The organism is Pontibacter vulgaris (assembly GCF_022758145.1).
In the GTDB taxonomy this organism is placed as follows: domain Bacteria; phylum Bacteroidota; class Bacteroidia; order Cytophagales; family Hymenobacteraceae; genus Pontibacter; species Pontibacter vulgaris.
In genome coordinates, this window is sequence record NZ_JAJVDH010000003.1 from 980417 (window position 1) to 1038087 (window position 57671).

The 57671-nt window shown below is 46.0% G+C and carries 46 protein-coding genes and 1 other RNA gene (1 of these 47 cut by a window edge); 32 read left to right on the forward strand and 15 right to left on the reverse strand.

The annotated features are described in order from the left end of the window. Nucleotides 1–50 carry the end of an SNIPE associated domain-containing protein gene (locus tag LWP20_RS09525; protein WP_242927892.1) on the forward strand. It extends 1594 nt beyond the left edge of the window, so only the last 50 of its 1644 coding nucleotides appear in the window; its start codon lies off the left edge, out of view; it ends in the stop codon at nt 48–50. 167 nt (nt 51–217) lie between these two features. Continuing rightward, complete coding sequence (locus LWP20_RS09530; protein ID WP_242927893.1) at nt 218–1441, forward strand: IS256 family transposase; 1224 nt, start codon at nt 218–220, stop codon at nt 1439–1441. Nucleotides 1442–1546: 105 nt separating this feature from the next. Here LWP20_RS09530 and LWP20_RS09535 read toward each other — a convergent pair whose 3' ends face one another. After that, nucleotides 1547–1798: a helix-turn-helix domain-containing protein gene (locus LWP20_RS09535; RefSeq protein WP_242927894.1), complete on the reverse strand. Its 252-nt coding sequence runs from the start codon at nt 1796–1798 to the stop codon at nt 1547–1549. A 126-nt stretch (nt 1799–1924) separates the two neighbouring features. Between LWP20_RS09535 and LWP20_RS09540 the strand changes: the two genes are divergently transcribed. Next, nucleotides 1925–2614: a GIY-YIG nuclease family protein gene (locus LWP20_RS09540; protein ID WP_242927895.1), complete on the forward strand. Its 690-nt coding sequence runs from the start codon at nt 1925–1927 to the stop codon at nt 2612–2614. 136 nt (nt 2615–2750) lie between these two features. Here LWP20_RS09540 and ssrA read toward each other — a convergent pair. The 4 genes from ssrA to LWP20_RS09560 all read right to left on the reverse strand — a co-directional run bounded on the left by ssrA (nt 2751) and on the right by LWP20_RS09560 (nt 8343). Then, nucleotides 2751–3120, reverse strand: a transfer-messenger RNA (tmRNA) gene (ssrA, locus tag LWP20_RS09545). Between the two features lie 258 nt (nt 3121–3378). Continuing rightward, complete coding sequence (locus LWP20_RS09550; protein WP_242927896.1) at nt 3379–4515, reverse strand: transglutaminase-like domain-containing protein; 1137 nt, start codon at nt 4513–4515, stop codon at nt 3379–3381. 49 nt (nt 4516–4564) lie between these two features. Continuing rightward, complete coding sequence (locus tag LWP20_RS09555; protein ID WP_242927897.1) at nt 4565–5953, reverse strand: S41 family peptidase; 1389 nt, start codon at nt 5951–5953, stop codon at nt 4565–4567. Nucleotides 5954–5985: 32 nt separating this feature from the next. Further along, nucleotides 5986–8343: an ABC transporter permease gene (locus LWP20_RS09560; protein WP_242927898.1), complete on the reverse strand. Its 2358-nt coding sequence runs from the start codon at nt 8341–8343 to the stop codon at nt 5986–5988. 353 nt (nt 8344–8696) lie between these two features. Between LWP20_RS09560 and LWP20_RS09565 the strand changes: the two genes are divergently transcribed. The 5 genes from LWP20_RS09565 to cfa all read left to right on the forward strand — a co-directional run bounded on the left by LWP20_RS09565 (nt 8697) and on the right by cfa (nt 15836). Then, nucleotides 8697–10067, forward strand: a complete 1371-nt coding sequence (locus LWP20_RS09565) for a sigma-54-dependent transcriptional regulator (protein WP_242928033.1) — start codon at nt 8697–8699, stop codon at nt 10065–10067. Beyond that, the gene (locus tag LWP20_RS09570) at nt 10057–11412 is read left to right on the forward strand and encodes a sensor histidine kinase (protein WP_242927899.1); all 1356 of its coding nucleotides are present in this window, start codon (nt 10057–10059) and stop codon (nt 11410–11412) included. Before LWP20_RS09565 ends, LWP20_RS09570 begins: the two co-directional genes overlap by 11 nt. Nucleotides 11413–11668: 256 nt before the next feature. Beyond that, the gene (locus LWP20_RS09575; RefSeq protein WP_242927900.1) at nt 11669–13309 is read left to right on the forward strand and encodes a catalase; all 1641 of its coding nucleotides are present in this window, start codon (nt 11669–11671) and stop codon (nt 13307–13309) included. A gap of 263 nt (nt 13310–13572) precedes the next feature. Continuing rightward, on the forward strand, nt 13573–14586 hold the full coding sequence (locus LWP20_RS09580; protein ID WP_242927901.1) for a DUF3667 domain-containing protein: 1014 nt from the start codon (nt 13573–13575) through the stop codon (nt 14584–14586). A 128-nt stretch (nt 14587–14714) separates the two neighbouring features. Beyond that, on the forward strand, nt 14715–15836 hold the full coding sequence (gene cfa, locus LWP20_RS09585) for a cyclopropane fatty acyl phospholipid synthase (RefSeq protein ID WP_242927902.1): 1122 nt from the start codon (nt 14715–14717) through the stop codon (nt 15834–15836). A 27-nt stretch (nt 15837–15863) separates the two neighbouring features. Here cfa and LWP20_RS09590 read toward each other — a convergent pair whose 3' ends face one another. Next, a complete protein-coding gene (locus tag LWP20_RS09590) occupies nt 15864–16451 on the reverse strand; it encodes a hypothetical protein (protein WP_242927903.1) in 588 nt (195 codons plus the stop codon). 371 nt (nt 16452–16822) lie between these two features. Between LWP20_RS09590 and LWP20_RS09595 the strand changes: the two genes are divergently transcribed. Both LWP20_RS09595 and LWP20_RS09600 read left to right on the forward strand, forming a co-directional pair. Continuing rightward, nucleotides 16823–18712, forward strand: coding sequence for a DNA polymerase III subunit gamma/tau (locus LWP20_RS09595; protein ID WP_242927904.1), 1890 nt, complete (start codon nt 16823–16825; stop codon nt 18710–18712). A gap of 51 nt (nt 18713–18763) precedes the next feature. Beyond that, the gene (locus LWP20_RS09600; RefSeq protein WP_242927905.1) at nt 18764–21718 is read left to right on the forward strand and encodes a M16 family metallopeptidase; all 2955 of its coding nucleotides are present in this window, start codon (nt 18764–18766) and stop codon (nt 21716–21718) included. Between the two features lie 258 nt (nt 21719–21976). On the opposite strand, the gene LWP20_RS09605 is transcribed toward LWP20_RS09600, so the two are convergent. The 3 genes from LWP20_RS09605 to LWP20_RS09615 form a co-directional block, all read right to left on the reverse strand. Then, the gene (locus LWP20_RS09605) at nt 21977–24205 is read right to left on the reverse strand and encodes an NADP-dependent isocitrate dehydrogenase (RefSeq protein ID WP_242927906.1); all 2229 of its coding nucleotides are present in this window, start codon (nt 24203–24205) and stop codon (nt 21977–21979) included. A gap of 360 nt (nt 24206–24565) precedes the next feature. Then, the gene (locus LWP20_RS09610) at nt 24566–25183 is read right to left on the reverse strand and encodes a phosphoribosyltransferase (protein ID WP_242927907.1); all 618 of its coding nucleotides are present in this window, start codon (nt 25181–25183) and stop codon (nt 24566–24568) included. A gap of 64 nt (nt 25184–25247) precedes the next feature. Next, a complete protein-coding gene (locus LWP20_RS09615) occupies nt 25248–25892 on the reverse strand; it encodes a dienelactone hydrolase family protein (protein WP_242927908.1) in 645 nt (214 codons plus the stop codon). Nucleotides 25893–26023: 131 nt separating this feature from the next. On the opposite strand from LWP20_RS09615, the gene LWP20_RS09620 reads away from it, so the two are divergent. From LWP20_RS09620 to LWP20_RS09650, 7 genes are all read left to right on the forward strand, one after another. Then, entirely contained in the window at nt 26024–26695 is a 672-nt protein-coding gene (locus LWP20_RS09620; protein WP_242927909.1) for a hypothetical protein, read from the forward strand. 110 nt (nt 26696–26805) lie between these two features. Next, on the forward strand, nt 26806–27492 hold the full coding sequence (gene nfi, locus LWP20_RS09625; RefSeq protein ID WP_242927910.1) for a deoxyribonuclease V: 687 nt from the start codon (nt 26806–26808) through the stop codon (nt 27490–27492). Nucleotides 27493–27621: 129 nt separating this feature from the next. Next, nucleotides 27622–28236, forward strand: a complete 615-nt coding sequence (locus LWP20_RS09630; protein ID WP_242927911.1) for a transposase — start codon at nt 27622–27624, stop codon at nt 28234–28236. A 262-nt stretch (nt 28237–28498) separates the two neighbouring features. After that, nucleotides 28499–31117: an ATP-dependent chaperone ClpB gene (clpB, locus tag LWP20_RS09635; RefSeq protein WP_242927912.1), complete on the forward strand. Its 2619-nt coding sequence runs from the start codon at nt 28499–28501 to the stop codon at nt 31115–31117. Nucleotides 31118–31303: 186 nt separating this feature from the next. Then, nucleotides 31304–32200: an ATP-grasp fold amidoligase family protein gene (locus LWP20_RS09640; protein WP_242927913.1), complete on the forward strand. Its 897-nt coding sequence runs from the start codon at nt 31304–31306 to the stop codon at nt 32198–32200. Nucleotides 32201–32244: 44 nt separating this feature from the next. Then, nucleotides 32245–32799: a hypothetical protein gene (locus LWP20_RS09645; RefSeq protein WP_242927914.1), complete on the forward strand. Its 555-nt coding sequence runs from the start codon at nt 32245–32247 to the stop codon at nt 32797–32799. Nucleotides 32800–32931: 132 nt separating this feature from the next. Beyond that, nucleotides 32932–33795, forward strand: coding sequence for an alpha/beta hydrolase (locus LWP20_RS09650; RefSeq protein WP_242927915.1), 864 nt, complete (start codon nt 32932–32934; stop codon nt 33793–33795). Nucleotides 33796–33802: 7 nt separating this feature from the next. Here LWP20_RS09650 and LWP20_RS09655 read toward each other — a convergent pair whose 3' ends face one another. Beyond that, nucleotides 33803–34537: a YoaK family protein gene (locus LWP20_RS09655; protein ID WP_242927916.1), complete on the reverse strand. Its 735-nt coding sequence runs from the start codon at nt 34535–34537 to the stop codon at nt 33803–33805. Between the two features lie 176 nt (nt 34538–34713). Beyond that, the gene (locus LWP20_RS09660) at nt 34714–37866 is read right to left on the reverse strand and encodes a T9SS-dependent M36 family metallopeptidase (RefSeq protein ID WP_242927917.1); all 3153 of its coding nucleotides are present in this window, start codon (nt 37864–37866) and stop codon (nt 34714–34716) included. Between the two features lie 497 nt (nt 37867–38363). Here LWP20_RS09660 and LWP20_RS09665 point away from each other — a divergent pair, with 497 nt between their 5' ends. Next, nucleotides 38364–38957, forward strand: coding sequence for a HupE/UreJ family protein (locus LWP20_RS09665; protein ID WP_242927918.1), 594 nt, complete (start codon nt 38364–38366; stop codon nt 38955–38957). A 50-nt stretch (nt 38958–39007) separates the two neighbouring features. Continuing rightward, nucleotides 39008–41341 (forward strand): M1 family metallopeptidase, encoded by a 2334-nt coding sequence (locus tag LWP20_RS09670; protein WP_242927919.1) that lies wholly within the window; start codon nt 39008–39010, stop codon nt 41339–41341. Nucleotides 41342–41430: 89 nt separating this feature from the next. On the opposite strand, the gene LWP20_RS09675 is transcribed toward LWP20_RS09670, so the two are convergent. Both LWP20_RS09675 and LWP20_RS09680 read right to left on the reverse strand, forming a co-directional pair. Continuing rightward, nucleotides 41431–42777, reverse strand: coding sequence for an NAD(P)/FAD-dependent oxidoreductase (locus tag LWP20_RS09675; RefSeq protein ID WP_242927920.1), 1347 nt, complete (start codon nt 42775–42777; stop codon nt 41431–41433). 283 nt (nt 42778–43060) lie between these two features. Beyond that, nucleotides 43061–43732 (reverse strand): carboxypeptidase-like regulatory domain-containing protein, encoded by a 672-nt coding sequence (locus tag LWP20_RS09680; RefSeq protein ID WP_242927921.1) that lies wholly within the window; start codon nt 43730–43732, stop codon nt 43061–43063. A gap of 74 nt (nt 43733–43806) precedes the next feature. Here LWP20_RS09680 and LWP20_RS09685 point away from each other — a divergent pair, with 74 nt between their 5' ends. Both LWP20_RS09685 and LWP20_RS09690 read left to right on the forward strand, forming a co-directional pair. After that, nucleotides 43807–44193 carry an ArsR/SmtB family transcription factor gene (locus LWP20_RS09685; RefSeq protein ID WP_242927922.1) on the forward strand — a complete coding sequence of 129 codons (387 nt, stop codon included), beginning with the start codon at nt 43807–43809 and terminating at the stop codon, nt 44191–44193. A 150-nt stretch (nt 44194–44343) separates the two neighbouring features. Beyond that, entirely contained in the window at nt 44344–45045 is a 702-nt protein-coding gene (locus LWP20_RS09690) for a YjjG family noncanonical pyrimidine nucleotidase (RefSeq protein ID WP_242927923.1), read from the forward strand. 94 nt (nt 45046–45139) lie between these two features. Here LWP20_RS09690 and LWP20_RS09695 read toward each other — a convergent pair whose 3' ends face one another. Further along, nucleotides 45140–45571 (reverse strand): hypothetical protein, encoded by a 432-nt coding sequence (locus LWP20_RS09695; protein WP_242927924.1) that lies wholly within the window; start codon nt 45569–45571, stop codon nt 45140–45142. A gap of 357 nt (nt 45572–45928) precedes the next feature. On the opposite strand from LWP20_RS09695, the gene pruA reads away from it, so the two are divergent. The 11 genes from pruA to LWP20_RS09750 all read left to right on the forward strand — a co-directional run bounded on the left by pruA (nt 45929) and on the right by LWP20_RS09750 (nt 55923). After that, nucleotides 45929–47563 (forward strand): L-glutamate gamma-semialdehyde dehydrogenase, encoded by a 1635-nt coding sequence (pruA, locus tag LWP20_RS09700; RefSeq protein WP_242927925.1) that lies wholly within the window; start codon nt 45929–45931, stop codon nt 47561–47563. A gap of 209 nt (nt 47564–47772) precedes the next feature. Then, on the forward strand, nt 47773–48153 hold the full coding sequence (locus tag LWP20_RS09705; RefSeq protein WP_242927926.1) for an NADH-quinone oxidoreductase subunit A: 381 nt from the start codon (nt 47773–47775) through the stop codon (nt 48151–48153). Between the two features lie 73 nt (nt 48154–48226). Then, nucleotides 48227–48781: an NADH-quinone oxidoreductase subunit B gene (locus LWP20_RS09710; RefSeq protein ID WP_302467598.1), complete on the forward strand. Its 555-nt coding sequence runs from the start codon at nt 48227–48229 to the stop codon at nt 48779–48781. A gap of 4 nt (nt 48782–48785) precedes the next feature. Then, nucleotides 48786–49292 carry an NADH-quinone oxidoreductase subunit C gene (locus LWP20_RS09715; RefSeq protein ID WP_242927927.1) on the forward strand — a complete coding sequence of 169 codons (507 nt, stop codon included), beginning with the start codon at nt 48786–48788 and terminating at the stop codon, nt 49290–49292. A gap of 61 nt (nt 49293–49353) precedes the next feature. Then, nucleotides 49354–50598, forward strand: a complete 1245-nt coding sequence (nuoD, locus tag LWP20_RS09720) for an NADH dehydrogenase (quinone) subunit D (RefSeq protein WP_242927928.1) — start codon at nt 49354–49356, stop codon at nt 50596–50598. Between the two features lie 61 nt (nt 50599–50659). After that, entirely contained in the window at nt 50660–51193 is a 534-nt protein-coding gene (locus LWP20_RS09725; protein WP_242927929.1) for an NADH-quinone oxidoreductase subunit NuoE family protein, read from the forward strand. 63 nt (nt 51194–51256) lie between these two features. Then, nucleotides 51257–52603 carry an NADH-quinone oxidoreductase subunit NuoF gene (gene nuoF / locus LWP20_RS09730; protein ID WP_242927930.1) on the forward strand — a complete coding sequence of 449 codons (1347 nt, stop codon included), beginning with the start codon at nt 51257–51259 and terminating at the stop codon, nt 52601–52603. Nucleotides 52604–52750: 147 nt separating this feature from the next. After that, nucleotides 52751–53731 carry an NADH-quinone oxidoreductase subunit G gene (locus LWP20_RS09735; RefSeq protein WP_242927931.1) on the forward strand — a complete coding sequence of 327 codons (981 nt, stop codon included), beginning with the start codon at nt 52751–52753 and terminating at the stop codon, nt 53729–53731. Nucleotides 53732–53734: 3 nt separating this feature from the next. Further along, nucleotides 53735–54790 carry an NADH-quinone oxidoreductase subunit NuoH gene (gene nuoH / locus LWP20_RS09740; RefSeq protein WP_242927932.1) on the forward strand — a complete coding sequence of 352 codons (1056 nt, stop codon included), beginning with the start codon at nt 53735–53737 and terminating at the stop codon, nt 54788–54790. A gap of 96 nt (nt 54791–54886) precedes the next feature. Then, a complete protein-coding gene (locus LWP20_RS09745) occupies nt 54887–55396 on the forward strand; it encodes a NuoI/complex I 23 kDa subunit family protein (RefSeq protein ID WP_242927933.1) in 510 nt (169 codons plus the stop codon). Between the two features lie 8 nt (nt 55397–55404). Beyond that, nucleotides 55405–55923, forward strand: a complete 519-nt coding sequence (locus LWP20_RS09750) for an NADH-quinone oxidoreductase subunit J family protein (protein ID WP_242927934.1) — start codon at nt 55405–55407, stop codon at nt 55921–55923. Nucleotides 55924–56303: 380 nt separating this feature from the next. Here the strand turns inward: LWP20_RS09750 and LWP20_RS09755 are convergent, their stop codons facing one another. Then, nucleotides 56304–57329, reverse strand: a complete 1026-nt coding sequence (locus LWP20_RS09755; protein WP_242927935.1) for a DUF6929 family protein — start codon at nt 57327–57329, stop codon at nt 56304–56306. Nucleotides 57330–57671 lie beyond the last annotated feature (342 nt).

The window sequence follows — 57671 nt, forward strand, 5'->3', positions numbered from 1 at the left end:
TAGAGCAGGATTCTGTGACAGTGGATACAGAAGAAGAATTGGAAGCTTAACCTATAGGTGATACTTACAGGTAGACTAGGAACCCTGCTGACTGGCGGGGTTTCTTGCTTTATAAGTTAAAAGTGAGTTCTGATTACCATCCTTAAAATTGCTAGAATAGAGACTGTAAAATAAACTGTGTCAACGGATTAGGAGTATTACTTTTAACACAGTTGACATGGAAGAAAAAAACGAGCTGGATCTGGAAAAGATCAAGCGCCAGTTCCTGGAAGAGTTCTGGAGCGGCAAACCCACCTTTGGCAAAGACGGCGCCCTTGGCCCCTTGCTAAAACACTTCTTAGAAGCCGCCCTGGACGCGGAGATGGACCTGCATCTGACAGATGAGCAACGCAAACAAGGTAACCGCCGCAATGGCAAGGTCACCAAGCAGGTCCGTACCTCAGACGGTGTGATCGAAGTGGAGTCATCCCGCGACCGCTCGGCTAATTTTGAGCCGCAGATCATCCGCAAGCGTGAGACAGTGCTGGCCGAGAACCTGGAGCCCCGCATCCTGAGTATGTACGGTTTGGGCATGAGCCTTCGTGACATCTCAGCGCATTTGAAGGAGCTATATGATATGGACATCTCCCACGACACCCTGGCGGCCCTCACCGAAAAGATCGTTCCCCAGGTAAAAGAATGGCAGGCCCGGCCGCTGGATAGGCTCTACTGCATCGTCTGGCTGGACGCCATGCACTACAAGGTCAGACAGGAAGGGCGCACCATCTCCAAAGCCGTTTATAACATTCTGGGCATTGACCGCCACGGCCACAAAGAGCTGCTGGGCGTGTATGTGTCCGAAAGCGAAGGGGCTACCTTTTGGCTCAGTGTTCTTACCGATCTACAGCAGCGGGGTGTGGAAGATATGCTCATCGCCTGCATTGATAACCTCAAGGGCTTTGCCGAAGCCATCTGCAGTGTTTTCCCGCAGGCTGAAGTACAAAGCTGTATTGTCCACCAGATCCGCAATAGCATCAAGTATGTGGGCTCCAAGGACCAGAAGGAATTCATGCGGGACCTCAAGCCCGTGTACCGGGCAGAGACAAAAGAACTGGCCGAACTCAGGCTATTGGAGCTGGAGGAGAAATGGGGCAAGAAGTATCCTAAAGTGCTCGAGAGCTGGCAGCGGAACTGGGACAAGCTCTCTACGTATTTTAAGTACACCGAGCCGATCAGAAAGCTGATCTACACCACTAACACCATTGAGGGTTTTCACCGCCAGGTCAGGAAGGTGACTAAAACAAAGGGGGCTTTCCCCTCAGACATGGCCCTGCTGAAGCTGATATACCTGTCTCACCAGAATATCAGCAAAAAATGGGTTATGCCACTTAGTAACTGGAGTCAGACAGCCCAGCAGCTCTCCATTTGGTTTGGCGAGCGTATGCAGCTGGATTTGAAGTGAGACGCACTTTAAAGTTTGGCCCTGTTGCTGTAAGGATTCACACCACTACACCAACAGGGCCAGTAAATGAAAAGATGGAAATGACACAGTTTAAATTACACTCCCCTAGAATACGTTTCCTAGCCCTTCTTCCTCCGGTAGGGTGTAGTTAACCAGTTCAGTAAGCGGCACCTGAAGCCCTCGTGCCAGAGAAACCAGCACATCAAGCGTTACAGAAAACTTAGCCAACTCTGCCCTTTGTACAGTCAGTTTAGAGACATCCGCAATATCTGCAAGCTCCTGTTGGCTCATATCTTTGCTCTCACGAAGCTTTCTTAAATGCGCGCCAAATGCCTGTACAGCTGCAGGATTCTTCATGCCTTAAAGGTGGCAGACTTATCTCTATCGACTGGTATCACATATGTATCCAAATACTTATATTTGCGTAAGTATTCCGACCCTCTAAGCTTTTCTGGTTACAGCTCCCTTGCTTTAGGAAAGTACATGACCAGACGGGATCAAACCAAAACAGTGCAGGCAATGGAGTTAAAAGTTGATAAGGCCGACTATGAAAAAGGCGGCATCTACATGATCACCAACACAATTGATGAGCGCGTCTATATAGGACAGGCGCAACACTTCTACAAACGCTACCTTTACCACAGGGCAAACCTAAAGGCCGGCAAACACCCCAACCTGCTTCTGCAAAATTTTGTACTGGATCACTCAGTGGATGAACTGGAGTTCTCTGTACTGGAAGTGACAAGGTATCTGGATGCAAGGGAAATGCATTACATAGAATTATATAAGTCCATCTTTGTGGGCCATGGGTTCAACATCGCCAAGTGCAATATAAAGACCGCGGGTTTCGATGAAAAATTCAGGCTCAACTCCCTGTACCTGCACTATATCAAAAAGGGACATCAGGTGGAGTTAGACAGGCTTGAAGGGGTACTGGAAAAATACCGGGAACATTTCAGGAATATAGCGGCTTCCAACCTTTCCCTGTCTGAAGCAACGGAGGATGCCCAGTACGAGGCAAGGCTGTACCGGGACTTATACGAAGCCGCTCAGGAAGACCGTGATCTGTGGAAGCAGCGCTTTGACGTACTTGCTAAGCAGTTCAACAATAACGACAAGCAATCAGGACGCAGATTTGACATAGTATCAAACCAACTCTGCATATTTAGCTAAACTTAAATATCTTTGAGAAGACTGATAAGGTGAATGCATTTCTCCTGAGCCTTCTAAAAAAAATTGTCCGATATATGTCCGAACAAAACAAAAAAGCGCCGCAAATACTTGATTCACAGCGCTTTAATATAATTAAATGTGGAGATGCAGGGATTCGAACCCTGGTCCAGACAAGGAAACCGACGGGCTTTCTACATGTTTAGGTTTATTCGGATTGTCGGGAGTTTGCAAGTATAAACCAGGCTTATGCGCCCTCCTTAGATGCTTAGTTTCGCCTGTGCACCGCACCCTTACACAGACTAGTAAATCGGATCGAAGCCTCTGATGTGCAAGCAGATTTACGAAACCTGCACGAGACTATGGCTAGTGCTTAATACCTAGATTAAGCAGCCATGGCGTAGTTATATTCGCCAGTTATTGTTCGAACGGATTTTTAACAGGTGGTACGTTCATCACCCGACATGCTTACACGCAATCTGCACAAGCTGTCAATTCCGGTCATCCCCATAAGTTAAAGAACAAATTCCTGATTTTATACTTCAGGAGGTATGCCACAAACATACGCAATTTTACAGCATTATGATCGTGGTTTCTTAAATATTAAACACATTTATACCTGCAAAAAGTTTCAGGTTAAGTATAAAGTATAGCTGCGCATTTCATAAAGTATCATAAAAAAACCGACCCTTCCTCGGCATGCAACAGGCACACCTCGGAAGGGTTTGGGTTCTCAACTTTAACTAATCTAAAACGGTTTATACCTGTTACTTCAGGGCTGTTGTCTGCTTATTCTCAATTACCGGTGCCTGGTAAAAATCTACTATCGAGTTGGTATACTTGCAGTAGTTGATCGGATTTGTGATCTGGAAAATGGCTGGCTGTTTTGCGCCAACTGGTATCAGCATCAGCGAGTGTTTACCGTCTACTGTCTGGCGCTCAAACGCTACACCTTCGCGGTTATCGAAGCGCACATCAAAGTAGTACAGGTATGGGTAGATCCAGTTTACATATTGCGCTTTGCTTGTACCTGAAAGGCTTCTGATCTCTAGCTTGTTATAGTTGTTGGCAATTGCCTGCTGAAACTCCACTGCGTTAAGCGGCACATTGTTCAGCACAGGCATCACATCAAACTGGCCATCCAGCATCACCCATTTTTTCAGGTCGGGCAGGTATACTTCCAGCAGCACGTGGCCGGCACCATATTGCGTGGTTTCCACATCTTTTGTTTTAAGATTCAGGCGACGGGCTGGTAACCCAATGGCGTTAAGGCTGGCTGCTGTTACAATGCCGTATTCCACGCAACGGAACTGCTTTCCTTCCTTTACTTCGGCAAGTATAGTCAAGGCATCCGGGTTTGATGGTTGGTTCATGCCGTTATGCTCCCACTGCTTGTGTACCCAATTCACCATACGCAGCGCTTTTTCGGTATCGTTGGCAGCGCCTTTTACAATCTCATCCAGGTTATACTGTTCGCGCAAAGTGTTCAGGAAATTGTTATTCTGGTTCTGCTCATAAGTTAAAGTATAAGCTGGTATATTATTGGTTCTGTTAAACTTCTGTTCTTCAAAACCATAACCTTTAATTTCGGTAAGGGCGTAATCTTTACCGTTCAGCAGCACATAAAACTTATGCGATTTACCCGGCTTAACGTTAAAACTGATAGAATCTGAATCGGTATAGAAACTGAACTTTACTTTATTGTTAGGCACAGGCACCTGCATTACATCCACTGCTATTTGCGGCGAAACATTCCAGCTGCCTCTCACCCACTCTTTGTCAATTTTATAGTCAGCTGCAGTTGCTTTGGCGTTAATTACAGGCAGGCCTTTGTAAGTGTTTTGTGCAATGGCGTTAGCTGCCAGTGCCATAAACACAAGCAGAAATGATAATGATTTTTTCATGGTTTTATTTTGTACTAATGGTTGTAGATCAGAATGCTTGAACTATAGTTTATTTTGCTGCCAGCTTCTGGCTTTTCAGGTGTTTTAAGGCGCGGTCCAGTACAGGGTCCTTTTTCTGGATGTAGTCCTGCAGGGTCATTTTAACTTCTATGTCCGGTTTCACGCCATAGCCTACAAACTCGCGACCGTCGGGGTAAGTGTCTTTTTTGGTGCAGATGCGGGCCATGGCGCCACCTGGCAATTCAAACATAAACGGCTGGCCGGTGCTGCCAAAAGAGTTCTCTCCTAATTTGGTCATGTGCTGCTGGTTATCGGCATAGATCAGGAAATCTTCGGCGGCGGAGGCTGTGCGGTGCCCGATAAGTATAGCAGTAGGAACGATCACTTTATCGCTTTGCTTTACCTTGTTGCGGGCAGGCTTGTAGTCAAAATTATGCATCAGTCTATCCTGGTAAGCATTCAGCGATCTGGCAGCCCAGGCATCACCAACTGTATCTTTCGGGTTTTCGATAAACTTACCCCAGGCCTTAAAGCTGGCCAGGTGCTGGCGCGTAGAGTTTCTTGAACCATACAGCAGCGTATCCGGGCTCAGGTAATCCAGAATTTCACGACCTATACTTGTAGAGCCGCCACCGTTATAGCGCAGGTCAACTATAAGCGCTTTGGCTTTGCGAAGCTCCGGCAACACCTGTATAAATAGCTCATTTATCTTCGGGTCGTGGAAACCGTTAAGGGCCAGGTAAGCAGTCTGGTTTGGGTACCATTTCAGCTCCAGTAGTTTCATCTCCTCGATGGCCGGGTATACTTCCTTTTCTGCGGTCTTGGCATGCGTCAGCGTCAGGCTTTTCACCTTACCTTTCGGCGTTTTATACTTGATGTTATACTTCTCACCTTTCAATCCTTTCAGCATCGTTTCAATAGCCCGGTCCATCAGCACGTAATCTGTAGACGACGCGATGTACGGCAACACATTCTGCTTGAGGTGCTCCATAGTTGGCAGGCCATTTACTTCAATAATTTCGCTTCCGATCGGCAATTCATCCTTTGCGCTCAGGTTAGTTCTGGTAATAATGGCTTTGTTATCGATGTTGGTCAGAAAGATTTTATACTTACCGAACATACTGGTATACAACAGGGTATCGATACGTTGCGGGAAGTAGATATTAGTATGGCCGTCGTTCAGGCTGGCGCAGAATTTTTGCAGCTCACGGTAATATTCGTAGTCATTTGGGGTGTTTTGCACAGAGGTAATAGCCTTGCGGTAGTCGTTTTCCCACTTGGCACGGTCCACTTTATCCAGAAACACGAAGTTATAGTTTACTTCCTGCCAGAATTTAGACAGGCCATATACTTTATCTTCAGCAGATAAGGTGTTGGGCAATTGTGCGTTTGCTACTAAGGCAAAAAGCAGCATTAAAGGTAACAGAAGCTTTTTCATGGTTTTATTTTATACTTGGTGCAGTTACTTACTTATTCAGTTCTGAGGGACGTGATCGGGTTAGCTACCGCTGTTTTAATGGCATGGAAACTGAGCGTTACCAGCGCGATCAGGAAGGTGGCAATACAGGCCACGGCAAATACCCACCAGCTCAATTCCGTGCGGTCTGCGTAATCCTGCAACCAGTCATTCATCAGGTACCAGCCTAGAGGCAGCGCCACCACATTGGCCACCAGCACCAGCTTCAGGAAATCCTTGCTCAGCATAAAAACTATACTTGCTACCGAGGCTCCTAACACTTTGCGTATGCCAATTTCTTTGGTGCGTTGCTCCGCTGTAAACAGGGCCAGGCCAAACAATCCAAGGCAGGAAATAAAGATGGCAATGCCTGCAAAGTACTTGGTCAGCTCGCCTATTATAGCTTCTGTTTTATATATCTGCTCATAATCGTCATCCATAAAATGATACTCGAACGGGAAAGCCGGATTATGCTTTTTCAGGATGCGCTCGATGGCAGCCAGTGCTTCGGTAGTTTTTCCCGGCTCTATGCGGGCCAGCATGGTATTGTTGTTCTGTGGCGCTAGTCTCATTACTAATGGTTGCACTTTTACTTGCACCGGTGCCGTATGGAAATTTTTGATCACCCCGATAATGTGGCCTTTATTAACCCATTCCATCCACTCTCCTACTGGTTGCTGTAATTGCATCAGGCGGGCTGCTTCTTCGTTTATCATATAAGCCGCCGTATCGGTACCAAATTCTTTCGAGAACTCGCGGCCACTTTTCAGTTTCACATCCAATGTTTTCAGCAGGTCATAATCCACGGCCATCACACTGAACAGGATATCTGCATTCGGGTCTTTTCCTTTCCAGTTTATACTTGTTGAGTTGCCTACTTCTATCGGGCTTTGGTCTGTTGATGACACCGCAACTATACCCGGCGTATTCATCAGCTCACGTTTCACCACTTCGTAGCGGTTTCGCAATTCCCCTTCCAGAGGCATATACACCAGGTTATTGCGGTCCATGCCAATGTTTTTGGTGCGGATAAAGTGTAGTTGCAGGTAAACTACCAGCGTACTGATAATAAGCAGGCCTGAAAGTATAAACTGGAACACCACCAACCCTTTTCGGAACACGCCTACGCCTTTGTTCATTTTTATAGTTCCTTTCAGTACTACCACCGGGTTAAACGACGACAGGAAAAAGGCCGGGTAGCTGCCCGAAAGTATACCGGTAAGTATAGCTACGCCCAGCAACATAGCCATCAGAGACGGGTTAAGCAGGTCCAGCTCAATAAACTTACCAGTTAGCTCATTAAATTTCGGTAACAGTATACCTGCCAGGTTCAGGGCCAGGAACAGGGCCAGAAATGCAATAAGCACCGACTCTACCATAAACTGCTTTATCAGCGACGACTTATTGGCGCCAATGGCTTTGCGCACGCCTACTTCTTTGGCTCGTTTAGCCGAGCGGGCCGTGGCCAGGTTCATGAAGTTGATGCAGGCAATTACAAGTATAAACAGTGCAACTATAGTAAACAGTCGCACATTCCCAATTCTGCCGCCACCCACTTTACCAGCCCTGAAATCATCGTAGAGGTGCATATCAGCTACCGCCTGCACAAAAACATCCGATTTAGATTCTTTGCTGTGGTTACGTATGATCGGCTCTATCTTTTTATTGAAAGCATCTTTATCGGTGCCCGGCTTTAACTGCACAAACGTCCGGATACCATAGCCATCCCAGCTTTTTGTCCATTGGTGCATGGGCTGCGAGGCAAGGTCCTGGTACGGCATCAGGTAATCGAACTGCAGCGATGAGTTTTCCGGAATATCTTTTAAAATACCTGTTATGCGGTAGCTTTCCTGGTTATTTACTTTCACCATTTTATCCAGGGCCGCATCAGCAGAACCAAACAGGTTTTTAGCCTTTTCTTCTGTAATGACCATGGTATTTGGCTGGCTCAACACCTGCCCCGCACTGCCCTGCAGCAACGGGAAAGTAAATATTTGCATGAAGGCAGGATCTACGTAGCGGCCTGTCAGTTTAAGGGCTTTATCGCCGTAAGTAATAAGCTGCATCGATGGCCAGTTCATGCGCGCCGTTTCTTTTACTTCGGGCATTTCCTGCTCCAGTGCCTCGGCCAGCGGGCCAGGGTTGGCATCGGTGTTCAGGTCTTCGGCGCCCGGGTAATGCTGAATTACACGCACACGGTACAGGTTGTCCAGGTCCTGGTGGAAACGGTTAAAACTAAGCTCATCCCGAACCCAAAGCAGGATAAGTATACTACAGGTCATACCCAGCGCCAGCCCCGAAATATTGATCAGGGAGAAAACCTTGTGGCGCATCAGGTTGCGGTAGGCCATTTTGAGATAGTTCTTAATCATAGTCTTGGAAATTTATCTGCACCAATATTAAATCTCAGTTTTGAACAGAAGCAAGTATAAGGCTGCCTCCAGACAAACTGGCAAGAAATTAAAATGCCAGTTTTTCATATTACTGATTATCAATAAGTTAATAGAAATATAAAATTAAAAACTGTACGCTTCCGATACACATTTCGGGAGAACAACTGTGCGGTTGCGTTACAGCATTTTGAGAGGCAGAATACTATAAATTGTATTAAGCTAACCTTTGTGAGATGGCAGCAGGCTCCCTGTTTGCAGGCTATAAACTAGAGAAGTATAAAACTCCGGATAAATTATTTAAATTCGGTATCAGAACCAGAATTGCTTGCACTATGGCCACAGGAAAAACCGGCAGAGTTTTAATAGTTGACGATGAAACCGACGTGCTTTTTGCGCTGAAAATGCTGCTGAAGACGGAGGTAAAGGAAGTTGTAACCGAGAAAAATCCGGATAACCTGCTGAGCTTGCTGGCAAAAGAAAAGTTTGATGTCATTTTACTGGACATGAACTTTAAAAGTGCACTTAACACCGGCAACGAAGGCCTGTACTGGCTGCGGCAGATTCTGGAAAAAGACAAGGACGCTACGGTTATATTGATCACGGCCTACGGCGATGTGGAGCTGGCTGTAAAATCTTTGAAACAAGGCGCTTACGACTTTATAGTAAAGCCCTGGCACAACGATAAATTGCTGGAAACACTGCACAATGCCCTGCAGGCTAAAAGCGGCAAAAAGTCAGGCAAGGTAACAGAAAGCACCACTACCCATACCTCTATACTTGGCCAGTCCGAGGCAATACAGGATATACTTTATAAGATCGAAAAGATTGCACCCACCGAGGCCAACGTGCTTATACTTGGCGAGAACGGAACAGGCAAAGAACTGGTAGCACGCGCGCTTCATGAGAAATCTTTCAGGGCCAGCAAGCCTTTTGTAAGTATAGATGTTGCCGCCCTTACCGATACCTTGTTTGAGAGTGAGCTTTTCGGGTTTAAAAAAGGCGCTTTTACCGATGCCAAAGAAGACCGCAAAGGGCGCTTTGAAGCTGCAAATGGCGGCACTTTGTTTTTAGATGAGATTGGTAACATCTCCCCAGCCATGCAGGCCAAACTGCTTACTGTTCTGCAAAACCGTCAGGTAACGCCGCTGGGCTCCAACACGCCTGTGCCTGTCGATATCCGGTTAATCTCCGCTACCAACGAGCCCATTTACGAACTGGCCGCTAAGAACCTGTTCCGTAAAGACCTGATATACCGCATCAATACCGTAGAAATTACGCTGCCACCATTGCGCCAGCGCCACGGCGACGTAGAATTACTGGCTCGTCATTTTGCAGGAATCTATGCTGAAAAGAACCACAAACCTGTTCCCGAATTTGCACCCGCAACTATACAAAAACTAAATCAGCATAGCTGGCCCGGCAACGTGCGCGAGCTGCAACATTGCGTGGAGCGCGCCATTATACTTGCCGAAGGCAATGTGCTGCAACCCCAGGATTTCAGTTTCTCGGCTATGGAAATGGCTACTGCAACACAGGCTGGCCCGATTTATACTTCCGACACCAGCATGCCACTAAGTGAGATTGAGCGCGAAACCATACGCCGTGTGATCGAGAAGAACAAAGGCAATATTTCTAAAGCTGCCAAAGAACTTGGTCTAACCCGCACTGCTCTTTACCGCCGCCTGAACAAGTATGATATCTAAGCGACTGGAACTCGGGCTGTTTGTCCGTTTTATACTTTTGCTGGGCATGATGTATGTCACGCTCCAGTACCTGGTGCAGTTTACCTGGCTACAGGTAACATCGGGCGTACTGGTTATGCTGGCACAGGTCTGGGAAATGGCCCGTTACGTAACCCGCAGCAACAACGAGCTGGCCAGGTTCCTGGAGGCCGTAAAACAACGCGACTTTTCGCAGCGATTCAACGAACATTCCAATACCTCGCTGCAGGAACTGCATAAAGCCTTTAACCTGATCAATAATACATTTAAGCAGTTGCACATAGAGCGCGAAGCGCAGTTCCAGTACATGCAAACTATACTTCAGTTGGTGGATACCGGCATTATAGCGGTTGATGCAGAAACCGGCGAAGTGGAATGGGTAAACGATGCTTTTAAAAAGATACTGGGCGTGCCTTACCTTAAAAGTATAAACTCCCTGGAAAGCCGCTACCCTAACTTGTTTGAGTCGCTGCAAAGTATAAAATCCGGTGAAAGTATACTTGTGAAGCTGAAGTTACCAAGCGGGCAGTCGCAGTTACTGGTTTCGGCTACAACGTTTACTATGCAGCACCGCGACCTGCAGCTTATAGTACTTAAAAATGTAAGCGCCACCGTAGATGCCACCGAAACCGAAGCCTGGCAAAAACTGCTCCGCGTGATGACACACGAGATCATGAATTCGGTTGCGCCAATCGCTTCATTAGCAGACACGTTGGGCAAACATTTACACTCGGAACGCGAACGCTATACTTCAGAACCCGATACGCCACTGGATGTAGAGCTGTTGGAAGATACAGAAGAAGGTATTGGCATTATTAAAAAGCGCAGCGAAGGACTTTTACGCTTCACGCAGTTTTACCGCAATTTAAATAAACAGCAGAACCTCAACCTGACTACCATTTACGTGCAGGAACTGTTCAAAAGTATAGATGCCCTGATGCGCCCGCGCCTGGAAGAGGAAGGTATAGAATTTATCTGCAAAGTATCGCCTACCGACCTTACTATAAACGGAGATGTGAACCTGCTGGAACAGGTACTTATCAACCTTATAACGAATGCACAACGAGCTGTACGCGGGCGACCATCACCGCAAATTATACTTGTAGCCAAACAGCAGGACGGCAAAGTAACGATTGAAGTACACGACAACGGCACCGGCATACCCGAAGAACTGCTGGAAAACATTTTTATACCTTTCTTCACCTCACACAAAGACGGTTCCGGCATCGGGCTCAGCTTGTCCAAACACATCATGCACCTGCACAAAGGAAGTATACAGGTAGAAAGCGAAGAAGGCGTTGGCAGCACCTTTAAGCTGGTGTTTTAATTCTGTACAGACACCATACTTTGCGTCTTGGGGCTACAAAACACAGAACCCTCCTTTCCCAATTTCTTCCATCAGTCAGATTTATACTTATACTTTATTTAAACTTCTAGCCCTTTAAAATCCAAAAACAATTTTACTTAAATTATCTTTTTATAGATTTTTCGAAGTTATATATAGATAAAATCTATGAACATAACCTTACAAGATAGAGTATATCGTTTTAGCAAACTTATTCACTATCAACCGGTAACGCGTTATGAAAGAAAAAAAAAAGTATCGTACTGCAACTTCAGGAAACGGCCATAAAGGCAACGGAAAAGATAACTCCCGCACACTCACCACCCGCCAGGGCCACCCCGTAACCGATAACCAGAACATTAGAACGGTTGGCAATCGCGGCCCTGCCACTATGGAGAACTACCACTTCATTGAAAAGATATCGCACTTCGACCGCGAACGTGTGCCGGAGCGTGTTGTGCATGCCCGTGGCGCCGGTGCGCATGGCGTTTTCCAAGCATATGGCACTGTGGGCAGCGACCCGGTTGAGAAATTTACCCGCGCAAAAGTTTTCAAGAAAGGTAAAGAAACGCCGGTTTTTGTACGCTTCTCTACGGTTGGCCACGGTACGCACTCACCGGAAACACTCCGCGATCCGCGTGGCTTTGCTGTTAAGTTCTATACCGAAGATGGCAACTGGGATCTGGTAGGCAATAACCTGAAGATCTTTTTCATACGCGATGCCATGAAATTCCCGGACCTGATCCACTCGCAGAAACCCGACCCCGTAACCAACATCCAGAGCGCTGAACGCATTTTCGATTTCTTCTCTGGTACCCCTGAAGCTACTCACATGATCACGTTCCTGTATTCGCCGTGGGGCATTCCGGCTACATACCGCCAGATGCAGGGCTCGGGTGTGAACACCTATAAATGGGTAAATTCTGATGGCGAAGCAGTGCTGGTGAAATACCACTGGGAGCCGATGAAACAAGGTATCTGCAACCTGACCCAGAAAGAGGCGCAGGAAATACAAGGCAAAAACTTTAACCACGCTACCCAGGACCTATATGAAGCCATTGAACGCGGCGATTTTCCGGAGTGGGAACTGAATGTGCAGATCATGAGTGACGACGACCATCCGGAACTTGACTTTGACCCGCTGGATGACACCAAACTATGGCCGAAAGAGCAATTCCCATGGCATCCGGTCGGCAAAATGACCCTGAACCGCAACCCTGTCGATTACTTTAACGAGGTAGAACTAGCCGCTTTTGGTACAGGTGTGCTGGTGGATGGTTTGGATTTCTCTGACGACAAAATGCTGCAGGGCCGTACCTTCTCTTACTCCGATACACAACGTTACCGTGTGGGAGCCAACTATCTGCAGTTACCAATAAACGCTCCTAAAGTACATGTGGCAACTAACCAGCGCGGAGGTCAGATGGCTTTCGATACCGATTTTGCTGAAGGCCAGAACATCCATGTAAACTATGAGCCATCTATACTTGGTGGTTTGCAGGAAGCCCCGAAAGCCGGAAAAGATTATACCCCACGCTACGAAGCGAATTTGGTGCGCCAGAAAATAGACCGCCAGAACAACTTCGGGCAGGCCGGCGAAACGTTCCGCAATTTTGAAGATTGGGAACGAGAAGAACTGATCAACAACCTGGGTAACGACCTGGCCAAGTGCGACACCCGCATCCAGGAGAAAATGCTGGAATATTTTACCCAAGCCGACGAAAACTATGGCCGACTGGTAAAAGAGAAAATTGCAGAAGTAACCAAAATGATGAAGCAGAAACAGACACCTGGCACCGATGGACCGCTAGGCAATGTAACCGGCGAAGAAGGCGTAAAACATGCGCAGAAAAAATCACACTCGGCCAAGCCGTATTAAGCTATACTTAACTAAAGTGTAAGTCTGATTTAAAACCGTGGCCAGCCAATTCAGAAGCTGGTCATGGTTTTTTTGCGTTTATACTACCCCAAATTTCACCATAAAAAAATGCTTCCCGCTATTACAGCCCGGTTTTCGTACATTTCTCTAAGTGCTTATTCTTAGAAAAGCAGAAACATAGGCTTAATTGAATATTTATTTAGCCATAACGCGCATCAATTTATCGGAATGCTTACATTTAGGCCCGTTATACTTAGCCTACTATGAAAAAACATTATCGCTCTGATAAAACCTGCCTGAATTGCGGCACCACCGTTGCCGATAAATTTTGCCCAAACTGTGGCCAGGAAAACCTGGAATTACATGAGAATTTCCTGCACCTGTTAATGCACAGTGTAGGCCATTACTTCCATTTCGAGTCGAAGTTTTTTAACAGCATCGTGCCGCTTTTAACAAAGCCGGGTTACCTGACGAAGGAGTATTTTGCGGGCAAACGCGCCTCGCATCTCAACCCGATCAGCATGTATATTTCTATCAGCATTGTTTTCTTTTTCTTGTTCACGGCCAACTCTAACAGCAACAAAAAGGATATACTGAAAGAGAAAGCCACAGAAGAAAACACGATATCAAAAGCGGATGCCGAAGAGGCAAAAGCTATTATAAGCAATGTAGTATCTGAAAAAGCAGGAAATCATACTTATACACTAATAAATAAAGCCCGGGAAACTACAGACAGCGCCAATAACCAAAACAAGGAGTTTGCGTCGAAGCCTGCAACAACCAAGGCTGACAAAGCAGGAAACACATTTACGTTAATTGATAAAACGTCTTTACCACAGTCGTTGAAGGATAAAGTAAAAAATCTGATGGAAGATGACACGAGCCAGCAGCTTTTCATGAATAAGCTGACAAGCCATTTGCCAAAAATGATGTTCATTTTGCTGCCATTGTTTGCCCTCATTCTAAAGTTGGTAAACTTCCGGTCAAAGAAATTTTATGTCGAGCACCTGATTTATTCCATACATGTGCATTCGTTCCTTTTCCTCTTTGGGTCTATACTTATTATTTTAGGCTGGATTTTACCTTTCCTTGACGACTGGATAATGCTGTTTGGCCTTATAGTAATAATCTGGTACATCTACCGGTCTATGCGAAACACGTACAAAGGCTCTCGCTGGCTTACTGTCTATAAATTTTTCATGCTGGCAGTTGCCTATACTTTCCTGATGCTGCTTAGTGGACTTGTGGTTATTGTTGCCACGCTTTATACCATCTAAAAACCAGTTTATCATCAATTTTTCAGTTATAGTTTACAGCAGAACATAACTGTATTTCAACTATTATACTTCACCCGCGTTCATACCTATACTAGTGTAAAACAGTATTTTATACTTAATAAAGGATCATGAGCGCTCCAACTCTAAAGCAGCAGGTAGCCGGTATTTTAGCCACAGCAGATGTTAAGATAAACGGCCCTGATGCGTGGGATTTGCAGGTACATGACGAGCGGTTTTACAAGCGCATACTTACCGAAGGAACTCTGGGTCTGGGCGAATCTTACATGGATGGCTGGTGGGATTGCGCAAGTATAGACCAGTTTGTTTTTAAAGTTTTGCGGGCTGATCTGTATAAAAAAGCAAAGCTTGGCTGGCGATCGGTGTTACAGGTATTGCTGGCTAAACTGCTGAACATGCAGGCCAAAGGCAAGGCCGCCCGCAACGCCCAACGCCATTACGACATAGGTAATAAACTATACCAACTGATGCTCGACAAGCGCATGACCTATAGTTGCGGCTACTGGAAAAATGCTGATACTCTGGACCAGGCCCAGGAAAACAAACTCGACCTTATCTGCCGGAAACTATACTTGCAACCCGGCCAGCGCGTGTTGGATATTGGCTGTGGCTGGGGCAGTTTTGCCAAATATGCTGCCGAAAAGTACGGCGCAGAAGTAGTAGGCATAACCGTATCGCGAGAGCAGGCAGCGCTGGCCCGCGAAATATGCAAAGGCCTGCCCATAGAAATTCGCCTGCAGGATTACCGCGACGTGAACGAGCCATTTGACCAGGTTGTATCAGTGGGAATGTTTGAACACGTAGGTTACCGCAACCACAGAACCTTTATGCAAACCGCTTCACGCTGTCTGAAAGATGATGGGCTGTTTCTGCTACATACCATTGGCCACAACTTTTCCCAAACATCCGCCGACCCGTTTACCAATACCTACATTTTCCCGAATTGCCTTATACCTTCTATAAAACAACTGGGCGGTGCCATGGAGCACATTTTTATTGTAGAGGACTGGCACAACTTCGGATCTTACTACGACCCAACTTTAATGGCCTGGTTTAATAATTTTAACAGCAACTGGGAGCAGCTACAGGGCGAATATGGCGAGCGATTTTACCGAATGTGGAAATATTACCTGCTTTCCAGCGCTGGTTCGTTCAGGGCGCGCCGCAACCAACTATGGCAACTGGTACTCTCTAAAAAAGGAATCGTGAATGGTTATGAGGCTGTGAGGTAAGTATAAATTATACTTTAAATGGCCTCGTTACTCTAAAATAAAACGAACAGAAGTTACTTCCTCCGCTGTAATCAACCTGCCTATGTAGGCGCCTGCCGGGAATCGTCCTTTCTTAAACAGGAATGCAAATTTTTCATTGGTTTGTCCGGCACCTTCGGCCAGCACAGTAACAAAAGCACCATTCCTATCCAGAATTTCCAGTTTATAGTTCCCGTCGTGGCGCAACGCAAAGCTTAAGTATGTTTTAGAACTAAATGCCTTTGGCAACGCTTTAAGCGTTAATCTTTCAAATTCTGTTTCAGCACCTAAAGTAAAAGACCTGGTCAGGTTATTATCAGATTTAGATTGACTTTTGGCCTTCGTTACGTCACTTGTAGCAGTGCTTTTATTTCCTGTTTTACCTTCTGTTGAAGTATCGCTTTGGGGCAGATTGGCCAAATACTGATTGGAAGCTGCATTATCCGCCAATGCCAGAGTATCATCGTTCCTAAGTACAGCCGCTTTATTGTTTTTTTCTTTCGCTCTATACTTTTCCTGGCCAGAGACAAAATCCACCCTTATCAGGAAACAAAATAACAGCAGAAGCTTTAAGTAAGTGCTAAGGTATGTTTTCATGCCAGGTGCTTTAGAAGTATAACAATAGCTGCCAGAACTTATGCCTAAAGCATAAAGTTCAGCATCCAAATATAATTCTTTCAATAGCTCTTAAAACAGGAATAAAATCGCAGGTTAGTAACTTTCAAACCTCAGCCGATTAAAGCCTGTGGCTAAACGCAGTCGGCTTAAACCCTGTAAATCCAATAATAAGGAGCTACCAAAACGCTTATAAAGTAACGCTACCGGCTTTCAGGCAGCAGCAACTTAAAACGATTGGCTTTTTGCAAATGTTAAGCTATAAACGGAGCACCGGGCGTGGATAACTCTATGGAAAACTACTGTAAAAATACCGCTCCCATCTGAGCTTCAGATTGATTATCTTTGTAGTAATGGAAAATTTTGTAGTATCAGCGCGTAAATACCGTCCGGCCACGTTCGATAGCGTGGTGGGGCAGCACCATATAACCAACACCCTTAAAAACGCCATCAGCAGCCACCATCTGGCGCAGGCATTCCTTTTTTGCGGGCCACGTGGTGTAGGTAAAACCACCTGCGCACGTATCCTGGCAAAAACCATTAACTGCCAGAATATAACCCCGGAAACCGAAGCCTGTAACGAGTGCGAATCCTGCCGAAGCTTTAACAGCAACAGCTCGTTCAACATTCATGAGCTCGATGCGGCATCAAACAACTCTGTGGAGGATATAAGAAACCTGGTAGAGCAGGTACGCTATGCGCCACAAAGCGGGAAGTATAAAATCTACATCATAGATGAGGTGCACATGCTCTCGAACCAGGCTTTCAACGCATTCCTGAAGACCCTGGAAGAGCCGCCTTCCTATGCCATATTTATACTTGCTACCACCGAGCGCCACAAGATCATCCCGACTATACTTTCGCGTTGCCAGATCTTTGATTTTAACCGGATCAGGATTGATGACATGGTACGCCATTTGGGAAGTATAGCTCAGAAGGAAAGCATACAGGCCGAACCGGATGCCCTGCACCTGATCTCGCAGAAAGCAGACGGCGCCCTGCGCGATGCCCTTTCTATTTTCGACCAGATGGTAACTTTCTCGGGCAGCAATGTTACTTACAAAGCTACCGTAGAGAACCTGCACATACTGGACTATGATTATTACTTCCGCTTAACCGACGACCTGCTGAATCAGAACCTGTCGGGCTCATTGCTTTTGTTTGATGAGATCCTGAAGAATGGTTTTGATGCGCATAACTTCTTGGTAGGTATAGGCGAGCACTTCCGCAGCCTTTTGGTTTGCAAAGACCAGGCAACTATACAGTTACTGGAGGTATCAGACAACATCAAAGCAAAGTATGCAGATCAGTCTGTAAGAGCTTCGGTATCTTTTCTGCTATCGGGCCTTAACCTGGTAAGCACCTGCGACATGCACTACAAGAGCAGCAAAAATCAGCGCCTGCATGTAGAGCTTTGCCTCATGAAGATGGCACACCTAAACGCTGCACTTAGTTTTGCACAGGAAGGTTTTGAGCCAAAAAAAGCTAAGGTAGCGGCGCCGGCACCAGCCCCTACCACCCCAACAGGTGCCATACCCGCTGCACAACTACAGCCACTGAGCCCAGGAACAGTGCCATCGGCAAGTATGCAGCAGCAAAGCCAGACCATACCATCGGCAGGTTTACAGCAACCTGTAACTGGTTCTGTGCCATCAGAGAGTTTGCAACAGCCGCCTAAGCCACAGCAGGTAACCCCGGATGCGCATCTGGCTCCTCCGCAGGCCAGCGCACCTGCCCAGCGCCCAAGCACGCCGGTTCCGCCTCAGAAAAAGCTAAGCAAACTGCCTAGCATGAAAGACCTGCAGAACCAGGCACAGGCATCTGCAGCTACTTCACTGGTAGCCGAAGAGGAAGAGGAAGCAAACTATGGCACGCTTGTACCTGTAGACCAGGCAAAGCTGAAAACGGTTTGGTTTGATATTCTGCGCCGCAAGAAAACAGAGAACATGATGGAGTATACTTTGCTCAATCGTGCCTACCACATCAGCGACCAGAACGAACTTTTACTGCACGTAGAAAACCCTGTTCTGATAGATCAGTTTAATAACGTGCGCCCGGCGCTGCTTGCCGAGTTAAAAGAGCGTGTGGGCAACCGAAGTATAAAACTGCGCGCCGAAGTAATGGAATTACAGCAGGATGAGCGCAAACTTTATACTTCGCAGGATAAGTTTAACTATTTGGCAGAGAAATATCCGGTAATCGTCGATATGAAACAGCGTCTTGGCTTAGACACTGATTTCTAATCAAGTATAAATTTTATATTTGTATAGTTCTAGTTCCATCCTAAAACAACTATGCCCGTGAAAAAAGGATTATCGTTGTTTTTGGTTGCGTTTGCTTTCACGTTCACGCAATGCAAAAACGAAGCATATCAGTCGCAGTCTGCAACAGACACCGCGGCCTCCTCTGTTCAGAAACAGAAGGAGTACAAGTATGAAACCGTGGCCGGCGACCCGCTCAATGCCCGCGTTTATACTTTAGACAATGGCCTGAAAGTATACCTGACGGATTACGAAGATGCCCCACGCATTCAGACATACATTGCCGTTCGCGCTGGCAGCAAAAACGACCCGGCCAATGCAACCGGCCTGGCGCATTACCTGGAGCACATGGTGTTTAAAGGCACTTCGGAGCTGGGTACGCAGGACTGGGCGAAAGAAAAAGTAGAGCTGGATAAAATAGAAGCACTTTACGAAAAGTACAGAGCTACGAAAGACGATGCAGCCCGCAAGAAGATTTACCACCAGATTGACTCAGTTTCAGGTGTAGCTGCCAAATTTGCCGTTGCCAATGAGTATGACAAGATTCTGGGAGCCATCGGTGCTAAAGGAACCAACGCCTATACCTGGGTAGACCAGACAGTATATGTAAACGATATCCCTACTAACCAACTGGAACGATGGGTAGCCCTGGAAGCTGACCGTTTCCGTGATATGGTGCCGCGTATTTTCCATACCGAGCTGGAAGCAGTTTACGAAGAGAAGAACCGTACTTTAGACAGCGACGGCCGCAAAGTAGCCGAAGTTATCAATACAGCCCTGTTCCCGACGCACCAGTACGGTACGCAAACCACTATCGGTACAATCGAGCACCTGAAGAACCCGTCTATCACGGAGATAAAAAAGTACTATAGCACCTATTACGTTCCGAACAACATGGCCATTGCCATGAGCGGTGATATCGATTTTGACCAGACCATCCGTTTGATAGACGCTGAGTTTGGCAAGTTAGAGAAGAAGCCATTACCTGAGTTTAAAGTAGCGCAGGAGCAGCCAATTCAGAAGCCAATCGTGAAAGAAGTACTGGGGCCAGATGCTGAGAACGTGTCTGTTTCGTATCGTTTCCCAGGCATCAACACACGCGATGCGCTGGTGCTGCAAATGATCAGCGGTATACTTTACAACGGCCAGGCTGGCTTAATAGACCTTAATCTTAACCAGCAGCAGAAGGTATTGCAGGCCTATGCTTACGATACACAAATGAAGGACTACTCTACGTTCAGGGTAGGTGGAGCGCCACGTCAGGGCCAGACATTAGACCAGGTAAAAGATATGGTGCTGGCACAAATTGAACTGGTAAAGCAGGGCAAGTTTGAAGATTGGGTGATTCCGGCCATCGTAAACAACAACAAGATTGGTTTAATGGAATCTTACGAAGACAACAGCAACCGCGCCGATGCTTTCGTAAGTGCCTTTATCTACGGCATGGACTGGAAAGACTATGTAAACCGCCCGAATGAATTTGCCAAGATAACGAAGCAGGAAGTAGTGGATGTTGCCAATAAGTACCTGAACAACAACTACGTACTGGTATACAAGCGCACCGGCAAAGACCCGAACGCACAAAAAGTGGAGAAACCAGCCATCACGCCAGTTGCTGTTAACCGCGATGTGCAGTCGGCTTACTACAAGGCGTTTATGGCCAAAGAAGCTCCTGCCCTGCAGCCGGTATTCGTAAACTATAAAGAAGACATTAAGGAATCGAAGCTGAAGAATAACATTCCGCTGCTTTATACTAAGAACAGCGAAAATGGCCTTTTCCAGCTATACTACATCCTGGACATGGGCACCAACAACGACCCTAAACTGGGTATGGCTGTTAATTACCTGAAGTACCTGGGCAACGACAAGTATACCGCGGAAGAGCTGAAGAAAGAATTCTACAAGCTGGGCACTTCGTTCAACGTTTTCTCTTCCGGCGATCAGGTGTATGTAAGCCTGACCGGTTTGGATGAGAACTTCGAGAAAGGTCTTGCTCTGTTCGAAAGCCTGTTGCAGAACCCTAAACCTGATCAGGAAGCCCTGAATAACATGGTAGCTGGTACTTTGAAAGCCCGCAGCGACGCCAAGAAAAACAAGAGCGTGATACTGAACCAGGCCATGGTAAACTACGCCAAGTATGGGGCTAAAAATCCGTTCACAACGATACTGTCAGAGAAACAACTGAAGGCAGTGAAGCCGCAGGAATTGGTAAACATTATTAAGAGCATACCAACATACGAACACCGCGTGTTATACTATGGTCCACGTGAAACTGATAAACTGGTAGCTTCCCTGAATGCCGGACACAACGTGCCTGCCAAACTGAAGCCAGTGCCTGCCGAGAAAGTATATGCTGAGCTGGATATTAAAACACCAACTGTATACTGGGCTGATTATGACATGGTACAGGCAGAACTGTTATTCCTGAGCAAGTCTGTGCCTTACAGCGCGGATATTGTACCTGTAGTAAGAATGTACAACGAGTATATGGGCGGCATTGTATTCCAGGAGCTGCGCGAGTCGAAGGCATTGGCTTATTCTACTTACTCGTTCTACAGCCCTGCCAGCAAAAAGAACCGCTCTAACTACCTGCAGTCGTACATTGGGGCGCAGGCTGATAAGCTGCCAGAAGCTATGGTAGGTATGCAGGAATTACTGAACAACATGCCACTGGCCGATGCTAACTTCGAGAACGCGAAAGCTTCCCTGAGAAACAGCATTTCATCAGAGCGTATCACCAAGTCGGCTATCCTGTTCGACTATGAGCGCGCCAAACGCCTGGGCATTGAGCACGACATCCGCGAAGATGTGTACAAAAGCGCCAATAGCATGACTTTCGACCAGATGAAGGAGTTCCAGCAGAAGTATATCAAATCCCAACCACAGGCTATACTTGTGATCGGTTCTAAAGACCGGTTGAATTTCAAGGAACTGGAGAAGTATGGCAAGGTGAAGCAGTTAAAGCTGGAAGAGATTTTTGGGTACTAGTTTAGACTTTAGACTGTAGACAAAAATAAAAGCGGCAGCCAAAGTATGGCTGCCGCTTTTTGTTTTACTACTGCTAGTGCGAGCTTGCAGCTCGTACTTTACTCATTCTAGCTGTATGGCAAGGAAAAGGCACGAGCTGCAAGCTCGCGCCAGCAGGGCAAAAAACTATAGTTGGAAGTATAGATGCTTTTAATTAATTAAAAACAAAAAAGGCTGCCCGATCTCTCGGGCAGCCTTTTTTATACTTTACACTTCTGATTAGAAATTAGCTAAAGCAGCATTCAGCGTTTCGCTTGGGCGCATGGCTTTGCTGGTTTTCTCTTCGTTCGGGTGGTAGTAACCGCCGATGTCAATTGGTTTGCCTTGTGCTGCGATCTGCTCGTCCACGATCTTCTGCTCGTTGTCGGTTAGTGCTTTTGCTAAGCCAGCGAAGCGGTCTTTCAGCTCCTGGTTCTTGGTTTGCTCGGCAAGTGCCTGTGCCCAGTACATAGCCAGGTAGAAGTGGCTGCCACGGTTGTCGATGCCTCCAACTTTACGTGCCGGCGACTTATCTTTCTCCAGGAACTCAGCATTGGCTTTGTTCAGGGCTTCTGCCAGTACTTCAGCCTTTTCGTTCTTGGTTTTGTAAGCCAGATCTTCCAGAGATACAGCTAATGCTAAGAACTCACCAAGCGAATCCCAACGCAGGTAGTTTTCTTCGATAAACTGCTCCACGTGCTTCGGCGCAGATCCACCGGCACCAGTTTCGAACAAGCCACCACCATCCAGCAACGGAACGATAGAAAGCATTTTAGCGCTTGTGCCCAGCTCCAGGATCGGGAACAGGTCAGTCAGGTAATCGCGTAGTACGTTACCGGTTACAGAGATAGTGTCTTTACCAGCTTTGGCACGCTCGCAAGTGTAACGGATAGCCTCCACCGGAGACATGATCTTGATCTCAAGACCGTTGGTGTCGTGGTCTTGCAGGTATTTCTCTACTTTCTTGATCAGGTTCGCATCGTGTGCACGCTGCGGATCAAGCCAGAAAATAGCAGGAGTGTTAGTAATTCTAGCTCTTGTTACCGCCAGTTTCACCCAGTCCTGAATAGGCAGGTCTTTGGTCTGGCAAGCTCTGAAGATATCGCCTTCCTCAACTTTCTGCTCCATCAGCGTGTTACCGTTCGCATCAACTACACGAACAGCACCAGCAGCTTCCATCTGGAAAGTTTTGTCGTGCGAGCCATACTCTTCCGCCTTCTGTGCCATCAAACCAATGTTCGGAACTGTACCCATGGTTGTCGGGTCGAAAGCGCCGTTCTCTTTGTTGAACTGGATCACTTCCTGGTAGATACCCGCATAAGAACGGTCCGGGATGATTGCTTTTGTATCATGCAGTTTGCCATCCGGTCCCCACATCTGGCCAGACGAACGGATAGCCGCCGGCATAGACGCGTCAATGATCACATCGCTTGGCACGTGCAGATTGGTAATGCCTTTATCAGAGTTCACCATCGCCAGTTCTGGGCGCTGCGCCATCTCCGCTTTCAGGTCAGCTTCAATTTCAGCACGCTTCTCAGCTGGCAGGTTCTGTATCTTAGCGTAAACATCGCCTAAACCGTTGTTTGGGTCAACGCCAATTTCTTTGAATGTAGCAGCGTGTTTAGCGAAAGTATCTTTAAAGAAAACGGTTACCGCGTGGCCAAACATAATAGGGTCAGACACCTTCATCATGGTCGCCTTCAGGTGCAGCGATAAAAGTATACCTTGCTCTTTTGCCTCAGCAATTTCCTTTTCCAGGAAAGAACGAAGCGCGTTTTTGCTCATCACAGATGAGTCCATCACTTCGCCGGCCTTCAGGGCAATTTTGTCTTTCAGCACTTTGGTTTCGCCGTTCGCGCCTACAAACTCGATGCGTACTTCGGTTGCGTTATCAACTATAACAGACTGCTCGCTGCCATAAAAGTCGCCGCCGGTCATGTGCGCTACGTGTGTTTTAGAGTCAGCAGACCATTTGCCCATCGAGTGCGGGTGTTTCTTAGCGTACTGCTTCACAGCATCCGCCACACGACGGTCAGAGTTACCTTCACGCAATACAGGGTTTACCGCACTACCTAAAATCTTCGCATAACGTGCCTTTGCATCCTTCTCAGCATCGTTTTTAGGGTCAGATGGGTAATCCGGGATGTTGTAGCCCTGCAACTGAAGCTCTTTAATCGCCTCTGTAAGCTGCGGAATAGAAGCACTGATGTTTGGCAATTTGATGATGTTAGCCTCAGGCGTTTTAGCCAGATCGCCCAGGTAAGCCAGGTCGTCGTTCTGCTTCTGCTCTGCTGTCAGGTTCTCCGGGAAAGCTGCAATGATACGGCCCGCCAGGGAAATATCTCTTGTTTCTACTTCAATATCAGCGGCTTTGGTAAAAGCCTGAACTATAGGCAAGAAAGAACGCGTAGCCAAGGCCGGCGCCTCATCGGTAATGGTATAAATAATTTTCGATGCTTTTGTCGTCATGTTATTTCAAAGTTTAATTTATACTACCAGCAGCTAAGAGGCATTTTCTTCTGAATAGCCAGGCTTCTCCCTTGCAACTAACGGCTGGATCGGGTAGCAAATATAACAGACTTTTTGATAAAGGTCAGCCAATATACCAGCTCAGAATTACTGCAGGTAAAAAGTTAATTAAGCACCTATAATTTACCCTGAAACCATCAAGCTGTGATAGCTGACCTGATGAAGAAAAGTATAAGACTGACAACTGTGCCTGAAACCGGCAAGAAACGGGAAATTTATACTTGCAGGAAGTATAGAGAAATCCTCTGAAATAGCCTAAGCAATTATACTTACCCCGAAATTTATACTTATTCTCGTGCTTTATTGATTTTGCAGCAGGTCAATCACTTCTTCATCACTGACCTGGTAAAATTCCTGGTAAAACTGGCCTACGGCATAAAAATCTGGTGGGGCGAGCAGGCAAATCATATCATCAACCATAGCACCAATATGCTCCACTGCCGATGGCGGGGCAACCGGCACAGCTACTACTATCTTCTTGGGCTGTTGTTTTTTTACAAGATTAATGGTGGCGATCAGCGTATTTCCTGTGGCAATGCCGTCATCCACAAGTATAACTATGCGGTCTTTCAGAGGCTGCGGTGCGCGGTTGCCCATAAAGAGCTTATACTTTTCGCGGAGCAATTTACGGATGCGCTCTGTTTCGGCCTGAATATACGCTTGCGGTACATTTATTTGCTCATTGATCTGCATGCTATCCAGGCTAACCGAACCAATGGCAAACTCGGGATTGGAAGGATGGCCTATCTTTTTTGAAAGTATAACCTCTAAAGGCATTCCCAAACTTTTAGCGATGATTGCACCTATCGGAACTCCGCCACGCGGTATGGCTAACACAACGCCATCCTGACCTTTATACTTTTCCAGCCTGTTGGCCAGCAGCAGGGCGCCTTCCTCGCGGTTACGAATCATGTGCATACACAAGCGTTAAGATTCAGAAGATAAATAAACTGTAGTTACCTTGTAGCAAATCAAACCATAGTTAAAGGTATTTTTTAAACCAATCGGTGGCTAACTCAGCTACTTTTTCCAGGGTGCCGGGCTCTTCGAAGAGGTGGGTTGCACCAGGCACAATTTCCATTTCCTTTTCACATTCCATCCTGTCATAGGCTTGTTGGTTCATCCCGATAACCGGTTCGTCGTTGCCGCCAACTATAAGCAAAGTTGGCGCCTTTACCTGGGGCAGTACTTCATCTGCCAGGTCAGGTCTTCCGCCACGGCTTACTACAGCTTTTATAATATCATCGCCAAGTGCAGCCGCAGCCCCCAATGCAGACGCCGCTCCTGTACTGGCCCCAAAAAAGCCAATGTTCAGCTCATTTATCAGCAGGTTTTCCTGTATCCAGTAAGCGGTATCTACCAGGCGTTGGGTAATCAGCGGTATATCAAAACGTTTTGCCGGGTCCTGGTCTTCTTCAGGCGTAAGCAGGTCGAAAAGCAAGGTGGCAAAACCAGCCTGTTGCAGGTGTTCGGCCACAAACCGGTTGCGTTTACTTAGCCGGCTGCTGCCACTGCCATGCGAGAAAACCACCAACCCTTTCGCACCTTCCGGCACAATCAGATCTCCGGTTAGCGCGACATTATGTATATTAATTTGTACCGTATCGTTAAAAGTATAGTTTGCCATAGTTTTATAGTTTAAGTGTGCAGTCTGGTTACAAAAGGCCTATCTATTTTGTACGCCCCCGCTATGGCAGAGTTAATGCGTTCACGACTCTAATTCAGCGCTTTACGTACTCCTGATAAAGTTTAATAACTATGCAAAAACTTTGGTGGTGCAGTGTGCTCTGGCTAACTATAACAAGCTGTAACACAGACACTAAAATTACAGATAAAACTCAGCCTGATAAAAGTACAGACTCGCTGGAGGCAGTGCAGGAAGAACCCTTGCGCCAGAAATCTGCGACTCCCGATACTCTGGCTTTTGTTATTAGTTTCAAACAGTTCTTTACGGCCTTACAAGCTGCTGATACTGCAACTATAAACCAATTCATTCATCCGAAGTATGGCTTGTGGGTAATTGAACAACCGGGCGCTTTACCAAAGATGACGCACGTTACCAGCATCACTGATTTTAAACGCGAGTACCAGGACCGCTCTTTTTTTACAGTGCGTGAAGAGGTAAAAGCCTGTGATCTGAAGGAGGAAGTATGGCCAACCTTCGACTGCGCTGATATGGATTACGACAAGAAAACGTCGGGCTTTTCGAAAGATGGCTGTTTTGTATCCGGCCCCGGCAAATTCCCAAAAACCGGCTACTGGGATTACGCCAGCCTTTCAGAAGCTGAAATTGAAAGTATAAAATCTACCTTACCACTTGTGCAGAAATCTGTATTGCACACCGCTACTTCATTCGAGTTTCATTTCGGATATATAGATGGCCACTGGCGCCTGCTGTTCACAAAACTCATTTACCCCTGCAGCGCTTAGGTTAATTTTGAATAACTGAATTTCGAATGATTGAATGCAAACTGCGTATGATGTGAAACTGAAGAAAGGTTTATCCAAAATTCAGTTATTCACTCATTCAAAATTATACTATGGCTTACTACCGACGATTTGATTATCCTGCGCCAGACCCGGCTATACTTGCCCGACTTACCGAACAGCAGCGCGAGATGCAGGAACGTATCATCATCCAGAAGCCCGACTTTGACCTGAAACTGATTGCCGGCTGTGATTCCTCTTTTATTGGCGAAGACCAGATACTTTCGGCTTTTATACTTCTCTCCTACCCAAACCTTGAAGTGCTGGAAAAAGTATGGCATGTCGGTTCAGTGGAGTTACCATACATTCCCGGTTTCCTGGCCTTCCGCGAAGCACCCAACCTGCTAAAAGCCTACGAGAAACTGCAACAGAAACCAGACCTGATCATGGTTGATGGCCATGGCATTTCGCACCCGCGCCGGTTAGGCATAGCCACACATTTGGGTCTTCACCTGAACAAACCCACCATGGGCGTAGCTAAAAAAGTGCTGGTAGGTAAGTATAAAGAACCTGCTGTTACCAAAGGCTCTGTTTCCCCATTAATTTATAAAGACGAAATCATCGCCAACGTGCTCCGAACCAAAGATAATGTAAAGCCCGTGTTCGTTTCCCCCGGCCACCTCATGGACCTGGAATCTGCCACAAGTATAGCCATGGCCTGCACCACCAAGTATAAACTTCCCGAACCCACAAGATTAGCAGACCATTATGCAGCGGTGTTTAAGAGTGAGGTGAAGTAGCGATGACCTCACAGCGTCTTGCAGACCTGTGAGTGTCTTGTCCGTTACGAAACAGGCTACTTGCTCAGACACTCACAGGTTTGTAAACACTGTGAGGTCGTTTGAGCAACTGTTTCCGTATAGGCAAACATGCAGCAAACAGTATTTTTAGAGCCGGATAAATTTTACCACGTTTACACACGGGGCAATAACAAAGAGAGTATATTTAAAGACGAGGCAAATTATTTCCATTTTCTACAGCTTTTCCGAAAGTACATTTCTCCTTATGCCAACACTTATGCTTACTGCTTACTCCCAAATCATATTCATTTTCTAATTCAGGTTAAGCCTGAGGCACAAATAGATTTGCAGAAAGAAGACACAACTCAAATTATAAGGAATAAGCTACAACGCCAATTCTCACATTTATTTAATGCTTACACCAAAGCAATCAATAAAAGGTATAACCGAACAGGTAGCTTGTTTCAGGAACGTTTTAGACGTAAAGAAATAACTTCAGAACTATACTTTACAAGGTTGATCTATTATATCCACTTTAATCCCCAGCACCACGGTTTGATTGATAACTTTAGCGACTGGCCATATTCATCTTATCACAGTATTTTATCAAAAAGCAAAACATTGCTACACCGCGATGATGTGCTAAAATGGTTCAGCAGTAGAGACTGGTATAGAAAGTTTCACGAAGAAAATGCAGCAGATTTCAGTAGTATAGCTCCACTAATAGAAGAAGATGATTTATAGTACTAGCTCCCAAGACCTCACAGTATTTAACAAACCTGTGAGTGTCTGAGCAAGTAGCCTGTTTCGTAACGGACAAGACACTCACAGGTCTGCAAGACGCTGTGAGGTCATCGCAAACTTTCAGACAATTTGGCCGATTATCTATAAAAATCCTAATTAAAGCCTGCCATAATTACATAAAAATCACCATAAAACACCAATGGTTTACCCTTTGCTGTAGGTCTCGTAGAATTTAAAACTATAGGAAAACAGGCGAAGCGATATGAACTTTAATAACTATACCATCAAAGCCCAGGAAGCCATACAAAAGGCGACCGAGATAGCAGGCGGCTTTCAACAACAGGCTATCGAAACCGGGCACATTTTGAAAGCAATACTGGAGACAGACGAGAACGTAACCAACTTCCTGCTCCAGAAACTGAATATCAACGGAAATATCCTGCATACCAAACTCGATGAGATTGTAGCAGGTTACCCGAAAGTTAGTGGCGGCAGTCCGTACCTGGCAAACGATGCAAATGCAGCCCTACAAAAAGCTACTTCTTACCTGAAAGAATTTGGCGATGAATATGTGGCCATCGAGCATATGCTGCTGGGTATTCTAGCTGGCCGTGATCGTGTGGCGGGTCTGATGAAGGATGTTGGCTTTAATGAGAAAGACCTTAAGAAAGCGATAAAAGAACTTCGTGGTGGTGCCAAGGTAACTGACCAGAATGCCGAAGCCAAGTATAACTCACTAAAGCGTTATGCCCGCGACCTGAATGAAATGGCTCGCAGCGGTAAGATTGACCCAGTTATTGGTCGCGATGAAGAGATCCGCAGAGTACTGCAGATCCTGAGCCGCCGCACCAAGAACAACCCGGTGCTGCTGGGTGAACCTGGTGTTGGTAAAACCGCGATTGTAGAAGGTCTGGCGCAGCGAATAGTATCTGGCGACGTGCCGGAGAACCTGAAAAATAAAACCCTGATGAGCCTGGACATGGGCTTACTGGTGGCAGGTGCCAAGTATAAAGGCGAGTTCGAAGAGCGTCTGAAAGCGGTGATTAAAGAAGTGGTGGATGCTGAAGGCGATATCGTACTTTTCATCGATGAGATCCATACTTTGATTGGTGCGGGTGCGGGTGGCGAGAGTGCCATGGATGCTGCCAACCTGTTAAAACCAGCTTTGGCCCGTGGCGAACTTCATGCCATCGGTGCCACTACCCTCAAAGAATATCAAAAGTATATCGAGAAAGACAAGGCTTTAGAGCGACGTTTCCAGGCGGTGATGGTGGATGAGCCAAGTGTGCAGGATGCCATTTCCATACTTCGTGGTATTAAGGATAAGTATGAAGTGCACCACGGAGTACGCATTAAAGACGATGCCATTATAGCTGCAGTAGAGTTATCGAGCCGTTACATTACAGACCGCTTCCTGCCAGACAAAGCCATTGACCTGATGGACGAAGCGGCTGCAAAACTGCGTATTGAGATCGACTCGTTGCCGGTGGAGCTGGATGAAATTCAGCGCCGCATTATGCAGCTGGAGATCGAGCGCGAAGCCATCCGTCGTGAAAATGATAAGGATAAGGAAACTATACTTTCGAAAGAGATTGCCGAACTATCTACGAAGCGCGACGACCTGAAAGCCAAGTGGCAGAATGAAAAGCAGATCATCGAGGGCATTCAGAAAGAGAAAGAAAATATAGAGAACTATAAACTGGAAGCTGAACAGGCTGAGCGTAGCGGCGACTATGGCCGTGTAGCTGAACTGCGTTATGGTAAGATCCAGGAAGCGGAGGAGCAGTTAAAGAAACTACAAGAGCAGGTACACCAGATGCAGGGCGAAAACCCGATGCTGAAAGAGGAAGTTACTTCTGAAGACATAGCCGAAGTAGTTGCTAAATGGACAGGTGTTCCAGTAAGTAAAATGCTGCAATCTGACCGCGAGAAGTTACTGCACCTGGAAGAAGAACTGGGCAAACGCGTAGCTGGTCAGGAAGAAGCTATTGAAGCTATTTCGGATGCGGTGCGCAGAAGCCGTGCCGGTATGCAAGACCCGAAACGCCCGATTGGTTCATTTATCTTTTTAGGTACAACTGGTGTGGGTAAAACCGAACTTGCCAAAGCGCTCGCCGATTACCTGTTCAACGACGAAAACGCGATGGTGCGAATAGATATGAGTGAGTACCAGGAACGCCATGCGGTAAGCCGTATGATCGGAGCGCCTCCGGGCTACGTGGGTTACGATGAAGGTGGCCAGTTAACCGAAGCTGTTCGCCGTAAGCCATACTCTGTGGTGTTACTGGATGAGATAGAAAAAGCGCACCCGGATGTGTTTAACATTTTGTTGCAAGTGCTCGACGATGGACGCCTGACTGATAGCAAAGGCCGTGTGGTGAACTTTAAGAACACCATCATCATCATGACTTCGAACATCGGTTCACACATTATCCAGAGTAATTTTGAGACGATGGATGAGTATAACCACGACGAGGTGATTGAGCGCACCAAAGAAGAAGTATTCGAGTTGCTGAAGAAATCGGTAAGGCCAGAATTCCTGAACCGTATTGATGAGCTGGTAATGTTCCGTCCGCTAAGCCGTGGCGATATCCGCAAGATTGTTACCATCCAGTTCCGCCACATCCAGGACCGCCTGGACGAAGCCGGAATAAGGCTTATTGCTACGGACGAAGTGCTGGATTACCTGGGTGAGCAGGGTTACGATCCGCAGTTCGGCGCCCGACCACTGAAGCGTGTGCTGCAGCGCCAGGTACTGAATGAGTTATCGAAAGAGATTCTGGCTGGCACTATCAGCAAAGATTCTGTAGTGGAAGCTGTGCTGGAAAATGGCAAGATCAGGTTCAATAACATTGATGTGGAGATTCCGACAGAGCGGTAAGTATAAATTAGATTAGTTTAAAGTATAGCTGAAACGAGAGCGTCAGTCCAATTGGACTGGCGCTTTTTTGTTTTAATAAGCATCAATCATATAATTTAATATTTTATATAATTAATTAAACTATACCAATAATAAATTCGTATTTTCCAATTCAATCAACAGTCTGCTATTATCAAACTAACTTCTTTGCTATGCTTCAGCAGTTTAAAAAATATTATCCGGACAACGCGCAAATCAATCACAGGCCTTGATGTAAAAGGAACCGGAGAATTTTCGAGGCGGCTTTACAAGCGGCATAATATCTTTTGGAACTCACCTGACGCAGAACTGATCAGGAATAAAGCCATGCAACCGGAATCGCCGCTAGTGGCATGGAAAACTGGAGTGAACTGGCAGCGCAAACTCAGCAACAAGTATAATGCGCGCCTTTTTGCACAAATGCATGGCTGTAAAGTCGCGAAATTATATTGGAAAGGCAGAAACCTGCACGAACTGGATTTTGAAAAGCTCCCTGAGCAATTTGTGATCAGGCCAACTATCGGTTTTTCCTGTAGCCTTGTATTCCTGATGGATAAGAACTTCAACCACATGGATCAGCAGACCTATACTTACCGGCAGCTTAAGGAAATTATGGCCGAAGCACTGGATCAGAACCCGTACCAGGAATTCCTGGTTGAAGAGTTTTTAAGGTCCGAGCAGGGAGAGTATAAAATTCCTAAAGATTATAAAATATGGGCCTTTAACGGTAACATAGCTGCCATAACAGTTATAAACAGAACAAGTGCAAAAGGCGGTTTATCTAACAGCTATGATGAGCATTGGAACGTGGTAGATGACATTGGAAGAGTATACGAGTTAGCCCCTTACCAGGAGCCGCCCGCTTGCCTGCAGGAAATGGTAAGTGCCGCAAAGAAACTCAGCAAGGCTTATGAAATATTTGTGAGGGTAGACTTTTATGCCACAGACAAAGGGGCAGTATTCGGAGAGTTTACACCAACCCCGGGGAGAGGAAATGGCTTTACACCCAACTCAGATAAGATGCTCTTAAGTTTTTGGGATAAGTATTGCAAAGATATGGTTTAACCTGATTTATACTTCTTAACCAATAAGCTGAGAACTGCTATCTCATGAAAACCTGGCTGGTACTGCTTTTGCTGCTAAGTATAACTTTTGGCACAAATGCGCAGGCTTTACCTTCTTCTAAAGCAACATACTATAACTGGGTATACTTAAACAACAGCAGCCGGGTACTAAAAGGTATGATTCTGGCAACCAATGATTCTTCTGTTCAGTTTGTAAACAAATCTTTCCTGGTTAGAGGCAGGGTAGCCGCGCAGTACTCGCCTATACTTATTCCAATTTCTGTTATAGAAAAAATAAAATCCAGAAAACGGAACAGCCTGACATATGCCACATTACTAGGTGCAGCAGGCGGAGTAGCAGCAGGTGCTTTAATCGGCTATGCCCAAGGCGATGATGTTTGTGGTAGTGGAACATGGTGCATTTTTCAATTTTCTGCTGAAGAGAAAGCCAGGCTGGGCGCTGTACTTGGCGTAATTCCGGGACTAAGCATTGGTTTACTGCTAGGCAGCAGCAGACAAACCATTCATATAAATGGTAACCTAAACGTGTATAGTTTAGCCCGGGATGAACTAAAGAAATATACTTTAACAGAGCAGTAAATATCTACCAGCTCGCACGGTTTATCAGCATTACAACACAAAAACCTTTTTTCTTATCTGTTTCCCCAGTTTGTACTTCAACAACTCCCGCAAAATCCATACTTTGCAGCAGCTATATTTTTAACCTGCACCATGCAAAAGAAACTTTATACTTTACTTCTGCTCTTCAGCTTAACCATACTTACAACACAGGCTGCCAAAGTAGATACCCTTGTCATTAACAGCCCTGCCATGCAGAAAACCTTAAAGGCAGGCATTGTTACACCAGATGGTTATAAAAAGAGAAAGAACGGCCCTTACCCGGTTTTATACTTGCTGCATGGCTACAGCGGCAATTTCAGTAACTGGCTAAAGGTACCGCCGCAAAAAGACCTGCTTAAAACTATGGCTGATAAATACCAGGTTATTATTGTAACGCCCGATGGTGGCTACAGCAGCTGGTACTTTAACAGCCCCACAGACAGAGCCAGCCAGTACGAAACATTTATCACACAGGAGCTTGTAACTGATATTGACAAGAAGTATAAAACCATCAAAGAAAAAAACGGCCGTTTTATTTCGGGCTTAAGTATGGGCGGGCATGGCGCCTTATACTTAGCTGCGCGGCACCCGGAACTATACTTGGCAGCCGGAAGCATGAGTGGCTCGGTAAACATTGCCGCCATCGATAGGGCTAAACTCCTGAAAAGTATAGAAGCCGTACTTGGCCCGAAACAGGAAAATCAGGAACGCTTTCAGGAAAACTCTATCGTGCACATGGTGCCGCAGCTAAAGCAAAGTGGTGTAAGTTTTATGATTGATTGCGGCGTAGACGATTTTTTAATTGAAGACAACCGCGAACTGCACCGCCGTTTGGTAGCCGAAAAAGTACCACACGATTACACAGAGCGCCCGGGAGCACACTCCTGGGGGTATTGGGGAAATGCGCTGGAGTATCACCTTTTATTCTTCCGTAAAGTAAGAGCATCCGCAGAAAAACCTACTGCATTAAATTAAGCCTAACTTAAGCAGCTATCCGGTGCCGGAACTGCCGGAGGGCTTTCAGAATATGCACCCGGGAGATGTCGTAGAACATGGCAACAACCAGGATGCCGGCCGGGATAAAGAATATGTGGTACGAAAGCAGCGGGTACAAATAACCACCAGCTACAGCACCCGCCAGGAACATGAAAATAATAACCAGGCGGAGCGTAATTCTTTGCTGAAGCCCGGGCTTGTGCACGGAAGCCGGCAAAGTGGCAGCTGCCAGGTCTATTCCCAGGTCTGTAAAAATACCAGTTAAGTGAGTAGTACGTACCACCGAGCCTGAGATCATCGATACCATGGCATTTTGAAGGCCCATCGCGAAAAGCAGGCTACCAGCATAAATTTCCTGCTCCGGCACACTCCCACTATATCGTTTGCCATAAATGGCATTCAAACTCAGCACACCAATCTCTATCAGAATAGGCAAAGTATAAGCAAATGTCTGGTTGCGCCCTACCCTGTTTATGATAAAGCTCGATGCAAAAGCTCCTAACAGAAACAAAAACATCCAGAGGCCAATAATGCGAGCCAGCCGGAAATCGGCCTGCGAGAGGCTATCGGCAAAATAAGCAATATGGCCTGTAACATTAGTTGTAAGTACAGCAAAGGCAAGCAGGCCGGCAATATTCACAAAGCCTGCCGTCAGGCAAAGCAGTGCCGCCAACCTGATATTGTGCTTAAAATTTCTGCGATGGCCCGTGTGTCGTAACATTAACAAAAGTTACGAATTTCTATACTTGAGTATAATAATCAGATGTAAAAATTCTGCTGTTATACTTGCCTGGGTTTATTGAAGGCTCCGGTTTAATATTTCATACTTAACCGGCATTAAAACAAAAGAACCGGCCCATTTCAGGCCGGTTCTTTTATATAACCTACAATTTCTATTTACTTCGTAACCATCAGAGAGCCTGACTGAACAGATTTCCCGTTTACGAGCCTGTAAATGTAAATGCCGCCGCTTAATTTATTTGTCTTAAACACCTTGGTATAGGTAACTCCAGGGGTAGCATCGCCATCAAACAGAGTAGCTACAACACGGCCCGTAATGTCATAAACATTTAAGGAAGTATAACCACTTTCTTTTACAGTAAAGCTCAGGTTAGTACTCTCGCTGAATGGGTTAGGATAACTGGTGATAGAAGTAGATGGCAATTTTTCAGCTGCTACCTCAGAAGCAAGAGCAGTTGCGCTTACTGTATTGCAATCTCCAAGCTTATCACCATGGCTCAGGTGCGATTGTACGTCTTTTGTATCGATACACTGTACTTTTCCTCTGTGGCAAACCAGCACTTTATTGTTTTTAGGCCCGCAACGCACATCTACCACATTTATAGTAATGGTTTTAGTCTTGATACAATTATCGGCATTCTCGGCTGTAACCGTGAAAGTATAAGTGCCGGCAGCAGTTGGTGTAAATACCGGGTTAGCAATGGCTGCATCGCTTAAACCTGTTGCAGGGCTCCAGCTATATGCGTTGGTTGCATCGCCGCCTGCTTGCAGCATCACACTCTGAGGGCCATACCCTAAGTATAGATTTGTAGCAATGCCACCTGTATAAACTGAAGAAGACTGCACCGCAGTAACTGTAAGCGGGGTTGTACAGGCATAAGCAGAAGGTAAATCAAAGGCCTCTACCTGGTCGGTTCTGCTGGTATTTGCCCCCTGCGATGCACTAAAACCTAAGCCTCTTCTGGCAAACGCTTTCCAGATAAGTTCCTGATTAGCACCCTCGTTATTCTGGCGGTCAGCTAACAATATGGCATTACGGGCGTCTACAAAGCCGGGTCTGCATGGTTGCATTTTAAGGCCATCTATAACCAGTTGCATAGCCATGTTGTTACCACCTTTGCCATTGTACAGGTCTGCGTCAAAGCCATACTTATCAATCAGGTCCCAGGTTACTTCCCAAAGAGCTGTGGCCCATACAAAGCCAACACCATGTGGTGCAGCAAGCGCTGTGTTGTTAGTGGCGCCGTAAGTATAATTGTTTACTGCAAAATCTGTGCTGTACGGAGCCGGGCGAATACCTCTGCCTGTAGTTGGCTGTGCCGATGCGTATGTACCGATACCTCTGATTTTATCGCGGGTATCTCCTGGTCTCATGGTCATCATCAGGCCAAACCAATCGCTCCAGCCTTCGCCACCTTGTTCAGCATTGCCCAGGCAGCTGGTAGTTGCGGGGCCACCCGTTAACCTGTTAGAGATACCATGGCCATATTCGTGCACGATAATACCGCTATCGAAATCACCATCAAATTCCGGCCCTGATCCATCGTCTTTTAAGCTGACCATTACTTCTTCGCCGTTATTCAGCAGTGTTCTGATACTTGCGCCTGTAACATCGCTAACCATAACAGAAGAAATCAGAATCAGGTTTGCAGGTACGGCACCGGCACCCATTGCAATAGGAGCTCCGGGCTGGTTATTGATCACGACCACAGCAATAGCACCTGCCAGCTGGGCATTGTATACTTTTGTGCTAAAGTCGCAGGCACCTCTGTATACTACCGCTATGTTTCCGGCCACAGCTGCTGCATTTGTTAACGTACCGCAACCTTCGGCAGGGTTAGTAGATGCACCCCCGATACCCTCCACCAAAACAAGCTTTCCGGAAACAGGGACAGGAGTAAGCCTTGGACCAAACGCTGCCTGAACTGCAGGATAGCTTCCTGCAATAGAACCTGGTGATGTAACCCTGAACATATCCGGATCTGGTATACCACTCCATAGGTACATCTGCATGCGGGGCCTGAAGCCATCTACAGGAGTTGCAAAATTGGCATTATTACGTGTGGTCAGAATATTACGGCTGTCCTGCGCTTCTGCCATTACGTGGTCTGCGCCCAGGCCACCATTATCATAGTTGCTTGTCTGGAAATTACCACTCATTTCATCAAAGCCATACTGGTACCATACATCATGTATAATATTATTCCAGTAAAACAGGTTTGTGATAGCTGCATCTCTATAGGCAACCGGCTGCTGGGTAAAATCAACAGGGTAATCAAAGCTGAGAGAGCTTCCGCCATCCGGGCTATAACCATACATGTCCTGTTCTAAGCCGATATAACCTGTATTATCAGGGTCTTCGTAGGCATACACATTATTGCCTCTGGTTATAGTATAATTGGTAACACCGGTTGAGTGCCACCCATTTGGCGAGGCTGTGGCATTGGCTACCGAATTGCTTACAATAGAACGCGGGCCGTGGTTCGGGCTCTCAAGCGGCATCGCAAACACATTGTAGCCATTGCTTACCTCAACTGCTGCAGCCTCAGCTTTCGGGCTGGCCACATAAGGCGACAGCAGCGAATGACTATGGTCGTTATGCAGGAATTTACCGCCGGGGCCATCGTTATCGAACTGGCATTGTACCACCATATTGTCTTTATCCAACACTGCACCTGTATTAGCATCCAGCCTGATGTTCCACCAGTTCTGGGCATCTAATTCGTAAATAGATACTTCCCAGGCCAGTCTTAAACTGCCATCTTCCATGGGCTGATAAACAAGTTTGGCAGGTATAGGCTCAAGCGAGATACCACCGTTAGAAAACAACACTTCTTTGTTTCTGCCTGCAGTTTTTTCTTTTACTACAAGTGGTTGCCTGATAGAAGTATTCAGATGTTTTGCAGCAGCAGCTACAGCGGCTTCGGCATTAAGGCCTGCCTGGTTGGTATTAACTTTTTTCCCGATCTCTTTATGAAAGCGGTTACCCATGTTAATTACCTTGCCCTCCCTGTTTATACTCATATTGGTGATGGCACCGAAAATCTCGATACCCTGGTAGGTTTGCTTCAGGTATACATGTTTTACACCTGACTTTTTGCTCTCGGTCTCGCTGCTAAGCTCCAGCTCGGCAATGTCTTCATCCTTCAGCTCCAGCTTCTGCTTATTCTTTTTAATATACTCAAGCGCCGCTGCCGGTACAGGCTTTTTCTCTTGCCTAGCCTTTCCCTGGCTAAGTGCAGCATTGCTGCTGAGCAGAAATACAGTTATTAATAACAACTGCAGTAAGTGCGATAAATGTTTTTTCATAATTTGTTCCTTTTGTTTAGTGAGTAGTTTAATACAGTGCAATTGAAAATTTCCGGCAAAGAGTTTAACAACCAGATATTTACATATGAATATTATAAACTTCTCCGGCACATCCAGCACTTGCACACCTGAGCCGAGTAGCAAACAAGGGAACGCTATTAATGAGAGGGTAAATGGCTTTAATTCAATGGTTAAATCCGAAAAAAATTTTACCCGAAAAGTCTTTATAAACCTTTAAAGTACTGTTTCTTCCGGAAAGCCCAAATCAATGTTTAACTAGTGATTATCAATATTTTAATACGTAAATTATTATTCTAAAAAGTATACCTTAAGGATAGTGCAATTTTAGAAGGGGCAAGTATAAAAGTTGTTTATTGCAATTTATACTTCATGGTACTTGATAGTTTTCAGAAAACTCTGGCTAAGCTTTAAGGTGTTTTACATTAAAGCTTTAAATTGCATCTTAGCTTTTTCGATCACCCTATACTTTATACTTTGTGTCTTCTGTATTTTATACTTACCTGCAGCTGGGCTTTAATCATATATTTGATTTCAAGGCCTACGACCACATGCTGTTTTTACTTGCCCTGAGCGCTATTTACACTTTAGGCGACTGGCGAAAAGTGCTGGCATTGGTTACAAGTTTTACCATTGGGCACTCTATTACGCTGGCGCTTTCCACGTTCAACATCATCAGATTTGATACTGCCCTGATAGAGTTCCTGATACCGGTAACTATACTTATTACTTGTGTTACCAACTTTTTTAAACTGAAAGGCGCAGCCTCTAAGCAGCATGTCATCTGGTCGTTGCATAACCTGATGGCTATTGCATTCGGGCTTATACATGGCATGGGGTTTTCGAATTACCTGAAGTCGTTGCTGGGCCGCAACAGCGATACCTGGCTGCAGTTACTATCTTTTAATGTAGGAATAGAGCTGGGCCAACTGCTGATAGTAAGTATACTCCTGATCATCGGATTCCTGATCATCAACGGGCTTAATGCAAAAAAACGCGACTGGATTATGGTACTTTCGAGTGCTGCTGCCGGCATTGCCTTGATTTTGATCATGGAAACTAATATCTTTTAGCGTTCAAACACCGACACCTTACACAAACTAAACTAAATCACAATCCACTAATGAAAAACCTTCTCACCGGGTTAGCATTTTTCGGTCTGCTTGCAGGCCCGATGGTAGCCCTGGCACAGGATACCAAGTTCGGGCAACTGGGCCAGGAATTGCCAACGCCAAATACTTACCGCACAGCATCGGGTGCACCCGGCCACCAGTACTGGCAGCAACGCGCTGATTATGTTATTAAAGCAGAGCTGAACGACGACAAACAGTCTATTACAGGTTCTGAAACGATTACTTATACCAACAACTCACCGGATGTACTTACTTACCTGTGGGTGCAGCTGGACCAGAACATTTTCGAGCCGAAGTCGATGGCCAACATGACACGCACTGCCTCCCTGGACCAGCGCATGTCGTTTACAGCTGTGGAGTACCTGACGCGTGAAGAATTTGACGGTGGCTTTAAAATTAAAACAGTAAAAGACCGCAACGGCAAAGCGCTGAAGTATACCATCAACAACACTATGATGCGCATAGACCTGCCTTCGGACCTGAAACCGAAGCAGAGTTTTACCTTCAGCATCGACTGGAACCATAACATCAACAACCAGAAAACACTGGGCGGGCGCTCAGGTTACGAGTTCTTTCCGGAAGATGGCAACTACCTGTACGAGATGGCGCAGTGGTTCCCGCGTATGGCTGTGTATGATGATGTAAATGGCTGGCAGCACAAGCAGTTTTTGGGAGCAGGCGAGTTTGCTTTGCCTTTCGGCGATTATAAAGTAAGCCTTACCGTACCTGCCGACCACGTAGTTGGTGCAACCGGCGAGCTGCAGAATCCAAACCAGGTGCTTACTTCGACGCAACAGAAACGCTGGAACGAGGCTTCTAAAGCTAACAAACCTGTAGTTATAGTGTCGCAGGACGATGCCACCAAAGCAGAAAAGAACAAAGCGAAAGATAAGAAAACCTGGGTATTTGCTGCGAAAAACGTGCGCGACTTTGCCTGGGCCAGCTCTCGTAAGTTTATCTGGGATGCCATGAATGTGAAGGTGGGTGGCAAAAACGTAATGGCCATGTCGTATTACCCGAAAGAGGCAAACCCGCTGTGGGGCAAGTACTCTACCGAGGCAGTAGGCCATACGTTACGTGTATACTCTAAGCATACTATAGATTACCCTTACCCGATCGCAATTTCGGTACATGGCCCGGTAGGTGGCATGGAGTACCCGATGATTTCCTTTAATGGTTACCGCCCCGAAACTGATGGTACCTACTCAGACCGTACCAAATATGGCTTGATATCTGTAATTATACACGAAGTAGGCCATAACTTCTTCCCGATGATCATTAACTCAGATGAGCGCCAGTGGACGTGGATGGACGAAGGCCTGAACACGTTTATGCAATATCTTGCCGAGCAGGAATGGGAGCGTGATTATCCGTCTGGCCGCGGTGAGCCTAGCAAAATTGTAAGCTACATGAAGGGCGCTAAAAATACACAGGTGCCAATCATGACAAACTCCGAATCTGTACTTCAGTTTGGCAACAATGCGTATGGCAAGCCTGCCACTGCCCTTAACATCCTGCGCGAAACTGTAATGGGCCGCGAGTTATTTGACTATGCCTTTAAAGAGTATGCAAACCGTTGGGCTTTTAAACACCCGATGCCTGCTGATTTCTTCCGTACCATGGAAGATGCATCCGGCGTAGACCTTGACTGGTTCTGGAGAGGCTGGTTCTATACTACCGACCACACTGATATTTCAATGGATGATGTGAAATGGTATACAGTGGATTCGAGCAACCCGGACATCGAAAATGCCAAACGCCGCGAAGCCCTGAACAAAGAGCCTAAAACATTATCGAAGCAGCGCAACCTGCAAAGTATAACTAAAACGCTGGTAGAGCAGAAACCCGAGTTGAAGGACTTCTACAACAACTACGACCCGCTGGCTACAACTGATGCCGACAGAGCAAAGTATAAAACATACTATAACACGCTTTCAAAAGATCAGAAAAAAGCCCTTGATTCCGGCCTGAACTTCTATGAAGTTGGTTTCAGTAACCTGGGTGGCCTGGTAATGCCGATAATTGTAAGAATGGAGTTTGAAGATGGCACGGACGAGATCGTGAACATTCCGGCCGAGATCTGGCGCTATAATAACGAGCAGATAACAAAAGTATTTGTAACCGAAAAGCCTGTAGTAAGCTTCACCCTGGACCCGTTCCTGCAAACAGCTGACACCGACCTTTCGAACAACGCTTTCCCTCGCCGCCTGGCTCCATCGCGCTTCGAGCTGTTCAAACAAAACAACCGCGAACAGCAAAATCCCATGCAGCGTCAGCGCGATACCACAAGCAACAACCCTAACACAACCAACTCGGGCAACTAAGCTATAGTTGGTAAACAAAAAAGCCTTCGGACCAAAATCCGAAGGCTTTTTTTATTGTTAGCTATACTTTATAAGTATAGAATACGCTGTTATTCGGTTTCATACTTGTTAATGAACTGCCGTTTAACCCGGTCGCCTTTCCGGACAAATGGCCTGATAATAAGGCGCGTACCATTCTCGTAGGTAAAGAATTTGTATATCCAGTTACTGAGCACCACCAGTTTATTACGGAAACCAACCAGGTACATAATGTGCACAAACAGCCATGTTAGCCAGGCAAAGAATCCACCCAGGTGAATGTTTTTCGGCAGATCGGCCACGGCACGGTTACGGCCAATAATGGCCAGCGAGCCTTTATCAAAATATTCAAAAGGCTCTAACTTCTGGTTGGTAATCAGGCGCTTCAGGTTTTTAGCAAGCAGCTGACCTTGCTGGATGGCTGGCTGCGCTACCCCCGGGTGCCCTTTCGGCCACTTCTCCGTTTTCATGAAGGCAATATCGCCGATGGCAAAAATATCATCAAAGCCAAGCACCTGGTTAAAAGGATTTACAAGTATACGACCTCTCTCTACCGATTCGGCCGGCAAGCCATCAATTAATGCGCCCTGCACACCTGCGGCCCACACCAGTGTTTGTGCATTTATCTGCTCCCCTCCTTTTATAGTTGCCACATAACCATCATAGGACTCTACGAGCGTATTCAGCTTAACTATAACATCAAGGTCCTGCAGGTATTTCAAGGTTTTTGCACTCGACTCCGGCGACATAGGTGGCAGCACACGGTCCATACCTTCAATCAGGTAGATCTTCATTTTGGTAAAGTCCACACCAGGGTAATCGTTTGGCAGAATGTGTTTGCGCATTTCGGCAAGGGCGCCAGCCGTTTCTACACCGGTTGGGCCGCCACCCACAATAACAAACGTAAGCAGGCTCTGGCGTAAAACCGGATCGGCGGTCATGGTGGCTTGCTCGAAGCATTGCAACAGCTGGCTGCGCAGGTTAAGCGCATGCGGAATCTGCTTCAGCGGGAAAGCGTTTTTCTTCACCTGCTCATTGCCAAAGTAATTCGATTTTGTACCGGTTGCGATAACCAGGTAATCGTAATGGAGCTCGCCGATAATGGTAGAAACTGTTTTAGTAGCCGGGTTAACGCCCGTAACTTTTACAAGCCTGAAATGGAAGTCTTCAAACTCATCGCTGCTGAACATTTTACGAAGCGGCTCTGCAATAGAATCCGGCTCGAGGCCGGCAGTGGCAACCTGGTATAAAAGTGGCCAGAAACCATGGTAGTTCTGGCGGTCCAGCAGCACCACCTGGAAATCTTTGCATTCCAGTTTCTGAGCCAGGTTAATGCCTCCAAAACCTCCGCCAATTATAACTACTCGCGGTTTTTTTGTATCGGGTATATTAAGCGACAGCTTATCAATATCAAGCATAAGTACATCTGTTTAGAGCTTTTGCAGCCGGCAGAAAAAACGTATTTGTTTTGCCTCAGGCTACTATAGCAGTATACGCATATATTTCTCATGCCGAATAACGCAGCTGTGCTTAGTTGGTTTCTTTTATGTTGCTTATGGCTTCTCAGTGGCTGAAATGCCTGCAAGCGTATACTTATACTTATACTTATACTTTAGAAAACTTTGCCTGAAGTATAAAACATCAAAAGCCCGGCACAATCAGAGCCGGGCTTTTGATGTTGTAAAGTATAAAGTGCTGTATTTACTTCTTTTTGAAATCGCCGTTCTTTATCATGTTGATTAATGCAGGAATGGCAAACGGACTGATGGTCGGGAACATCTTGGTTTGCTCTATGCGCTGCACATTTTGTTTGTTCCATACCTTAAAGTTGGCGCCGCCATCCATGGGGGTAGTTCTGAAAAGCTCCTCCAGCAGGGCCGGGTCCAGGTTGCGGTTGGCTACAGCACGGCCCTCGTCGGGTAGTTTCACATTTAGCAAAGCCTGTTTAAAATCGCGCTCGGTTGGCCACGGAAAAACTGCCACCTCCGGTAGTTCTATCGCTTCTTCCTGCATTTGCATGATGATGGAGTACCCGTTACTCTTATAGTTTTTAGGGATGATAAGGTATTGCTTTTTGTAGCCCAGGGCGCTAAACACTACGCTATCGCCGGCAAGCACGGGCAGCGAGAAAAAACCGTACTGGTTTGTTTGTATGCCTCTTGTAGTATTAGGCACATATACACTCACGCCGCTAACGCCGTACAGGCTGTCACCGAAGGTAACAAAGCCCGATAGCTGCACCACCCGCTGATGCCCCTGCGCAAGTGCTTTTCCAGGTGTACCTGCAAGTATAAACGCCAGCAACAGAACCGGCAGCAATAACCATTTGTAATTTTTTGAGGGCAAAGTATGGCGTGGCAATAGTAGCTTCATGTAGTACAATTATACTGGTTATTATTTTATTATAGCAGCTTTTGCCTAATTTTGTTTATGTTGGTACTGCATCTATGAGGCTCAAACACTTTAGTCTTTCTTTTGGCGAACAGGTTTTTAAGGCACTGGCCGACGAATCCCGTATCCGTATACTTAACCTGATTCTGCGCAACAAAGAAATGTGCATTTCGGACCTTGAGCAGGTGCTGGATTTTACTCAGACCAAGACCTCGCGCCACCTGGCTTACCTACGTGCCGCCGGCCTGGTAGCTCCACGCAAACTCGACCAATGGGTATACTATTCGCTAAAAGACGAAGCAGCCGACCTTGTAAACCAGATATTCGGTTACCTGGAGCGCGACAACGTATTGCTAAAAGACCAGGAAGTATACCAGATATTGTTTTCTAACCGCGAACTGGCAGCTAACAGATTGCATACCCGCCGCTGGACTACACCCTGACTACAACCTCAACTGCTGCTTATTAACTTACATTAAACCAAAATATTGCACAAACATATTATTATACTTCAATCGAAATAACCCTGCACATGCAATTTTAAAACAACTGACGCTGTTTCAGGTTTAGCAATACAGCGCAAACTATCATACATGAAAACATACACACACATACTTTTTGACCTTGACCATACGCTTTGGGATTTTGAAAAAAACTCTGAAGAGACACTTTATACTTTATATGAGCAGTTTGGCCTGGCCAGCTACAATAAATTTGACTGCGATTCTTTTTACCGCAAGTATAAATTTGTAAACAACCTGCTCTGGGACCTGTACAACAAAGGCAAAATAGACCAGCAGGAGCTGCGCGAAAGTCGCTTTGTTAAAACCCTGACCGGGCTTGGCCTGGAACCCCACGAAGTGCCGGCCGGAATTTCAGAAGCCTATACCGATATCTGCCCTACCAAAACGGCCGTATTCCCGCATACTTACGACCTGCTTACTTACCTGCAACCAAAGTATGGTCTGCACATTATTACCAATGGGTTTAAGGATATTCAGTATATTAAAATGAGTGCTTCTAACCTGCATGGGTATTTCGGGGAGGTAGTTACATCGGAGTGTTGCGGCCATAAAAAACCGGACAAGCGCATTTTTGAACACGCGCTGGAGCGCATCAACGTAAACCCGGCAGAATGCCTGATGATAGGCGACAACCTGGAATGCGATGTTGAAGGAGCCCGTGCAGCCGGCATAGACCAGGTATTCTTTAACCCGGAGAAAACAAAAACAAAGCTGCGCCCTAAACCAACCTATGAAATAAACTGCCTGAGCGAGCTTTACGAAATTCTATAAACTGCTTAGGTATGGCGAAAACAAAAATCCCCCGGCAACTGAGCTGCCGGGGGATTTTTATAAGTATAAACCTGGTTGAGTTTATACTTTATACTTAGTCTTTTACGTCCCCTTTAGTTTCAAGAGCTCTCAGCTCGCCCTGCAGCAGCTTTATTTTGGCTTTATCATCAGCACCAAGCTGTTTTTCGAGGGCATTTTTTCTGGCATCCAGCTTATTTATTACGGCGTGTACTTTATTCCAGTCCTTGTCTGTCCAGGTGTTTTGTTGGGCACGTGCATTCTCCAGTAAGGTAATGTAAGCCTGGCGCAGGTTAAGAGCCGAAATCGTATTTACTTCAGCATAAGTACCCAGCAGATTTTGCTCCCACTGCTTTATACTTGTTGTATCCTGCTGCATCACACCTACGTTCGTTTTCACAGTTGTTTTAGATTTCACTGTAGCCTGGGCACTTGCCTCCGTAGTCAGGAAGGCACCAAAAGCCATCACTAACGCCGCTTTACCAATCATTTTATGCATCTTTTTCATAGCTTTCAGATTTAAGGTTTTACATTCAAACCACCGTATTTACGGCAGGCAGTGTAAAAAGATTATAATCCATGAGCTTCAGAAATATTCAATAAAGCTGATTTTAAAAGTATAAACACTTCTTAAAGCAAAGTGTAAACAAGTATAATTGCCTGAAACGGATGCAATTTAAAACCAGGGTTTGATCTGTGGCCTTGCACAGTTTTTTTGGCAAATGCCGGCTTATAGTTTGGCCTTCGGGCTTTAAAGCCAGGGGCATTAAACTTTTTAAAGAAATAGCTTTACCTTTGCAATAAGGCCACTGCTCAGGCAGTTTGCTTAACCATAAGTATATCTTAAATCTGTAACTATAAACGAATGGCAACCGGATTTTTTAAAGTACCAACCCCGATAAACGAACCTGTAAAGTCTTATGCCCCGGGCTCGCCGGAGCGCGAAGAACTGCAGCGTACTTATAAAGAACTGAAGTCGAAAGAGATTGATGTACCGATGTACATTGGCGGCGACAAAGTATTTACTGACAGCAAAAAGCCAATGCTGCAGCCACACGACCACCAGCACATCCTGGGCCATTTCAGCGAAGGCGATGCGACACACGTGGAACAAGCTATAAACGCAGCTCTTGCCGCGCGCGAAATGTGGGCGAACATGGGCTGGGAGCACCGTGCAAGCATTTTCTTGAAAGCTGCTGAGTTACTGGCTGGCCCTTGGAGAGCACGATTGAATGCTGCAACTATGCTGGGGCAATCTAAAAACGCTTTTCAGGCTGAGATCGATTCTGCGTGTGAGCTAATTGACTTCCTGCGCTTTAATGTGCAGTACATGACCGAAATTTACCAGATGCAGCCTGAATCTTCTCCAGGAATCTGGAACCGTATGGAGCACCGCCCACTGGAAGGTTTCGTGTTTGCCTTAACCCCTTTCAACTTTACAGCCATTGCCGGTAACCTGCCATCTTCTGTAGCCATGATGGGTAACGTAGTGGTTTGGAAGCCTGCCAACACACAGATCTATGCAGCCCAAATGATCATGGAGATTTTCCGTGAAGCTGGTTTACCGGATGGCGTTATTAACTTGGTGTATGTAGATGGCCCTACAGCTGGTGATGTTATTTTCAATCATTCAGATTTTGCCGGTATTCACTTTACAGGCAGCACAGGCGTATTCCAGAACATTTGGAAAACGATAGGAAACAACATCCATAAGTATAAAACTTACCCACGCATTGTAGGTGAGACTGGCGGTAAAGACTTTATACTTGCCCATAGCTCTGCACATGCCAAAGCGCTGGCTACAGGTATAGTTCGTGGTGCATTCGAGTACCAGGGCCAGAAATGTTCTGCTGCTTCGCGTGCTTATGTGCCTAGCAACCTGTGGGATGAAGTAAAAGGCTATATCCTGGAAGATGTAAAGTCATTCAAGATGGGGGCTCCGGAAGATTTCACTAATTATATCAATGCTGTTATCGACGAGAAGTCTTTTGACAAGATCGCCAAGTACATCGACAATGCGAAGAATAGCAACGAAGTAGAGATCATTGCAGGTGGCGGTTACGACAAATCGAAAGGTTATTTCATAGAGCCAACCGTATTGCTGGCGCACAACCCGCAGTATATAACCATGTGTGAGGAGATCTTCGGGCCTGTTATCACGATCTATGTGTACAACGAGAACAATTTCGAAGAAACGCTTGAGCTGGTAAACTCAACTTCGCCGTATGCGCTTACTGGTGCCATCTTTGGCCAGGACCGTTATGCCGTTGAGCTTGCTACTAAAAAATTAGATCAGGCTGCCGGTAACTTCTACATCAACGATAAGCCGACAGGAGCCGTGGTTGGTCAGCAGCCGTTTGGTGGTGCGCGTGCTTCGGGTACTAACGACAAGGCCGGCTCTATGCTGAACCTGTTGCGTTGGGTATCTGCGCGTTCTATTAAAGAAACATTTGTGCCGCCGGTAGATTACCGTTACCCTTTCTTAGGCGAGAATAAATAAGGTATAAACAGCCTTAACTATACCTGGAGCCATGTTCTGAAAAGAGCATGGCTTCATTATTTTATACTTTATCAGAACAATCCAACTTATACTTTTAAAACAGCTACACTAACCCTGCTTTAGGTACAATTTACAAGCTAATTATACTTTTGATTATTAGTATTTATACCTAATTTTGCTCCCAAATTTACGAATCGACTACAATAAATATGGAAACTACTGTAAATCAGTACTTACCGTCAGACTACCTGCCTATACTTATACAATTTGCGGCGGCTCTTGGCTTTGTAATTTTCGCACTGGTAACAACGCACCTGTTGGGCCCTAAGCGCAGCAGTGCTGTAAAAGACGCAGCCTGGGAAAGTGGTATCGAATCTGTGGGTGATGCGCGTACGCCAATCTCCTACAAATATTTCATGACCGCCATCCTTTTCGTGCTGTTTGATGTCGAGATCATCTTTTTGTATCCGTGGGCAGTTAACTTCAGAGAGTTTGGCATGGAAGGCTTTGTGCAGATGATGGTATTTATGGTACTGCTCTTAACAGGCTTCTTCTACGTGCTGAAAAAGGGTATCCTGAAGTGGGAGTAAGTATTAAACTTTTACAAGTACAGCGGTGTTTAAAAACAGCTAACGCTTATTTGTAGATATAACAATCCTTAACATGAGTGATTCAACTAACGATATTAAAATGGCAGAGGCACCAGATGGCATATCAGGTGCTGGTTTCTTTGCTACTTCTTTTGAAAAAGTAATTGGCCTGGCCCGTAAGAACTCGCTTTGGCCTTTGCCATTTGCTACTTCGTGCTGCGGTATCGAGTTTATGGCAACCATGGGCTCGCATTACGATATTTCCCGCTTCGGATCTGAGCGCCCAAGCTTTTCGCCACGCCAGGCAGACATTCTGCTGGTAATGGGAACGATTGCCAAGAAAATGGGGCCGGTAGTAAAACAAGTATACGAGCAGATGTCTGAGCCACGCTGGGTAGTAGCTGTTGGTGCCTGTGCTTCTTCCGGCGGTATTTTCGATACATACTCTGTACTGCAGGGTATAGACCGCGTTGTGCCGGTAGATGTTTATGTACCTGGTTGCCCTCCTCGCCCTGAGCAGATCCTGGATGGTCTGATGCGCGTGCAGGACCTGGCAGCAAACGAATCGCTGCGCCGCCGCAACTCACCTGAATACCAGGCCCTGTTAGCCTCTTACAATATTAAATAAGCAAATGGAGCTTACGAACGAAAACGTACTCGGCAAAATCATTAGCAAGTTTGGTGAAGATAACATCTGGGATGCACTGAATCCGGATGGCATCATGACCATTACGACCAATCGTGAATCGATTATTTCGCTGATCCAATACCTGCACGACGATGAGGAACTGCAGATCCGCTTTCTGACTACCATGTGTGGCATTCACTACCCGGAGCAGAAAGACAAGGAACTGTGTGTGATGTATCAGTTACACAGCCTGCGCCACAACTACCGCATTCGTATTAAGGTGTTTATACCTTCCGCTGACCCGGTAATGCCTACACTTACCAATTTGTATGCAGCCTCCAACTGGATGGAACGCGAGACTTACGACTTCTACGGTATTATTTTCACAGGTCATCCTAACCTGACCCGCATCCTGAACATTGAGGAAATGGAATACCACCCTATGCTGAAGCAGTATCCGCTGGAAGATCAGACAAGAGAAGATAAAATAGATACCTATTTCGGACGATAAGCCAGTTAGCTGTACTTGCTTACACTTTAGCAGGTAGCAGCCAACAACAAAGAAGATAAGAATGGCTACTGAAAATAAAAACGTTGCGCTTACAGAGCTGGAGCAATTCCGTTTAGACCACGGACTATCGCTGCAGGAAGAGCGCCCATTGACCACGCTGAACCTGGGGCCAACGCACCCGGCCACGCATGGTATTTTCCAGAACATCCTTCAGATGGACGGTGAGAAGATCATGGACGCAGTTCCGACGATAGGCTACATACACCGTGCTTTTGAAAAAATAGCAGAACGCAGACCGTTCTACCAGATCACGCCGCTGACTGACCGCATGAACTACTGTTCATCCCCTATTAATAACATGGGATATCACATGACGGTAGAGAAGCTGTTAGGTATAACTATACCGAAGCGTGCGCAGTACATCCGCGTGATTATGATGGAGCTGGCCCGTATTTCGGATCACCTGATCTGTAACTCCATACTTGGTGTGGACTCTGGTGCCTTTACTGGTTTCCTGTATGTAATGCAGGAGCGTGAGCACATCTACGATATTTACGAGGAAGTATGCGGCGCCCGTTTAACTACGAACATGGGCCGTATCGGTGGTATGGAGCGCGACCTTTCGCCTAAAGCCTTACACCTGATCGGTGAGTTCCTGAAGCGCTTCCCTAAAGTATGGGCTGAGTTCGAGAAAATGCTTACCCGTAACCGTATCTTCATCGACAGAACAACCGATGTAGGTGCTATTTCAGCGGAACGAGCCCTTAATTACGGTTTTACAGGACCTAACCTGCGTGCAGCCGGCGTTGACTACGACGTGCGCGTGATGAACCCATACTCATCGTACGAAGACTTTGAATTTGATATTCCGGTAGGTACAAAAGGCGATACTTATGACCGCTTCCTGGTTCGTAACGAGGAAGTATGGCAAAGCTTACGCATTATTGAGCAGGCTTACAAAAACCTGCCTGAAGGTTCATACCACGCGGACGCGCCGCATTATTACCTGCCTCCAAAACAGGAAGTATACCGCAACATGGAAGCCCTGATCTATCACTTTAAAATTGTGATGGGTGAGACAGATGCTCCGGTTGGCGAAGTATACCATTCAGTAGAGGGTGGTAACGGCGAACTTGGTTTCTACCTGATATCAGATGGCGGCCGCACACCTTACCGTCTGCATTTCCGTCGTCCTTGCTTTATTTACTACCAGGCTTATACTGAGATGATCAAAGGTGGCCAGCTGGCTGATGCTATCCTGACACTGAGTAGCCTGAACGTTATTGCCGGCGAACTAGACGCTTAATATTTTAGAATTAATTACCATTTAACATTGGTTGCCTGAAACAGCCAATGACAACTATAAAATGGCAGAGACTATAAACGAAGTGAAGTTTTCTGATGCAGGCATGGCCGAGATCCAGCGCTACATCAGCCATTACCCGGAAGGACGTCAGAAATCCGCTATTCTACCTATCATGCACGTGGCACAGGCAGAATTTGGCGGCTGGCTAAGCCCACAGGTGATGGATAAAATTGCCGAAATCCTGAACATTCAGCCGATCGAAGTATACGAAGTGGCTACGTTCTATACCATGTTCAACCTGAAGCCGGTTGGCAAGCATGTGCTGGAAGTATGCCGTACGGGTCCTTGCTGTCTACGTGGCGCCGATCAGATGATCGACATGCTCAAAGAGAAGCTGAACATACAGGAAGGCGAAACCACTGCCGATGGTATGTTTACCCTGAAGCCGGTAGAATGCCTTGCTTCGTGTGGAACAGGCCCGATGCTGCAGGTGCGTGAGAAGTTTTATGAAAACATAGATTCAGAAGAAAAGCTGGATCAGTTCCTGGAAACACTGCGCAACACCGAGGTAGAAACTCCTTATCATCAGAAGTAATTTTTGACTAACAAGGTAGCGTGCAAGTATAAAAGGCGCTGCTGAGCTATATATCCTGCTACAATGGGAATTAAAATATTAACCGAACATATAAACGTACCAGGCATCGAGACCCTGGAAGTATATCGTAAGCATGGCGGCTACCGCTCGGTAGAGAAAGCCCTGAAAACGATGACTCCGGACGAGGTGGTGGAAGAAGTAAAGACATCAGGCCTGCGCGGTCGTGGTGGTGCCGGCTTCCCGACTGGTATGAAGTGGAGCTTTTTGGCTAAGCCGGAAGGTGTTCCGCGTTATCTGGTTTGCAACGCCGATGAGTCTGAGCCCGGAACCTTTAAGGACCGTGTGTTCATGGAGAAAAACCCGCATGCACTGATCGAAGGTATGATCACATCGAGCTACGCGCTGGGTGCGAACACATCTTACATCTATATCCGTGGCGAGTTGATGTTTGTGCTGCGCATACTGGAGAAAGCTATTGCTGAGGCATACGCAGCCGGCTTGCTTGGTAAAAACATACTTGGCTCAGGCTACGATCTGGACCTGCATGTGGCTCCGGGTGGTGGTGCTTATATCTGCGGTGAAGAAACTGCTCTGCTGGAATCGCTGGAAGGCAAGCGTGGTAACCCGCGTAACAAGCCGCCATTCCCGGCTGTGAAAGGTTTATTTGCTTCGCCAACAGTGGTAAACAACGTGGAGTCTATTGCTTCAGTGCCTTGGATCGTGAACAACGGCGGTGCGGAGTATGCAAAGATCGGTATCGGTAGAAGTACTGGTACAAAACTGATCTCTGCCAGCGGTAACATTAACAACCCGGGTGTTTACGAGATTGAGTTAGGTGTTCCGGTTGAAGAATTCATTTACTCTGACGAATACTGTGGTGGTATCTGGAAAGGCAAGCAACTAAAGGCAGTCGTGCCAGGTGGTTCTTCTGTTCCGATTCTACCTGCTAACCTGATAACTAAAACTGCAGCCGGCGAAGATCGCCTAATGACTTACGAATCGTTATCAGACGGTGGTTTTGTGAGTGGTTCGATGCTGGGTTCAGGTGCATTTATAGTTTTTGATGAAGACCAGTGCATTGTGCGTAACACGTGGAACTATGCGCGCTTCTATCATCATGAGTCGTGCGGTCAGTGTAGCCCATGCCGTGAAGGTACAGGCTGGATGGAGAAAGTATTACACCGCATCGAGCACGGCCACGGACATCAGCAGGACATCGACCTGTTGGTAAGCGTTGCCAAACAAATTGAAGGAAATACGATTTGCCCATTAGGTGATGCGGCAGCATGGCCGGTAGCTAGTGCCATCCGTCACTTCCGTGAGGAATTTGAGTGGCACATCAAGCATCCGAAAGAAGCAACTTTACCGGGTGCTGTATACCGAGGCCAGCTGGCAACTATAGAAGCATAAGAATTAGACATAAGACACAGGACAAAAGACTAATCAAGACTCCTGTGCTCCTTCTTAATTAAAATATCCTGAAAAGGAAAGTATAGCTTAAATCGTTTGAATGTGTTCGCGAATAACGAACAACGAAAACGAACAACGATAATTAAAATGGCTAAAATAACATTCGATGGTATTGAAGTTGAGGTAGAAGACGGAACTACCATACTTCAGGCCGCCAGAAAAATTGGTGGTAAAGTAGTACCGCCTGCCATGTGTTACTATACTCCTTTAAAAGGCAGCGGCGGTAAGTGCCGTGTATGCCTTGTTAAAGTAACACAAGGTTCTGCCAAAGACCCTCGCCCTATGCCTAAACTGGTTGCTTCGTGCATTACGCCGGTACAGGATGGTATGGTGGTAGAAAATACTACAAACGAAGAAGTACTGAATGCCCGCAAAGGTATTGTAGAAATGTTGCTTATAAATCACCCGCTGGATTGCCCAATCTGCGACCAGGCCGGTGAGTGCAACCTGCAGGATCTTTCTTATGAGCATGGTGTTAGCGCTACGCGTTACGAAGAAGAGCGCCGTACTTTCAACAAAGTAGACCTTGGTCCATACATCCAGCTGCACATGACACGCTGCATTCTGTGCTACCGTTGCGTGTATACCGCAGATCAGATAACTGAAAAGCGTGTACACGGTGTACTTGGCCGTGGCGATGCTGCTGAGATCGGAACTTACATTGAGAATGTAATTGATAACGATTTCTCAGGAAACGTGATCGATGTATGCCCTGTGGGAGCTTTAACGGATAAGACCTGGCGATTTAAAAACCGTGTATGGTTTACAAAGCCGATGGATGCGCACCGCGATTGCCCAACCTGCTCTGGTAAAGTAACTTTATGGGGACGTGGAGATGAGGTACTTCGTGTAACTGCACGCAAGGATGAGTATAGCGAAGTAGAAGAATTTATCTGCAACACCTGCCGCTTCGACAAAAAAGAAATGAGCGACTGGACAATAGAAGGTCCGCGCCACATCGAAAGAGCTTCTGTAATTTCTGCCAACCACTACGAACTACCTGTAGTGAATGTGCCGATAGTACCGAACTTACCAATATCTACTAAGAAAAACCTGCCACAGGAATAACATATGGAGTCTGTAGACCTAATATATAAAGGAATTTACATTCTGGCGATCTTCGGCATTACCCTGCTGATAGCAACATATTCTACCTACTTTGAGCGTAAAATTGCTGCTTTTATTCAGGATCGTGTGGGACCAAACAGAGCAGGTCCGCTGGGCTTGCTGCAGCCTTTGGCTGATGCCGGTAAATTGTTTTTTAAAGAAGATTTTATACCTGCCAAGTCAAGCAAAGCACTATTTATTATTGGTCCTGGTATCGCTATGCTGGTTGCTACAATGTCCAGTGCTGTTATACCGTTTGGCGACAAACTGATAATTGGCGGACATGAGCTGTTCTTACAGGCTATAGAAGTAAATATCGGTGTACTTTATGTATTCGGAGTAGTTTCATTAGGCGTTTATGGCCTGATGATCGGTGGTTGGGCTTCAAACAACAAGTTCTCGTTGTTAGGCGCCATACGTGCAGCTTCTCAGAACATCAGCTATGAACTGGCCATGGGTCTTTCCCTTATAGCAGTACTTATGCTGAGCGGCTCGCTTTCATTAAGAGAAATTGCAGAGCAGCAACATGGCTTTAACTGGAACATCTGGTACCAGCCACTTGGCTTTATCATTTTCCTGGTATGTGCTTTTGCAGAAACTAACCGTACGCCATTCGACTTACCGGAATCAGAAGCAGAACTTATTGGTGGTTACCACACAGAGTATGGCTCTATGAAACTGGGTATGTACCTGTTTGCAGAATACATCAACATTTTTGTGGCATCTGCAGTTATGGCCACACTATACTTTGGTGCTTACAACTTTCCGTTCATGGAGGATCTTCGTTCCGCTATCAGCGACCCGATTTTAGCTAACAATGTGGTTACGCTGGTTGGTGTGGCTGTTATGTTTGCCAAGATCTTCTTCTTCATCTTTTTCTTCATGTGGGTTCGCTGGACACTTCCGCGCTTCCGTTATGACCAACTGATGAAACTGGGCTGGCAGATTCTAATTCCACTTGCCATCCTGAACATTATGCTGACAGGTGGCGGTATTCTGCTAAAAGAGTATTTATTTTAAACTATAGTACCGAAATTTGAATGTTGCCCGGCAGCAACCTGTTATAAAAACAAATTATACTTTAACTGCCAGCGCTGCACTCATAATCGATAAGAGATGGAACCACTATCAAATAGAAGAAAGACCGTTGCAAAAAAGGAAATGACGTTTGCTGAAAAAGCGTACTTACCTGCTATTGCACAAGGCCTTGGTATAACATTAAAGCACTTCTTCAAGAAAAAAGCTACCATCCAGTACCCGGAGCAAACGCGTGAGCGCAGCGATATCTGGAGAGGTTTGCACGTACTTAAGCGCGACGAAGAAGGACGTGAGCGCTGCACAGCCTGCGGCCTTTGTGCCGTAGCCTGCCCTGCCGAAGCAATTACCATGACAGCTGGCGAGCGCAAAGACGGTGAAGAACATTTATACCGGGAAGAAAAGTATGCTGTTACCTACGAAGTAAACATGCTGCGTTGTATTTTCTGCGGTCTGTGCGAAGAGGCTTGCCCTAAAGCGGCTATTTTCCTACAGGACGACAAGATTGCACCGGCACGCTACGAGCGCGAAGAATTTATTTATGGTAAAGACCGTCTGGTAGAGCCTGTTAAAAATACCGAATCAAAATAATCACTCCGATGACAGAGAATCTGTTTTATTTCCTTGCTTCGCTTACACTGCTTTGCGCCCTGATGGTTGTAATCTCAAAGAACCCGGTACATAGCGTGTTGTTCCTGATCATTACGTTCTTCAGCATTTCAGGCCATTATATCCTATTGAATGCGCAGTTCCTGGCAGCGGTAAACATCATCGTTTATGCCGGCGCTATCATGGTTTTGTTTCTGTTCGTGATCATGTTCCTGAACCAGAGCAAAGGCTCTATGCCAGAAATGAAGACTTCAACATTAAGTAAAATTGCCGGTACTATTGCAGGTGGTATGCTTTTCGTGGTAATGATTGCGGCTTTAAAAGATGCCAGCGTTGCAGGTTTGGATGCTGATAGCTATAACTCGCAGATAGGTATGGTAGAGAACCTGGGTTTGATTCTGTTCCGCGATTACCTGCTCCCATTTGAATTGGCTTCAGTGTTATTCCTTGTAGCCATGGTGGGTGCTGTAATGCTTGGTAAGAAAGAAACCGGCGAACAGCATTTCTAAGACTTACTTTTTAGCTATAAACAGAAAGGGCTGCAACTTATACTTGCAGCCCTTTCTGTTTATAAATGCTCTTCTGAGGTAAGAGCAAATTGAGCAAGCTTGGCTGAGAAGAATATGATATAGTTTCATAATTACAGCTTTTGTTAATGCTAATCAGGCTATACTTTTATACTTACTGTTTTCCTCAGTTATACTTGCCTATCGTTTAATATTATACTTTGGCTCGCTCCAAGCCCGCGGGGCTCGTCCTCGGGTATCGCGCTGTCAATTTAAAGGTGGGCCCTGTACCCCCACAAGGACTAGAATTAATACTGCTTCGTTAGCGGTTTTGCAACTAAAAACGATTCCCCTCCTCGGAGGGGCAGGGGTGGGTTTATACTTTACTCCACTGTAAAATCAATTTCCAGCAGCTCTGAATGGCCTTGGTCGTCATCTGTAACAACTACTATTTTATACTTACTCTTATCTGAAAAGCTTTTTACAACCAACGACTCCGCTTTTCCTTTAAATACATTACCATCAGTTTGTGTAATTAAAGCAGCATTGATAATTGCCGGAGAAGCAGGATCTGTAGCATCGGACAACGACTTTAACGGAATATACCCGACATAACTACCCAACACTTCACCATCTACAATAGCATTAGGGGCACTTTCGATAGATGAGGAGAAAAACAACTTTTGATCAAAGACATAAGCTCCTGAAAAACCCGCCTGGTACTGTTGCAGTTTTGGTAAAGTGAAAAAGTAAAAAGCAGGCGTTGGTACAGCAGCACCTTCAATTAAAAAAGAAGCAAATTCATCAATATTATACACAATAAGCACATTTAAGCCAGCTCCTAAAGCTCGGTGCATTAAGTATACTTTATAATTACTAAAGGCCATACCTTCGATATTCAGCACATCCTCCCCTACCACTTGCTTGTTTTGCTGCAAAGGATAGTATAATTCATCAAGCTTTACTTCTTTAACCTGCAAAGCATTATCTGAAACAGCTGGCAAAGGCAAAATATAAGCTTTGTTGCGTGGCTTGGCAGAACCAGAACCTAGAGCCACCAGGTAATCGTTGCCTTTATACTTCAAGGCAGCCATACTTTCCAAATCAGGTTTAACGGGTTTTGGAATGCGGCCGGAAACAAAGCTGCTTGTATCAAACATAGCCAACCGCCGAACCAATTTATACTTACTATCCAGCTGGTAAAGGAAAGGAGAATCATCTCCGTTGATGTAATAATGATCTCCAACCATCTCCAGACCAGACGCAGAAGGGATATCAGCATAGAAAACTTTCTTTACTATAGTTGCTTTCATGGTAGAACGGGAATTGGAGCTAACATCAGAAGTATGGCAGGAAGTATAAAGCAAACTGCTTAATAAAATTAAATAAAAAGTAAGTTTAGCAGGCATAAGTATAAATGCTGGTGAAAAGCCGAGCCTGTATACGGAAAGCTGATCTAAGCAGCTAATTCCTATTAAAACTACAAATTCACTGATGATATTCAGCTCTGTTATCAGCCAAATAACAAATCAAACACAAGGGATGATTTGGCATTACTCTCCATAATAAAGTAAAAGAGTGACTTATTAAGTGGAACGGCCCACTAAGATTGCACAAAAAGGCACTGAAAGTATACGTTTCTGAGTCTGCCAATAAGTTTGCTGAGCCTAATCATTTGTAGCTAAGAAGAATGGAAATATGTTATGGATTTATGAAAAATGAGGATAACTTTGCGGCACGAATTTTTGGAC

Excerpts from the sequence above, each read along its gene's own strand:
- LWP20_RS09605 (WP_242927906.1), bottom strand. The coding sequence starts at position 24,205 with ATGACGACAAAAGCATCGAAAATTATTTATACCATTACCGATGAGGCG.
- LWP20_RS09735 (WP_242927931.1), top strand. The coding sequence starts at position 52,751 with ATGGCTAAAATAACATTCGATGGTATTGAAGTTGAGGTAGAAGACGGA.
- LWP20_RS09745 (WP_242927933.1), top strand. The coding sequence starts at position 54,887 with ATGGAACCACTATCAAATAGAAGAAAGACCGTTGCAAAAAAGGAAATG.
- LWP20_RS09630 (WP_242927911.1), top strand. The coding sequence starts at position 27,622 with ATGCAGCAAACAGTATTTTTAGAGCCGGATAAATTTTACCACGTTTAC.
- LWP20_RS09555 (WP_242927897.1), bottom strand. The coding sequence starts at position 5,953 with ATGAAAAAGCTTCTGTTACCTTTAATGCTGCTTTTTGCCTTAGTAGCA.
- LWP20_RS09675 (WP_242927920.1), bottom strand. The coding sequence starts at position 42,777 with ATGCTTGATATTGATAAGCTGTCGCTTAATATACCCGATACAAAAAAA.
- nuoD (WP_242927928.1), top strand. The coding sequence starts at position 49,354 with ATGGCTACTGAAAATAAAAACGTTGCGCTTACAGAGCTGGAGCAATTC.
- LWP20_RS09570 (WP_242927899.1), top strand. The coding sequence starts at position 10,057 with ATGATATCTAAGCGACTGGAACTCGGGCTGTTTGTCCGTTTTATACTT.
- LWP20_RS09580 (WP_242927901.1), top strand. The coding sequence starts at position 13,573 with ATGAAAAAACATTATCGCTCTGATAAAACCTGCCTGAATTGCGGCACC.
- clpB (WP_242927912.1), top strand. The coding sequence starts at position 28,499 with ATGAACTTTAATAACTATACCATCAAAGCCCAGGAAGCCATACAAAAG.
- LWP20_RS09565 (WP_242928033.1), top strand. The coding sequence starts at position 8,697 with ATGGCCACAGGAAAAACCGGCAGAGTTTTAATAGTTGACGATGAAACC.
- nuoF (WP_242927930.1), top strand. The coding sequence starts at position 51,257 with ATGGGAATTAAAATATTAACCGAACATATAAACGTACCAGGCATCGAG.
- LWP20_RS09600 (WP_242927905.1), top strand. The coding sequence starts at position 18,764 with ATGCCCGTGAAAAAAGGATTATCGTTGTTTTTGGTTGCGTTTGCTTTC.
- LWP20_RS09535 (WP_242927894.1), bottom strand. The coding sequence starts at position 1,798 with ATGAAGAATCCTGCAGCTGTACAGGCATTTGGCGCGCATTTAAGAAAG.
- LWP20_RS09650 (WP_242927915.1), top strand. The coding sequence starts at position 32,932 with ATGCAAAAGAAACTTTATACTTTACTTCTGCTCTTCAGCTTAACCATA.
- LWP20_RS09550 (WP_242927896.1), bottom strand. The coding sequence starts at position 4,515 with ATGAAAAAATCATTATCATTTCTGCTTGTGTTTATGGCACTGGCAGCT.
- LWP20_RS09695 (WP_242927924.1), bottom strand. The coding sequence starts at position 45,571 with ATGAAAAAGATGCATAAAATGATTGGTAAAGCGGCGTTAGTGATGGCT.
- cfa (WP_242927902.1), top strand. The coding sequence starts at position 14,715 with ATGAGCGCTCCAACTCTAAAGCAGCAGGTAGCCGGTATTTTAGCCACA.
- LWP20_RS09685 (WP_242927922.1), top strand. The coding sequence starts at position 43,807 with ATGAGGCTCAAACACTTTAGTCTTTCTTTTGGCGAACAGGTTTTTAAG.
- LWP20_RS09715 (WP_242927927.1), top strand. The coding sequence starts at position 48,786 with ATGGAGCTTACGAACGAAAACGTACTCGGCAAAATCATTAGCAAGTTT.
- nfi (WP_242927910.1), top strand. The coding sequence starts at position 26,806 with ATGGCTTACTACCGACGATTTGATTATCCTGCGCCAGACCCGGCTATA.
- LWP20_RS09755 (WP_242927935.1), bottom strand. The coding sequence starts at position 57,329 with ATGCCTGCTAAACTTACTTTTTATTTAATTTTATTAAGCAGTTTGCTT.
- LWP20_RS09660 (WP_242927917.1), bottom strand. The coding sequence starts at position 37,866 with ATGAAAAAACATTTATCGCACTTACTGCAGTTGTTATTAATAACTGTA.
- LWP20_RS09670 (WP_242927919.1), top strand. The coding sequence starts at position 39,008 with ATGAAAAACCTTCTCACCGGGTTAGCATTTTTCGGTCTGCTTGCAGGC.
- nuoH (WP_242927932.1), top strand. The coding sequence starts at position 53,735 with ATGGAGTCTGTAGACCTAATATATAAAGGAATTTACATTCTGGCGATC.
- LWP20_RS09575 (WP_242927900.1), top strand. The coding sequence starts at position 11,669 with ATGAAAGAAAAAAAAAAGTATCGTACTGCAACTTCAGGAAACGGCCAT.
- LWP20_RS09615 (WP_242927908.1), bottom strand. The coding sequence starts at position 25,892 with ATGGCAAACTATACTTTTAACGATACGGTACAAATTAATATACATAAT.
- LWP20_RS09725 (WP_242927929.1), top strand. The coding sequence starts at position 50,660 with ATGGCAGAGACTATAAACGAAGTGAAGTTTTCTGATGCAGGCATGGCC.
- LWP20_RS09750 (WP_242927934.1), top strand. The coding sequence starts at position 55,405 with ATGACAGAGAATCTGTTTTATTTCCTTGCTTCGCTTACACTGCTTTGC.
- LWP20_RS09655 (WP_242927916.1), bottom strand. The coding sequence starts at position 34,537 with ATGTTACGACACACGGGCCATCGCAGAAATTTTAAGCACAATATCAGG.
- LWP20_RS09590 (WP_242927903.1), bottom strand. The coding sequence starts at position 16,451 with ATGAAAACATACCTTAGCACTTACTTAAAGCTTCTGCTGTTATTTTGT.
- LWP20_RS09530 (WP_242927893.1), top strand. The coding sequence starts at position 218 with ATGGAAGAAAAAAACGAGCTGGATCTGGAAAAGATCAAGCGCCAGTTC.
- LWP20_RS09645 (WP_242927914.1), top strand. The coding sequence starts at position 32,245 with ATGAAAACCTGGCTGGTACTGCTTTTGCTGCTAAGTATAACTTTTGGC.
- LWP20_RS09620 (WP_242927909.1), top strand. The coding sequence starts at position 26,024 with ATGCAAAAACTTTGGTGGTGCAGTGTGCTCTGGCTAACTATAACAAGC.
- LWP20_RS09705 (WP_242927926.1), top strand. The coding sequence starts at position 47,773 with ATGGAAACTACTGTAAATCAGTACTTACCGTCAGACTACCTGCCTATA.
- LWP20_RS09560 (WP_242927898.1), bottom strand. The coding sequence starts at position 8,343 with ATGATTAAGAACTATCTCAAAATGGCCTACCGCAACCTGATGCGCCAC.
- LWP20_RS09710 (WP_302467598.1), top strand. The coding sequence starts at position 48,227 with ATGAGTGATTCAACTAACGATATTAAAATGGCAGAGGCACCAGATGGC.
- pruA (WP_242927925.1), top strand. The coding sequence starts at position 45,929 with ATGGCAACCGGATTTTTTAAAGTACCAACCCCGATAAACGAACCTGTA.
- LWP20_RS09595 (WP_242927904.1), top strand. The coding sequence starts at position 16,823 with ATGGAAAATTTTGTAGTATCAGCGCGTAAATACCGTCCGGCCACGTTC.
- LWP20_RS09610 (WP_242927907.1), bottom strand. The coding sequence starts at position 25,183 with ATGCACATGATTCGTAACCGCGAGGAAGGCGCCCTGCTGCTGGCCAAC.
- LWP20_RS09690 (WP_242927923.1), top strand. The coding sequence starts at position 44,344 with ATGAAAACATACACACACATACTTTTTGACCTTGACCATACGCTTTGG.
- LWP20_RS09540 (WP_242927895.1), top strand. The coding sequence starts at position 1,925 with ATGACCAGACGGGATCAAACCAAAACAGTGCAGGCAATGGAGTTAAAA.
- LWP20_RS09680 (WP_242927921.1), bottom strand. The coding sequence starts at position 43,732 with ATGAAGCTACTATTGCCACGCCATACTTTGCCCTCAAAAAATTACAAA.